Source organism: Bradyrhizobium sp. Pa8, assembly GCF_052588265.1.
Map to the genome: position 1 here is coordinate 5,443,891 of NZ_CP176767.1, position 54,957 is coordinate 5,498,847.

59 protein-coding genes and 1 tRNA gene (1 of these 60 only partly in view) are annotated in these 54,957 nt (G+C 64.5%); 18 read left to right on the forward strand and 42 right to left on the reverse strand.

Translation table 11 applies throughout. The features are described from left to right. Positions 1-67 precede the first annotated feature (67 nt). From ACKWRH_RS25420 to ACKWRH_RS25430, 3 genes are all read left to right on the forward strand, one after another. Positions 68-247, forward strand: coding sequence for a helix-turn-helix transcriptional regulator (locus ACKWRH_RS25420; protein ID WP_445215756.1), 180 nt, complete (start codon positions 68-70; stop codon positions 245-247). A gap of 24 nt (positions 248-271) precedes the next feature. Continuing rightward, entirely contained in the window at positions 272-472 is a 201-nt protein-coding gene (locus tag ACKWRH_RS25425) for a cold-shock protein (RefSeq protein ID WP_445215757.1), read from the forward strand. A gap of 316 nt (positions 473-788) precedes the next feature. After that, a complete protein-coding gene (locus ACKWRH_RS25430) occupies positions 789-2,516 on the forward strand; it encodes an AAA family ATPase (RefSeq protein ID WP_445215758.1) in 1,728 nt (575 codons plus the stop codon). Between the two features lie 219 nt (positions 2,517-2,735). On the opposite strand, the gene ACKWRH_RS25435 is transcribed toward ACKWRH_RS25430, so the two are convergent. Beyond that, positions 2,736-3,083 carry a hypothetical protein gene (locus ACKWRH_RS25435; RefSeq protein WP_445215759.1) on the reverse strand — a complete coding sequence of 116 codons (348 nt, stop codon included), beginning with the start codon at positions 3,081-3,083 and terminating at the stop codon, positions 2,736-2,738. Between the two features lie 258 nt (positions 3,084-3,341). Here ACKWRH_RS25435 and ACKWRH_RS25440 point away from each other — a divergent pair, with 258 nt between their 5' ends. From ACKWRH_RS25440 to ACKWRH_RS25450, 3 genes are read left to right on the forward strand one after another with little or no spacing between them, the layout of a single operon-like run. Next, positions 3,342-3,965: a hypothetical protein gene (locus ACKWRH_RS25440; protein ID WP_445215760.1), complete on the forward strand. Its 624-nt coding sequence runs from the start codon at positions 3,342-3,344 to the stop codon at positions 3,963-3,965. Then, positions 3,962-4,723 (forward strand): terminase large subunit domain-containing protein, encoded by a 762-nt coding sequence (locus ACKWRH_RS25445; protein ID WP_445215761.1) that lies wholly within the window; start codon positions 3,962-3,964, stop codon positions 4,721-4,723. Before ACKWRH_RS25440 ends, ACKWRH_RS25445 begins: the two co-directional genes overlap by 4 nt. Next, positions 4,714-5,394, forward strand: a complete 681-nt coding sequence (locus ACKWRH_RS25450; RefSeq protein ID WP_445215762.1) for a hypothetical protein — start codon at positions 4,714-4,716, stop codon at positions 5,392-5,394. Before ACKWRH_RS25445 ends, ACKWRH_RS25450 begins: the two co-directional genes overlap by 10 nt. Here ACKWRH_RS25450 and ACKWRH_RS25455 read toward each other — a convergent pair. The 9 genes from ACKWRH_RS25455 to ACKWRH_RS25495 form a co-directional block, all read right to left on the reverse strand. Then, positions 5,391-5,852: a permease prefix domain 2-containing transporter gene (locus ACKWRH_RS25455; RefSeq protein ID WP_445222473.1), complete on the reverse strand. Its 462-nt coding sequence runs from the start codon at positions 5,850-5,852 to the stop codon at positions 5,391-5,393. The two genes, ACKWRH_RS25450 and ACKWRH_RS25455, sit on opposite strands and share 4 nt — an antisense overlap. Positions 5,853-5,857: 5 nt before the next feature. Continuing rightward, positions 5,858-6,184: a PadR family transcriptional regulator gene (locus ACKWRH_RS25460; protein WP_445215763.1), complete on the reverse strand. Its 327-nt coding sequence runs from the start codon at positions 6,182-6,184 to the stop codon at positions 5,858-5,860. 199 nt (positions 6,185-6,383) lie between these two features. Further along, positions 6,384-6,461: transfer RNA gene (locus ACKWRH_RS25465), tRNA-Pro, on the reverse strand. Between the two features lie 124 nt (positions 6,462-6,585). Then, positions 6,586-7,167, reverse strand: a complete 582-nt coding sequence (locus ACKWRH_RS25470) for a MerR family transcriptional regulator (protein ID WP_445215764.1) — start codon at positions 7,165-7,167, stop codon at positions 6,586-6,588. A gap of 24 nt (positions 7,168-7,191) precedes the next feature. Then, positions 7,192-7,533 (reverse strand): integration host factor subunit alpha, encoded by a 342-nt coding sequence (locus ACKWRH_RS25475; RefSeq protein WP_028152484.1) that lies wholly within the window; start codon positions 7,531-7,533, stop codon positions 7,192-7,194. Positions 7,534-7,667: 134 nt separating this feature from the next. After that, a complete protein-coding gene (locus ACKWRH_RS25480; RefSeq protein WP_014494784.1) occupies positions 7,668-8,648 on the reverse strand; it encodes a beta-ketoacyl-ACP synthase III in 981 nt (326 codons plus the stop codon). Then, positions 8,645-9,706: a phosphate acyltransferase PlsX gene (plsX, locus tag ACKWRH_RS25485; protein WP_445215765.1), complete on the reverse strand. Its 1,062-nt coding sequence runs from the start codon at positions 9,704-9,706 to the stop codon at positions 8,645-8,647. Before plsX ends, ACKWRH_RS25480 begins: the two co-directional genes overlap by 4 nt. Positions 9,707-10,004: 298 nt before the next feature. Next, complete coding sequence (locus tag ACKWRH_RS25490; RefSeq protein ID WP_445215766.1) at positions 10,005-10,574, reverse strand: YceD family protein; 570 nt, start codon at positions 10,572-10,574, stop codon at positions 10,005-10,007. Further along, positions 10,571-11,146 carry a ubiquinol-cytochrome C chaperone family protein gene (locus ACKWRH_RS25495; RefSeq protein ID WP_445215767.1) on the reverse strand — a complete coding sequence of 192 codons (576 nt, stop codon included), beginning with the start codon at positions 11,144-11,146 and terminating at the stop codon, positions 10,571-10,573. Before ACKWRH_RS25495 ends, ACKWRH_RS25490 begins: the two co-directional genes overlap by 4 nt. Before the next feature lie 98 nt (positions 11,147-11,244). Between ACKWRH_RS25495 and ACKWRH_RS25500 the strand changes: the two genes are divergently transcribed. Continuing rightward, complete coding sequence (locus tag ACKWRH_RS25500; RefSeq protein ID WP_445215768.1) at positions 11,245-11,730, forward strand: outer membrane protein assembly factor BamE; 486 nt, start codon at positions 11,245-11,247, stop codon at positions 11,728-11,730. A 117-nt stretch (positions 11,731-11,847) separates the two neighbouring features. Next, positions 11,848-12,861 (forward strand): Bug family tripartite tricarboxylate transporter substrate binding protein, encoded by a 1,014-nt coding sequence (locus ACKWRH_RS25505; protein ID WP_445215769.1) that lies wholly within the window; start codon positions 11,848-11,850, stop codon positions 12,859-12,861. A gap of 211 nt (positions 12,862-13,072) precedes the next feature. Here the strand turns inward: ACKWRH_RS25505 and ACKWRH_RS25510 are convergent, their stop codons facing one another. The 12 genes from ACKWRH_RS25510 to ACKWRH_RS25565 form a co-directional block, all read right to left on the reverse strand. Beyond that, positions 13,073-15,193, reverse strand: a complete 2,121-nt coding sequence (locus ACKWRH_RS25510) for a sodium-translocating pyrophosphatase (RefSeq protein WP_445215770.1) — start codon at positions 15,191-15,193, stop codon at positions 13,073-13,075. 238 nt (positions 15,194-15,431) lie between these two features. Then, positions 15,432-16,430: a thiamine-phosphate kinase gene (gene thiL, locus ACKWRH_RS25515; protein WP_445215771.1), complete on the reverse strand. Its 999-nt coding sequence runs from the start codon at positions 16,428-16,430 to the stop codon at positions 15,432-15,434. A 175-nt stretch (positions 16,431-16,605) separates the two neighbouring features. Continuing rightward, entirely contained in the window at positions 16,606-17,103 is a 498-nt protein-coding gene (nusB, locus tag ACKWRH_RS25520) for a transcription antitermination factor NusB (protein ID WP_028152493.1), read from the reverse strand. A gap of 2 nt (positions 17,104-17,105) precedes the next feature. Next, the gene (gene ribH, locus ACKWRH_RS25525; RefSeq protein ID WP_445215772.1) at positions 17,106-17,597 is read right to left on the reverse strand and encodes a 6,7-dimethyl-8-ribityllumazine synthase; all 492 of its coding nucleotides are present in this window, start codon (positions 17,595-17,597) and stop codon (positions 17,106-17,108) included. Between the two features lie 184 nt (positions 17,598-17,781). Then, on the reverse strand, positions 17,782-18,390 hold the full coding sequence (locus ACKWRH_RS25530; RefSeq protein ID WP_445215773.1) for a riboflavin synthase: 609 nt from the start codon (positions 18,388-18,390) through the stop codon (positions 17,782-17,784). Beyond that, the gene (gene ribD, locus ACKWRH_RS25535) at positions 18,390-19,538 is read right to left on the reverse strand and encodes a bifunctional diaminohydroxyphosphoribosylaminopyrimidine deaminase/5-amino-6-(5-phosphoribosylamino)uracil reductase RibD (protein ID WP_445215774.1); all 1,149 of its coding nucleotides are present in this window, start codon (positions 19,536-19,538) and stop codon (positions 18,390-18,392) included. The genes ACKWRH_RS25530 and ribD overlap by 1 nt, the downstream gene beginning before the upstream one ends. After that, positions 19,535-20,017 carry a transcriptional regulator NrdR gene (gene nrdR / locus ACKWRH_RS25540; protein ID WP_195804169.1) on the reverse strand — a complete coding sequence of 161 codons (483 nt, stop codon included), beginning with the start codon at positions 20,015-20,017 and terminating at the stop codon, positions 19,535-19,537. Before nrdR ends, ribD begins: the two co-directional genes overlap by 4 nt. Positions 20,018-20,032: 15 nt before the next feature. Next, positions 20,033-21,331, reverse strand: a complete 1,299-nt coding sequence (gene glyA, locus ACKWRH_RS25545) for a serine hydroxymethyltransferase (RefSeq protein WP_445215775.1) — start codon at positions 21,329-21,331, stop codon at positions 20,033-20,035. Between the two features lie 270 nt (positions 21,332-21,601). Continuing rightward, positions 21,602-21,823 carry a hypothetical protein gene (locus ACKWRH_RS25550; RefSeq protein WP_074118440.1) on the reverse strand — a complete coding sequence of 74 codons (222 nt, stop codon included), beginning with the start codon at positions 21,821-21,823 and terminating at the stop codon, positions 21,602-21,604. 37 nt (positions 21,824-21,860) lie between these two features. Continuing rightward, the gene (locus ACKWRH_RS25555; RefSeq protein WP_445215776.1) at positions 21,861-22,097 is read right to left on the reverse strand and encodes a hypothetical protein; all 237 of its coding nucleotides are present in this window, start codon (positions 22,095-22,097) and stop codon (positions 21,861-21,863) included. Positions 22,098-22,296: 199 nt separating this feature from the next. Then, positions 22,297-22,815 carry a transcriptional regulator LdtR gene (gene ldtR / locus ACKWRH_RS25560; protein ID WP_011087797.1) on the reverse strand — a complete coding sequence of 173 codons (519 nt, stop codon included), beginning with the start codon at positions 22,813-22,815 and terminating at the stop codon, positions 22,297-22,299. A 516-nt stretch (positions 22,816-23,331) separates the two neighbouring features. Further along, positions 23,332-23,835, reverse strand: a complete 504-nt coding sequence (locus ACKWRH_RS25565) for a DUF6163 family protein (protein ID WP_028155097.1) — start codon at positions 23,833-23,835, stop codon at positions 23,332-23,334. A 123-nt stretch (positions 23,836-23,958) separates the two neighbouring features. Between ACKWRH_RS25565 and hemB the strand changes: the two genes are divergently transcribed. The 3 genes from hemB (at position 23,959) to ACKWRH_RS25580 (ending at position 26,741) form a co-directional block, all read left to right on the forward strand. Continuing rightward, positions 23,959-25,020, forward strand: coding sequence for a porphobilinogen synthase (gene hemB, locus ACKWRH_RS25570; protein ID WP_445222474.1), 1,062 nt, complete (start codon positions 23,959-23,961; stop codon positions 25,018-25,020). 274 nt (positions 25,021-25,294) lie between these two features. Further along, positions 25,295-25,834, forward strand: a complete 540-nt coding sequence (locus ACKWRH_RS25575) for an RDD family protein (protein ID WP_445215777.1) — start codon at positions 25,295-25,297, stop codon at positions 25,832-25,834. 130 nt (positions 25,835-25,964) lie between these two features. Next, a complete protein-coding gene (locus ACKWRH_RS25580; protein WP_014494765.1) occupies positions 25,965-26,741 on the forward strand; it encodes an arginyltransferase in 777 nt (258 codons plus the stop codon). A gap of 139 nt (positions 26,742-26,880) precedes the next feature. On the opposite strand, the gene ACKWRH_RS25585 is transcribed toward ACKWRH_RS25580, so the two are convergent. Then, on the reverse strand, positions 26,881-28,233 hold the full coding sequence (locus ACKWRH_RS25585; protein WP_445215778.1) for an Nramp family divalent metal transporter: 1,353 nt from the start codon (positions 28,231-28,233) through the stop codon (positions 26,881-26,883). A gap of 167 nt (positions 28,234-28,400) precedes the next feature. Here ACKWRH_RS25585 and ACKWRH_RS25590 point away from each other — a divergent pair, with 167 nt between their 5' ends. After that, positions 28,401-29,645 carry an MFS transporter gene (locus ACKWRH_RS25590; protein WP_445215779.1) on the forward strand — a complete coding sequence of 415 codons (1,245 nt, stop codon included), beginning with the start codon at positions 28,401-28,403 and terminating at the stop codon, positions 29,643-29,645. Between the two features lie 28 nt (positions 29,646-29,673). Here the strand turns inward: ACKWRH_RS25590 and ACKWRH_RS25595 are convergent, their stop codons facing one another. Continuing rightward, complete coding sequence (locus tag ACKWRH_RS25595) at positions 29,674-30,933, reverse strand: adenylate/guanylate cyclase domain-containing protein (protein WP_445215780.1); 1,260 nt, start codon at positions 30,931-30,933, stop codon at positions 29,674-29,676. Between the two features lie 175 nt (positions 30,934-31,108). On the opposite strand from ACKWRH_RS25595, the gene ACKWRH_RS25600 reads away from it, so the two are divergent. Both ACKWRH_RS25600 and ACKWRH_RS25605 read left to right on the forward strand, forming a co-directional pair. Next, positions 31,109-32,266 (forward strand): MFS transporter, encoded by a 1,158-nt coding sequence (locus ACKWRH_RS25600; RefSeq protein ID WP_445215781.1) that lies wholly within the window; start codon positions 31,109-31,111, stop codon positions 32,264-32,266. A gap of 31 nt (positions 32,267-32,297) precedes the next feature. Further along, positions 32,298-32,489, forward strand: coding sequence for a hypothetical protein (locus ACKWRH_RS25605; RefSeq protein WP_014494760.1), 192 nt, complete (start codon positions 32,298-32,300; stop codon positions 32,487-32,489). On the opposite strand, the gene ACKWRH_RS25610 is transcribed toward ACKWRH_RS25605, so the two are convergent. From ACKWRH_RS25610 to dmeF, 3 genes are all read right to left on the reverse strand, one after another. Then, a complete protein-coding gene (locus ACKWRH_RS25610) occupies positions 32,486-33,364 on the reverse strand; it encodes a DMT family transporter (protein ID WP_445215782.1) in 879 nt (292 codons plus the stop codon). The genes ACKWRH_RS25605 and ACKWRH_RS25610 overlap by 4 nt on opposite strands. An 81-nt stretch (positions 33,365-33,445) precedes the next feature. Further along, positions 33,446-34,279, reverse strand: a complete 834-nt coding sequence (locus ACKWRH_RS25615; protein WP_445215783.1) for an N-acyl homoserine lactonase family protein — start codon at positions 34,277-34,279, stop codon at positions 33,446-33,448. A gap of 86 nt (positions 34,280-34,365) precedes the next feature. After that, positions 34,366-35,340: a CDF family Co(II)/Ni(II) efflux transporter DmeF gene (gene dmeF, locus ACKWRH_RS25620; protein ID WP_445215784.1), complete on the reverse strand. Its 975-nt coding sequence runs from the start codon at positions 35,338-35,340 to the stop codon at positions 34,366-34,368. Between the two features lie 194 nt (positions 35,341-35,534). On the opposite strand from dmeF, the gene ACKWRH_RS25625 reads away from it, so the two are divergent. Continuing rightward, positions 35,535-36,353 carry a chromate resistance protein ChrB domain-containing protein gene (locus tag ACKWRH_RS25625; protein WP_445215785.1) on the forward strand — a complete coding sequence of 273 codons (819 nt, stop codon included), beginning with the start codon at positions 35,535-35,537 and terminating at the stop codon, positions 36,351-36,353. Beyond that, complete coding sequence (gene chrA, locus ACKWRH_RS25630) at positions 36,353-37,738, forward strand: chromate efflux transporter (RefSeq protein ID WP_445215786.1); 1,386 nt, start codon at positions 36,353-36,355, stop codon at positions 37,736-37,738. Before ACKWRH_RS25625 ends, chrA begins: the two co-directional genes overlap by 1 nt. Before the next feature lie 161 nt (positions 37,739-37,899). Here chrA and ACKWRH_RS25635 read toward each other — a convergent pair whose 3' ends face one another. The 13 genes from ACKWRH_RS25635 to rpoZ all read right to left on the reverse strand — a co-directional run bounded on the left by ACKWRH_RS25635 (position 37,900) and on the right by rpoZ (position 52,260). Continuing rightward, positions 37,900-39,444 (reverse strand): GMC family oxidoreductase, encoded by a 1,545-nt coding sequence (locus ACKWRH_RS25635; protein ID WP_445215787.1) that lies wholly within the window; start codon positions 39,442-39,444, stop codon positions 37,900-37,902. Positions 39,445-39,448: 4 nt separating this feature from the next. After that, positions 39,449-40,999, reverse strand: coding sequence for an ABC transporter substrate-binding protein (locus ACKWRH_RS25640; protein ID WP_445215788.1), 1,551 nt, complete (start codon positions 40,997-40,999; stop codon positions 39,449-39,451). Between the two features lie 380 nt (positions 41,000-41,379). Then, a complete protein-coding gene (parC, locus tag ACKWRH_RS25645; protein WP_445215789.1) occupies positions 41,380-43,638 on the reverse strand; it encodes a DNA topoisomerase IV subunit A in 2,259 nt (752 codons plus the stop codon). A 60-nt stretch (positions 43,639-43,698) separates the two neighbouring features. Beyond that, the gene (locus ACKWRH_RS25650) at positions 43,699-43,977 is read right to left on the reverse strand and encodes a hypothetical protein (RefSeq protein ID WP_445215790.1); all 279 of its coding nucleotides are present in this window, start codon (positions 43,975-43,977) and stop codon (positions 43,699-43,701) included. A gap of 101 nt (positions 43,978-44,078) precedes the next feature. Further along, on the reverse strand, positions 44,079-44,831 hold the full coding sequence (recO, locus tag ACKWRH_RS25655; RefSeq protein WP_445215791.1) for a DNA repair protein RecO: 753 nt from the start codon (positions 44,829-44,831) through the stop codon (positions 44,079-44,081). A 133-nt stretch (positions 44,832-44,964) separates the two neighbouring features. Then, positions 44,965-45,345 carry a hypothetical protein gene (locus ACKWRH_RS25660; protein ID WP_445215792.1) on the reverse strand — a complete coding sequence of 127 codons (381 nt, stop codon included), beginning with the start codon at positions 45,343-45,345 and terminating at the stop codon, positions 44,965-44,967. Between the two features lie 21 nt (positions 45,346-45,366). After that, positions 45,367-46,293: a GTPase Era gene (gene era, locus ACKWRH_RS25665; protein WP_445215793.1), complete on the reverse strand. Its 927-nt coding sequence runs from the start codon at positions 46,291-46,293 to the stop codon at positions 45,367-45,369. After that, positions 46,283-47,149: a ribonuclease III gene (gene rnc, locus ACKWRH_RS25670; protein WP_445215794.1), complete on the reverse strand. Its 867-nt coding sequence runs from the start codon at positions 47,147-47,149 to the stop codon at positions 46,283-46,285. Before rnc ends, era begins: the two co-directional genes overlap by 11 nt. Beyond that, positions 47,146-47,910, reverse strand: a complete 765-nt coding sequence (gene lepB / locus ACKWRH_RS25675; RefSeq protein ID WP_015685654.1) for a signal peptidase I — start codon at positions 47,908-47,910, stop codon at positions 47,146-47,148. The genes rnc and lepB overlap by 4 nt, the downstream gene beginning before the upstream one ends. A gap of 250 nt (positions 47,911-48,160) precedes the next feature. Continuing rightward, entirely contained in the window at positions 48,161-48,580 is a 420-nt protein-coding gene (acpS, locus tag ACKWRH_RS25680; protein ID WP_445215795.1) for a holo-ACP synthase, read from the reverse strand. After that, positions 48,577-49,329 carry a pyridoxine 5'-phosphate synthase gene (locus tag ACKWRH_RS25685; RefSeq protein WP_445215796.1) on the reverse strand — a complete coding sequence of 251 codons (753 nt, stop codon included), beginning with the start codon at positions 49,327-49,329 and terminating at the stop codon, positions 48,577-48,579. The genes acpS and ACKWRH_RS25685 overlap by 4 nt, the downstream gene beginning before the upstream one ends. Positions 49,330-49,374: 45 nt before the next feature. Further along, complete coding sequence (locus ACKWRH_RS25690; protein ID WP_445215797.1) at positions 49,375-51,660, reverse strand: RelA/SpoT family protein; 2,286 nt, start codon at positions 51,658-51,660, stop codon at positions 49,375-49,377. A gap of 207 nt (positions 51,661-51,867) precedes the next feature. Further along, the gene (gene rpoZ / locus ACKWRH_RS25695) at positions 51,868-52,260 is read right to left on the reverse strand and encodes a DNA-directed RNA polymerase subunit omega (RefSeq protein WP_014494742.1); all 393 of its coding nucleotides are present in this window, start codon (positions 52,258-52,260) and stop codon (positions 51,868-51,870) included. 329 nt (positions 52,261-52,589) lie between these two features. Here rpoZ and ACKWRH_RS25700 point away from each other — a divergent pair, with 329 nt between their 5' ends. Both ACKWRH_RS25700 and ACKWRH_RS25705 read left to right on the forward strand, forming a co-directional pair. Beyond that, the gene (locus ACKWRH_RS25700) at positions 52,590-53,237 is read left to right on the forward strand and encodes a LabA-like NYN domain-containing protein (protein WP_014494741.1); all 648 of its coding nucleotides are present in this window, start codon (positions 52,590-52,592) and stop codon (positions 53,235-53,237) included. Further along, a complete protein-coding gene (locus ACKWRH_RS25705) occupies positions 53,218-53,892 on the forward strand; it encodes a uracil-DNA glycosylase (RefSeq protein ID WP_445215798.1) in 675 nt (224 codons plus the stop codon). The genes ACKWRH_RS25700 and ACKWRH_RS25705 overlap by 20 nt, the downstream gene beginning before the upstream one ends. Here ACKWRH_RS25705 and ACKWRH_RS25710 read toward each other — a convergent pair. Together ACKWRH_RS25710 and smpB are read right to left on the reverse strand one after the other, a co-directional pair. After that, entirely contained in the window at positions 53,889-54,470 is a 582-nt protein-coding gene (locus ACKWRH_RS25710) for a peroxiredoxin (protein WP_445215799.1), read from the reverse strand. The two genes, ACKWRH_RS25705 and ACKWRH_RS25710, sit on opposite strands and share 4 nt — an antisense overlap. A 15-nt stretch (positions 54,471-54,485) precedes the next feature. Then, positions 54,486-54,957 carry the 3' portion of an SsrA-binding protein SmpB gene (gene smpB, locus ACKWRH_RS25715; protein ID WP_008133025.1) on the reverse strand. It continues 2 nt past the right edge of the window, so the window shows 472 of its 474 coding nt (coding positions 3-474); its start codon straddles the right edge of the window (only 1 of its three bases is visible, at position 54,957); its stop codon occupies positions 54,486-54,488.

Here is a 54,957-nt window from a genome sequence, read left to right on the forward strand (position 1 = left end):
TGACGAACCCGCCAAAGGCTTGATTGCCTGCGGCGGGATTTTTTGCGTTCAGGAACAGGAGTGGCACATGCTGACTGTCGATGAATTCTGCCGGCGATATCGCATCCACCGAGCCACCTTCTACCGGCGATGCGCCGAAGGCAAAGGGCCGCGCGTGGTCAAGATCGGGAAGTGCACCCGGATCAGCGAGGCCGCCGCCGCCGAATGGATAGAAGCGCACGAGTTCATTCCGGCCGCTTGCGCGTAAATCAACCCACTCAAAGAGGACAACATGAAAATCGGACAAGTGAAGAAATGGAACACCGAACGGGGCTTTGGCTTCATCGGTACGGACGGGCACGACGTCTTTTGCCACGTGAGCGCGCTCCCCCGTGGTCTCGAGTCGCTCGAAGTCGGGGCACACGTCGGCTTCGAGATCGAAATCAGCTCGCGCACCGGCAAACCACAGGCGACCAATGTCCGCACAGTCTGAGATCGACAAGGCTTGCGCGCACGCTTACGCGCTTCTGCATGATCACGTCGAGCGTTACCGAGCCGATATCTTGATTGAGCCGACGGCCTGGCGAACGCGCTGCAAGGAGTTAGTCGAAAATCTGGATTGGCTCGAATTTTGCCGAAGCCATCCACTCAACCCGACCAACAAGCCAACATAGCGAAAACGCCCCAGCAACGGCAATTGCTGAGGCGTCGAAGAGTTGTCCGGTAAACTATCGCAAGTTCATCGCTAGCACACTTCGACGTTCATCGCAATGTAAATGTTGCGTGGGGCTCCATCAAAGGAGTCCACGATGAGTTTATTGGAAATCGACGAGGTCGAACGCTTATCCGCCCCTCTTAGCATCGAGGCGTTCCGCGACCTTACCGAATGGTGGTGGGGCGGGAGCCATGAACCCGAGATGTCTCCACCGCTCGCGCTTGGTTGGGACATGCATCGCCAATGGCCGAATGCGGACGGCTTCGCCCTGTGGCGCGATCTGATGCACGAGTACGAACCGCCCTTGCTTGCGAACAATCTGCTCGGCCCGGGCGATCCTCGCCAGGCTGTGACGATGGAGCAATATGAAGCCGCGCTGATCGATGAGTGGTCACGATACGACCGCGAAAAGCACTGGCTTGATCAGCTGATTGTCGACGTGATGCATGGCGAGCGAGAGCGCGGTTACGAGCCCTGCGGCGACGCCTGGGAGCGAACGGAAGCCATTTTGAACGACCTGGCTGCCAAGGTCGGCGCGAAGCGCGCGGCGGATCAGGCGGACCGGGATGCGCACGAAGCGAGCCGCCTGAAGTGGCTGGATCGCTATTTCGATCTCGACGACGCGGGCTATGCGAAATGGCTGGCGGATGGTCGACCCGATGGCAACGGGATCAAATTCGAGCGGTGGGAACAGCGCCGTTTCCATGAACATCTTGAGAAGACAAAAGCAATGACTGTCGTCCCTTTCCCGAAACCGGCTGCGCACACCAACCTGATTCAGTCGTCGGGCCAGTTCGTTCGCGATTTCGTGCCGCCCGACTATGTCGTCGACCGGATCTTCCAACGGCGCTTTTGCTACTCGATGACCGCCAAGACGGGCGGCGGCAAGACTGCTGCCGCCATGCGCCTCGCTGCACATGTTGCAACGGGGCGTTCGATCGGGAGCATTGAAGTCGAGAGAGGAACCGTGATTTACGCGGCCGGCGAAAATCCGACGGACGTCCAAGCGCGGTGGCTCGGCGTGACCCAAGAGATGGGTATCGATCCCGACGCCGTGGACGTCCACTTCATTAACGGCGTGGTCAAGATTTCGGAGAACGTCGCGAACATCGAGGCCGAGGTAGCAGCCAAGAAACTGCACCCCACGCTGGTCATCGTCGACACGGTCGCCGCGTATTTCGAGGGCGACGACGACAACGACAACGTCCAGATGGGCAACTATGCCCGCCTGCTGCGTTCCATGACGAATCTCCCCGGCGGGCCGTGCGTGCTCGCGCTGGCGCATCCGACCAAGCGTGCGGCCGACGATGACCTGATCCCGAAGGGCGGCGGGGCATTCTTAAACGAGGTGGACGGCAACGTGGCTTTGCGGCGGAACGGCCAACTGATCGCTTTCGAAGCCCTCGGCAAGTTCCGCGGATCGTCGTTCGAGCCGGTGCATTTCGAACTGGTGACAGTGCAGCACCCGAAGCTGCGGGACACCAAGGGGCGTCCCATTCCGACCGTTGTCGCGCGGCCGGTGTCGGACGTTGGCATCGTGGAGCGCGAGCGGGCGAATGAGCGGGACGAGGACGCGCTGCTGCGAACCATCGATCAGCATCCGCGCAAGAGCCGCCGCGACGTGGCGAAGCTGATCGGGATGAGCGACAGCCGCGTCTACCGCCTGGCGCAAAAGCTCGAACAACAGAATCTGATCCGTGGCGAGCGCAATGGCTGGACATTGACCGGTGCGGGCGAGCGTGAGCTTAACGCCATGGATTCGCGTGGTTCAGGGGTGAACCAACCACCGCTGCCACCAGCGCGTTTCCCAGGGGCAAATTGAGCGAACCAACGGGTGAACCAAAACCGAACCAACAGGGACAAAAACCCCTTAGATATCAGGCTGGTTCACGTGAACCACTCCATGAACCACGGACGATACGATGGGGGGCATAAATGCCCCATCATCGTCTGGTTCGGTTCAGTCATATCCCTATAGGTGAACCAGTGAACCAACGAACGGAGTCAACATTGAAGTGTACTGGAAATCGCACTGGCTGGTTCAGTTTCTTCGATAAAAAGGCAGCTTCCCGTAAAGATCCAAAACCCCGTCCATGTAGTTCTTGAGTGGGTTGTTTGCGCAGTAGCTACGGAACGCCCTTTTCTGATCTGCCGCCTCACCCGCAAGTTCACGTGCCAATCGGTCTGAGGCCAAAACGCTCATATTGATGGCCGACATGTATCCTTGCGCCCAGGTGAAGAAGATCATTTCGATGCTGGGGTCTGCTTGATACATCTTGGCGAACTCAGCGCAGCTCGTCGCGCCTGGTCCCTGCACAGGATATGCAAGCCCCGCTCGCGGCATCAGAAGAACAATACAGCAAAGCACGACCGCGAGCGTCTGTGTCATCATCGCCTCCAAATCACACCACGTTCATAACCTTGGGACTTCGGAGCCGTCTATGAATCCGCGCGCTCTATTGCACCGAATCGCGCCGCTCTGTTCGCTCAAATCAACGCGCCTTAGTTCTACTGACTAGTGCTCTGTTACGCATCGTTACGCCATTTGCAGCACTTTTGCTGATTCACGGATTCTTTGGTATGGTGGGGTAAACATAGGGGTATCGAACCGCAAATCCGCGGTGGCAAATCGCAGGTGTGTTGAGTAATGGGCAAGACCGGCCCGAAGTGTTCTATCTGCTCCCACAAGTCCCAGCATCAGATCGAGATCGGCCTCGCGCACGGCATCGCGCACAACGCCCTCGCCCGCCGCTTCAACGTCAGCGCTGATGCAGTCGGCCGGCACGCGGCGAACCATGTCAGCCCTGCGATGCGCGCGGCGATCCTGACCGCGCAGAAGCCCACCGAGATCGACCTAGACGCGTTACAAGCGAGCGAGCAGGAAGGCTTGCTGTCGCAGCTCGTGCACCAGCGGGCGCGGCTGCAACAACATGTGGCCACGGCCATCGACTTCGCCGACATCAAAGCGGCGATCAGCGCCGAGGGCGCGATTACCGCCAACCTGGCGCTCGTCGGTAAGCTCTTGGGCATGATCGTGCAGCGCCACGACGTGCGGTCGACGTCGCTCCTGATTAGCGCCGATTACCTGGCCATGCGCCAAGCACTCGTAACCGCCCTCCGCCCGTTCCCTGACGCCGCTCGCGCGGTGGGTGCGGTCCTGCACCGAACGGAGACCGATGCCGCCGCGGCGATCACGGCGCGCGCGGGCAAGCCGCCCTTGGTCATCGAGGCCAGGCCTGTCCCCGTCCCCTGCCCGGTGCCGCTGCCATGAATGCGCTTGCCCAAGACATGGCCCGCGCACTGGATCCGGCCCTGCTCGCTCTGGACGCCGAGATCGAGCTGGACGAATGGCAGGCCGAATTCGTCCGTTCCGACGCACCCCAAACCGCCATGTTGATCCCCCGACAGCATGGAAAGACCGAGGCGAGCGTCATCAAATCTCTATCGGTGGCGACCACCGAGCCGGACAGCCTGATCCTGATCGCATCGCCGGCACAGCGCCTATCCGACGAATTCGTGCTGCGAGCCCGCACGACGCACAATCGCATCAAAGATGCTGCGCCCCTGGTCGGCGATGCAGCGCGGCGCATCGAGTTTGCAAACGGAAGTCGCCTGCTCGCTCTGCCCGGCGACAACGACGGCGACACCATCCGCGGCCTTGCCAATGTACGCCTAGCCATCATCGACGAGGCCGCGCGGTGCTCCGACGCACTGATTGCCGCCATCCGCCCCATGCTCGCGACCAATCGGCGTGCGCAACTGGTCTACTTGTCGACACCAAAAGGCAAGCGGGGCGCGTTTTACGAAACTTGGACGTCGAGCGATTCGGACTGGCACCGCATCCAAGTCGCGTTGGGCTCCTGCCCTCGCATCACTCCGGAATTCCTGGCCCGCGAGCGCAAGAATCTCGGCGAGACGAAGTTCCGGGAGGAGTACCTGTGCGAGTTTCTCGACACCGAGGATGCAGCTTTCTCGACGTCGATCATCGACGCCATGTTTACCAATGAGGTTCGGCCGCTATGGGTATGACTGCAATCAGTAGACGTGAAATCCCTGCGCGGGCGGTCGATCGTTGGTTCGTGGGTGTCGACCTTGGTCAGAGCACCGACCCCACCGCAATCAGCGTCATGAACCACCGAGTCGTGCCGCTGGAGACTTGGAAAGAGAACATCAAGGCCGGCTACTGGCGCCAGGATCGAACCGAGCACTTCGACGTGCGCCATTTGGAGCGCCTGCCGCTTGGCATGTCGTACCCGCAACAGATTCAGCGGGTCGCCAACTTGCTTGCGCGCCCGCCGCTCAACCTACTCAAGCCAAAGCTTGTCATCGATGAAACCGGCGTCGGTCGGCCGGTTGGCGACATGTTCGATGCTGCCGGGCTACGGCCAAGCAGGATCACGATCACCGCGGGATTGGAAGCAACGCAGCACGGCAGATCGTGGCACGTGCCCAAAGGCTTGCTGATCTCCAACCTTGAGGCGCATTCGCACAGCGGAGAACTGCGCATCGCGGCAGCGGCGAATGATGCCGCAGCGCTCAAGGAAGAAATGAAGGACTTCAAACGGAAGATTTCCGAGGCCGGCCGCACGACCTACGCGGCGCGCGTCGGCGCTCACGACGACTTGGTGCTCTCTGTCGCCATTACGCTATGGGTGGCGACGCAGGGGCCGGTGACGAGCGTCAGTGAGTTTCCGATTTAGAGTCCGAATTTCGAACGAACGTAGTCGACCACGAGCGTCACGAAACCCATACGCTTGATCCATTGCCACACCAACGGCCCGAACGAACGTGCGACCTCAAACCAATACATGCGACGAGCTTGCGGTTCACCGAACCTCTCGGCGTTCTTCTGGAAAAGCTCTTCAAGATCGCCTAGAAACGCCTGTGCAGAATTTTTCGGCGCGATAAATGCGAGCAAGAATTCAGCTGGAGCCGGCGGCGTCGCTCGTTTGGTTGCTGGCGGAGCAAGCTGCGTTGCGTTAGCCTCAAGCTTTGCAAGCTCCGCCACGAGAAGCTTGTGCTCTTCCGCCGTCAGCTTGATCATATTCTCGACCAATCTGCCGCGAATTTCGTGATCGAAGTGCAGTACATGTTTCAGCGCTTCGTCTGTGAAATGCACGAAAACATCGTCAGTTTGTTTGTCATCATCCTCGTTCATTTCAGTCACGCCATGGCTCCTGCCAGTTTGGTCCCTGCGCGCAGCCGGTCCAGCGCGGAGAGTGATGCGTTGAGGGCCATCTGCCCCTTACCGGTGATTCCGAAAAACATCTTCGCTCGGCCCCCGCGTTCTGCGGTTGCCTGACCTTGCTTGCTCTGGACGAACCCCTTTTTCTCCAGAGTTTCGAGAGTCGCATAGATCGTCGCCATCGGAACTGCCTTGTTCAGGCGCTTCTCCAGTTCCTCGTAGATGGAGACGCCATACGCGTCGGGCTGCTTACGCAAAATTGCGAGCATTACGACTTGCTCCGTCTGCTTGAGGGTGTCGTTCATGACTGTCGCTGCTTTCTGAGCTTGGTTGGTGTTCTTCCCTTTCCCGTCCCCACGGGTATTTTCCAATATATAGAAGAAATAGGCCCGAGTCAAATCTTCCCGACTTTGGAAGATATCCACTGCGACCATAGCCGCGGAGCGCGTTACCCTGATCGTTACCCTTGGGAAAATCCGGATGCCCTGAAATCCGGCTAAGTAATGGTCGGAGCGAGAGGATTTGAACCTCCGACCCCTAGTCTCCCAGACTAGTGCGCTAACCGGGCTGCGCCACGCTCCGAACGTCGTTCCATTAGCTAGGATCGCTGCTTTGCGCAAGGCGAGGTCACACCATTTTGGTGCCTCTCCTGAATCGGGTCGGTGCCGAAAGCCCCGGAACTGCCCGCAAAGCCGGCCGATCCGCCTCAGCCGTCCTTCAGCGCCTGATCCAGCATCTCCCGGCACGCGACGAGGTCAGCGAGCACCCGCCCGAGCCGCTCCCGGTCGATGGCGCTGGGCCCGGCAGGTGCGGCGGGAGCGCCGCCCTTGCGGAAGGTGGTGAGGATGTCCTCGTCGTCGACCTCCGTGAAGCGGAAGTCGATGCCTTCCTCCTCGTCGCCCTGGTAGTCGTCTTCATCGGCATCCGTGACGCCCTTGATGGGCGCCTCGTCGTCGTCGGGCTCCATCAGGCTCGCGCCGATGGCATCCTCGATGGCCCCGAACGAGACCGCGGCCGCGCCGTCGGCGAGGCCCTGCACCGACTTGACGCCGTGCTCCTTGAGGATCCGCTGCACCCCGCGGATGGTGTAGCCCTCCCCGTAGAGCAGGCGGCGGATGCCCTTGAGCAGATCGACGTCGTCGGGGCGGTAATAGCGGCGGCCGCCGCTGCGCTTCATCGGCTTGATCTGGGCGAATCGGGTCTCCCAGAACCGCAGCACGTGCTGCGGAATGTCGAGTTCCTGCGCTACTTCGCTGATGGTTCGGAACGCATCCGGCGCCTTGTCCAAATGCCAAATCCTTCGCGGAGGCGGTTACGCCTCGGGTTGAGCCTTGCTGGCGTCGCCATTGCCACGATGCTGGGTGTTGATCCGCTGCTTCAGGATCGCCGACGGCTTGAACACCATGACGCGACGCGGCGAGATCGGCACCTCGGTGCCGGTCTTCGGGTTGCGTCCGATGCGCTGACCCTTCTTGCGGACCATGAAGGAGCCGAAAGAGGACAATTTCACCGTCTCGCCCTTCTCGAGGCAGTCGGTGATCTCCTTCAGGACGAGTTCCACGAACGCAGACGATTCCGTGCGGGACAGGCCCACCTTCTGGTAGACGGCCTCGCAGAGATCAACACGCGTTACGGTTTTGCTTTGGTCGGTCATCGCCCTGCCCCACATCACGGCGAACAATTGTTGTCTGAAATTAGGAGGTTACGATACGGCGGTCAACAGCGCTCATCAATGCAGACGCATCGATAATCGCGGCTAATTCCGGCAAAATTCTATCGATTGTGGCTCTACCAGCGCACCAGCGCGGAGCCCCAGGTGAACCCGCCGCCCATCGCCTCCAGCAGAACCATGTCGCCGCGCTTGATGCGGCCGTCCTTGCGCGCCACCGACAGCGCCAGCGGGATCGAGGCCGCCGAGGTGTTGCCGTGGCGGTCCACCGTCAGCACCACCTTCTCCGGCGCGATGTGGAGCTTGTGGGCTGAGGCGTCGATAATTCGCTTGTTGGCCTGGTGCGGCACGAACCAATCGATGCTGTCGGCATTGAGCCCGGTGGTCTGGAAGGCGTCCACGATCACGTCGGTAATCATGCCGACCGCGTGCTTGAAGACCTCGCGGCCCTCCATGCGCAGATGGCCGACGGTCTGGGTCGAGGACGGACCGCCGTCGACGAACAGCTTTGCCTTGTGGCGGCCGTCGGAGCGCAGGTGAGTGGTCACGATGCCGCGGTCGGTCGCGGCATTGCCCGGCTGCTCCTGTGCCTCCAGCACCACCGCGCCGGCACCGTCGCCGAACAGCACGCAGGTGCCGCGGTCGTTCCAGTCGAGGATGCGCGAGAAGGTTTCGGCGCCGATCACCAGCGCACGCTTGAAGGCGCCGGTGCGCAGGAAATTGTCGGCGGTGGCGAGCGCGAACACGAAGCCCGAGCACACCGCCTGGAGATCGAACGCCGCGCCATGGTTGATGCCGAGCGCGTGCTGCACCGCGACCGCAGTTGCGGGGAAGGTGTTGTCAGGCGTCGAGGTCGCCAGCACGATCAGCTCGATCGACTGTGCGTCCACGCCGGCGTCGCTGAGCGCAGCCTGCGCCGCCTTGATCGCCAGATGCGAGGTGAACTCGCCCTCGGCCGCGATATGCCGCTCGCGAATGCCGGTGCGCTGCACGATCCATTCGTCGGACGTATCGATGCGCGCCGCCAGCTGGGCGTTGGTCACCACCTGCTCCGGCAGATAAGAGCCGCAGCCCAGCACGACCGAACGAATTTGAGTCACGAAACATCCTCCGGCGCGGTCTGCACGGAACTAAGTGCACCACCCTCGCGGTTGAGCATCTGATTGATCTTGTTCAGGAGATCGTAGTGAGCCATCTCATAGCCAACATCGATCGCATAGGCAAAGCCTTCGGCGCTGATTCCGCCATGGCTCTTGACCACGATCCCCTTCAATCCAAGGAACACGCCGCCATTGGACTTGTTGGGATCCATCTTGTCGCGCAGCGCCTGGAAGGCGCTGCGCGCCAAGAGATAGCCGAGCTTGGACAGCCAGCTCCGCTGCATTTCATTACGAAGTAATTCCGCCATCTGCCGCGCGGTTCCCTCGGCGGCCTTGAGCGCGATATTGCCGCTGAAGCCTTCGGTGACGATAACGTCGGCCAGCCCCTTGCCGATGCCGTCGCCCTCGACGAAGCCGAGATAATCGAGTTCCGGCAGGTCCACCGTACGCAGCCTGTCCCCGGCCTCGCGAATCTCCTCGTGCCCCTTGATCTCCTCGGTCCCGATATTGAGCAGGCCGACCGTGGGCCGGGGCTTGTTGAAGAGCACGCTCGCCATCGCGGCGCCCATGACGGCAAGCGAGACCAGATGGTGTGCATCGCCGCCGATGGTGGCACCGAGGTCGAGCACGACCGATTCGCCGCGCTTGGTCGGCCATACCCCGGCAATCGCCGGGCGGTCGATGCCCGGCAGCGTGCGCAGGTGGAAGCGCGCCATCGCCATCAGCGCCCCGGTATTGCCGGCGGAGATCACGACATCCGCCTCGCCCTTCTTGACCGCGTCGATGGCGAGCCACATCGAGGAGGTCTTGCGGCCGCGCCGCAGCGCCTGGCTCGGCTTGTCATGCATGCTGACGGCGACGTCGGTATGGATGATCTTCGAAGCGGCCTTGAGGGCGGGATGCTTCTCGAGTTCGGGCTCGATCTTGGCGCGGTCGCCGACCAGCAGGAATTCGATCTCGCGATGCCTGTGAAGCGAGATGGCGGCGCCCGGAATGACCACGGCGGCGCCGACGTCGCCCCCCATGGCGTCAAGCGCGATGCGAACCTTGCTTGGCATAAAAGTCCTGGAAACCTGGTCTGGTGCGGTCTTGAACGAGCGGGGCCGCAGAATGGCTTCGCCATGGACATGGCGACCGGCCTAGCGCCACGCCGCGCCCGGACCGGGGCGCGACAATAGCGTTTTGTTATCCCGAAACAACCTCTTGCCCCCAGCCTTTTGCATTCGGGGCGATCCGCGGGCGCCGGCGAAGATTTGCAATAAGCATATTAAAATCAAATAGATATGGGCGCCCATCAAACCATTCGGACAGGCGGCTTACGCACCTCGCGAAGCGATCCTCCCCGGGAATGCCCAGCTATTTGCCTTTCTTCTTGTCCTGGAGCGCCTTCAGCGCCGCGAACGGATGGTCCTCGGGGTCCAGCGCGGTGACCTCGGCCTCGAACACGACACCCGGCTTGCGCGGATAGGGGTCGACCGCCAGGAACAGCGCATCGGTGGCAATCCGGCCGAGATCGATGATGCCGTTCACGATTGCCTCCGGCGGATCGATCACCTCCGGCGGCTCGGCGTCGTCCTGCCCCTCCTCGATCAGGTCGGCCATCTTCCGAACCTCGGCTTCGGGGGCGAACACCAGATCGACGTCCTCCTCGATCTCGTTCTCGATCGGATCGAGGGTGACGACGCAGATCTGGCCGATCCGGGCGCGGACGTGCCCCGTTACCTGGATCCGGCCGCCGCTCTTGGGCACGACGTCGAAAGCAGCCTGGGCGGAAAGCACCTCCCGCAAGCCGCCGACCTCGGCGATGGCCTGCCGCTCGGCGACTGAAGCCTCGAGCTTGCGGTGCAGGCCGGTGTCGGGGATCTGCGCCACGATGACGGGGGACCGCCAGGGATCGGGTCTGGATTCGGCGTTCGGTCGGCTCATGGCGTGATGTCCTCCGTGAGCGCTGGGGGATACTTGAAAGACGCGCGCAGCAGCGTGGCCTCGTCGGTCCGGCCGAGATCGGCCTCGGTGGCCCGGGCGTAGGCCGCGAGCCGCCGCGCCTGGTCCATGCCGGTCCCATTCAGGATATTCTTGCAGATGGCGGCCGCCAGCGCCTCGCCGCCGCCACCGATGGCCTGATCATAGGCCTGGACGCGGCCGTAAAACGCCTCGCCGAAGGCCCGCATCCGCTTCGGCACGGTCTGGTCGCCGATGCCCATCTCGCGCAGATTGTCGTCCATGTCCTCGCAGAACCGGTCGAACAGCGCCTGCGACAGCTCCGTGGCGCCCTGATTGGCGGCTTGGTTCACGCCCTGGACCGTGCGCAGGCGTCGCAGCAGCAGCCAGAGATGCAGCAGCAACAGGTCGAAACGCCCGTTAACCGTATCGGGCACGCCCAAGTCGCGGTAAAATATGGGTTCTCGCGCCTGCGTCACGATCATGCCATAGATGGCTTCAATGGTGCCGCGCGGGGCTTGCCGGGGTTTCCTGAAGTGATTGAACGGCCAAACCATTGTGGGTTCCGCAAGCGGGCGTGCGCGTGTTGCAATTGCAGTCTCCGCCCGGTACTTCAGCGCCTCGCGCGACGCAAGGGGACGGAATCAGTTCCACTATGACGATAACGAACCAGACCAGCCTGCGCGCCAACAAGCCGCGCGGCCCTCATGCACGCTGGCGCGGTTTGCGCATGCTCGCGGCCGTCGCCTTGGTCGGCGCCGCCCTTGCCGGCTGCACCGGCGAGCAGTTCCAGAAGGGTTACATCCTGCCGCCCGGCGCGCTCGAGCAGATTCCGATCGGCGCGAGCCAAGACCAAGTGCTGATCGTGATGGGCACGCCCTCCACGGTCGCAACCCTCGACGGTGAGGTGTTTTACTACATCTCGCAGCGCTCGGAGCGGATGGTCGCCTTCATGAACCAGAAGGTGGTCGACCAGCGCGTCATCGCGGTCTATTTCGACAAGAACCGGCGCGTACGCCGGCTGGCGAATTACGGCCTTCAGGACGGCAAGATCTTCGACTTCATCAGCCGGACCACGGCGACGTCGGGTCAGGAGATGAACTACCTCACGCCGCTGTTCAAGCTGCTCAGCTTTAACTGAGTCTTCAGCCTGCGGCGTCGTGCCACCCTCCGCGCGGCACTTGCCGTCGCGTGCGGCTTGCCGTTACCCGCCCGGTTCCATACGCTCACTGCAAAACAAGAAGCAGGGAGTGGATTCGTGCCCACGAAACTTCAGAAGACTTTGTTGTCCCGCCGTCGCGTGCTCGCCGGTGCTGCCGGCCTCTCGGCCGCAGCGATCCTGCCGCGATCGAGCCTGGCGGACTGGAAGCCCACCGAAAACGTCCGCATCATCGTGCCGGCCGCGGCCGGCGGCTCGACCGACGTCATGGGCCGGCTCCTGGCCGCGCATCTGCAGACCGCCTGGGGTCAGTCGGCGGTCGTGGAGAACCGCTCCGGCGGCGGCGGTACGATCGGCACGGCCGAGGCCGTCCGCGCCAAGCCTGACGGCCACACCATCCTGATCGGCAACCCCGGGCCGAACGCGATCGCCTACAGCATCTTCAAGAACCTCACCTACAAGCCGGACCAGCTCCAGCCGGTCTCCAACATGATCCGGATCCCGAACATCGTCTCGGCGCATCCGAAGACCGGCATCAAGTCGGTCGCCGAGCTGATCGCGTATCTGAAGACCAACCCGGACAAGCTCAGCTACGCTTCGTCCGGCGTCGGCCAGAGCCCTCACCTCACCGGCGCCTGGTTCCTCCAGCTCACCGGACTGAAGATGACGCACATCCCGTTCCGCGGCGCGGGCCCCGCGCTCCAGGCCGCGCTGGCCGGCGACATCCAGATCCTGTTCGACAATCTCTATCCAAGCCTGCCGCAGGTGCAGAACGGCACCCTCACCGGCCTCTGCGTCACCACGACCGACCGCAGCGACCTCGCGCCGAACCTGCCGACCATGCGCGAGAGCGCGCCGGAACTGGCCAATTTCGACGTGTCGTCGTGGTTCTCGGTGTTCCTGCCGAAGGGTGTGCAGCCCGCCGTGCTGGAAGCGCTCAATCTTCAGGTCAAGGCGATGCTGGAGCGCGACGACATCAAGAAGAACATCGCCGCCATGGGCGCCCGCGCCGACTACGGCACGCCGCAGCAGTTCGCCGACTTCGTGGACGCCGAGACGAAGAAGTTCGCCGGCATCATCCAGAAGGAAGGTCTGCAGATGGACGTGCAGTAGGCGTCAAAGCGAGCAGTGAGGACACCGTAGGGTGGGTTAGCGAAGCGGACTGCGCGAAACGCAGACCGCTTGGCGTAACCCACCACTTCGCGTGCGACGATGGACAGTGGTGGATTACGCCTTCGGCTAATCCACCCTACGCAAACTCAACCATCAAACAAAAACCCCGGGGCTCGCGCCGCGGGGTTTTCTCGTATCGCGTCTGCGCCGTTCAGTGCGCGAGGATCGCCAGCAGCAGCAAGGCCACGATGTTCGTGATCTTGATCATCGGGTTCACTGCCGGTCCCGCCGTATCCTTGTAGGGATCGCCGACGGTGTCGCCGGTCACGGCCGACTTGTGGGCATCACTGCCCTTGCCGCCGAAATGGCCGTCCTCGATGTACTTCTTGGCGTTGTCCCAGGCGCCGCCGCCCGAGGTCATGGAGATCGCGACGAACAGGCCCGTCACGATCACGCCGAGCAGCATCGCACCGACAGCCGAGAACGCCGCCGACTTGCCGGCCACGCCGCCGCCCGCGATGACGTAGATCAGGAAGTAGACGACGATCGGCGACAGCACCGGCAGCAGCGAGGGGATGATCATCTCCTTGATCGCCGCACGGGTGAGCAGGTCGACCGCCTTGCCGTAATCAGGCTTGTCGGTGCCTTGCATGATGCCCGGCTTCTCGCGGAATTGACGACGCACCTCCTCGACGATCGCGCCGGCCGCACGGCCCACCGCCGTCATGCCCATCGCGCCGAACAGGTACGGCAGCAGGCCGCCGAACAGCAGGCCAACAACCACGTAGGGATTGTTGAGCGAGAAGTCCGGATTGACGCCGGCGAAGTACGGATGTTTCGCGGAGTCCGCAACGAAGAACTTGAGGTCCTGGTTGTAGGCCGCGAACAGCACGAGGGCACCGAGACCGGCGGAACCGATCGCGTAACCCTTCGTCACCGCCTTGGTGGTGTTGCCGACTGCGTCGAGCGCGTCGGTCGACTTGCGCACCTCCTTCGGCAGGCCCGCCATCTCGGCGATGCCGCCGGCGTTGTCCGTGACCGGACCGAAGGCGTCGAGCGCGACGACCATGCCGGCCAGCGCCAGCATGGTGGCAGTCGCGATCGCGATGCCGAACAGGCCGGCCAGGCTGTAGGTGACCAGGATGCCGGCGATGATGACGATCGCGGGCAGCGCGGTCGCTTCCATCGAGACGGCGAGACCCTGGATCACGTTGGTGCCGTGACCGGTCACCGAGGCCTGGGCGATCGACTTCACCGGACGATAGTCGGTGCCGGTGTAGTATTCGGTGATCCAGATGATCAGCGCGGTGACGATCAGGCCGACCACGCCGCATTCGAACAGCGCCATGCCGGTATAGTCGACGCCGTCGAGCTTGCCGAAGCCGATCAGGTAGTAGATCACGCCGGCGATGCCGATCAGCGACAGGATGCCGGTTGCGATCAGGCCCTTGTAGAGCGCGCCCATGATCGACTGGCTCGGCCCGAGCTTCACGAAGAAGGTGCCGATGATCGAGGTGATGATGCAGATGCCGCCAATGGCGAGCGGCAGCGTCATCATGTTGGCGAGGATCGGCGTCTTGGCGAAGAAGATGGCCGCGAGCACCATGGTGGCGACCGCAGTCACCGCATAGGTCTCGAACAGGTCGGCGGCCATGCCGGCGCAGTCGCCAACGTTGTCACCGACGTTGTCGGCGATGGTGGCCGGATTGCGCGGATCGTCCTCGGGAATGCCGGCCTCCACCTTGCCGACCAGGTCGCCGCCGACGTCCGCACCCTTGGTGAAGATGCCGCCACCTAGACGGGCGAAGATCGAGATCAGCGAGGCACCGAAGCCGAGCGCCACCAGGGCGTCGACTACGAGACGGCTATCGGGCGCGAGTTTCAGCGAGTGCACCAGGAAGCCGAAGTAGAGGGTGACGCCGAGCAGCGCGAGACCCGCCACCAGCATGCCCGTGATGGCGCCTGCCTTGAAGGCGAGCTCGAGGCCGCCGGCAAGCGACGTGGTCGCTGCCTGGGCGGTACGCACATTGGCGCGAACCGAGACGTTCATGCCGATGAAGCCGGCCGCCCCCGACAGGATGGCGCCGATGGCAAAACCGATCGCGACATAGAGCCCGAGGAAATAGACAAGCAGCACGAAGATGACGATGCCGACGATGCCGATCGTGGTGTACTGGCGCCGGAGATACGCCTGTGCGCCTTCACGCACCGCTCCCGCGATCTCCTGCATGCGCGGTGACCCCGCATCCGCACTCAACACCGAAGACGTCGCCCAAATCGCGTAGACGACGGAAAGCACTCCGCAGAGCACTATCAACCATAATGCTGTCATGTGATTTTTGCCTCAGATCCTTGATGTACGTACCCCCGGCGCCTTTTGTTTTTTCCGTCATGCGGTGGGCGCCCTTATGTTGAACAGGGCCGCCCCTTGCACGAAGGTGTGGCCCTGGTCGGTCACAAGCTTGCCAAAATCAAATTGAGGGTGCAACGCCGGATGAGGCCGAAAAAGCCGATCTCGGCAAGTATTTAGACCTAATCCCGAGCGCTTGGCCGCCGCCCTGGCGCAATTCCTAGAAGTGGCTGTAGGACAGACGCTTCAAGGTAAGTTCGTGACCCTGCCCGTCCAGGAAGCGCGGCCGCTCGCGGCCCGCGACGATCGTGCCGATTGCTGTGACAGCCACGCCTACCGCCCGCCCCGCGGAGATCAGCGCATCGCTCTCGGCTGGCGGTACCGTGCACAGCACCTCGTAATCGTCGCCACCGGCAAGCAGCGTCTCAACGCAAATAGCGTTGCGCGCGATCAGGCCGGCCGCCGCGGGTGACTGGGGTATGCTCGCCACGTCAACCGTGGCCGAGACGCCGGACGCCGCACAGAGTTTCGTCAGATCGCCGGCGAGCCCGTCGGAGACATCCATCGCGGCCGTCGCATGGTCACGCACGGCCTGCGCCAGCACATTGCGCGGCTGCGGCACGCGATAGCGCGAAACCAGCATCTCCTTCGCTTGCGGTTCGGACGCGAGCGCCCCGGCCGCGGCGCCGCCTGTGAGCACGTCGAGGCCGAGCGCGGCGTCGCCGATCGTTCCCGTCACCAGGATGAGGTCGCCCGGCCGCGCGCCAGTACGGCCGACCATCCGTCCCTTCGGCACGCGGCCGAAGGCGGTGATCGAGATCATCTGCGGCCCCGGTGTCGACACCGTGTCGCCGCCAAGCAGCGGGCACGCGAAAGTCCTGCTGTCCTCGCCGAGCGCATCGGCGAACGGCCTGAGCCAGCCATCCTCCTTGCTGCGCAGCGCCAGCGTCAGCACGAAGCCGGCGGGCGCCGCGCCCTTGGCGGCGAGATCAGACAGGTTCACCCGCAGCGCCTTGCGGGCGATGGTATCGGGCGGATCGGTTGCAAGATAATGCACGCCCTCGACGACGGCGTCGGTGGTCACGACGATGTCGTCGCCGGAGGAGAACAGGACCGCGGCATCATCGACCAGCCCGAACGCGCCGGGATCGGTCGCCAGCGGCTTGAAATAGCGCGCGATGAGGGAGTCTTCAGCAGAGGGATTTTGCGGGTTTGCCATCGGCGCCAGCCTCACCCCTCACTGTCATCGCCCGGCTTGACCGGGCGATCCAGTATTCCAGAGACAGTCGTGCAAAATCGATAAGCCGCGGCGTACTGGATCACCCGCCTTCGCGGGTGATGACAGCGGAGTATGGGGCAGCCGCATTGCATCACTTCACCGCCCTTGCGGATAACTACCCCCGCCCGAACTCATCGCCGCGGAACTGGCGGCCGATCTGGTCGAGCACGGCGTTGACCATGCCGGTCTCCTCGCGGTCGACGAAGGCGTTCGCGACGTCGACATATTCTGACACGACGACGCGGCCCGGCACGTCCTTGCGATGCTGGAGCTCATAGGCCCCTGCCCGCAGCACGGCGCGCAGGATGGCCTCGATCCGCTTCAGCGGCCAGCCCTTCGACAGCGCCTCGTCGATCAGGGGATCGAGCATCTTCTGGTCGCGCACGACGCCGGAGACCACGTCGCGAAAGAAGGCCGCTTCCGCCGGCAGGTAAGTATCGCCCTCGACCTCGTTGCCGAGCCAGTGGCTCTCGAACTCGGCAAAGATGTCGTTGATGCCGGCGCCAGCGATGTCCATCTGATACAGCGCCTGCACGGCCGCGAGCCGCGCCGCACCGCGCCGGTTCGCTTTCTTCTCGGTGCCGGCCGGCGGCTTTTTGCTGTTGTCGACCATGATCAGGCCCGCGCCAGCCGGCGCTTGATGCGCAGCATCGCGAGCGCGGCGCGCGCGGCATCGCCGCCCTTGTTGAGCTCGCTGGCGCGCGCCCGCGCCCAGGCCTGCGCCTCGGTGTTGACGGTGAGGATGCCGTTACCCAGCGGCAGCTTTCGCGAAACCGCAAGATCCATCAGCGCGCGCGAGGATTCCTCCGAGACGATCTCGAAATGGATGGTGTCGCCGCGGATCACGCAGCCGAGCGCAATCACCGCGTCATAGGGCTTGCCGTTCGCCGCTGCGGCATCGATCGCGATGGCGACCGCCGCCGGGATTTCCAGCGCGCCGGGAACCGTGATGACGTCATGCGTCAGACCGGCCGCCTTCAGCTCGGTCACCGCGCCGTCCAGAAGCGCGTCCTGGAGATCGTCATAGAACCGCGCCTCGACAATCAGCGCGCGTGCGCCGGAAATGTCGGTCTGGTCCTTCAGGGGTGCGCGTCGCGCGTCTGCCATCGTCTAAATCCGTTCTACAGAGGTCGGCGCTATGTAGTCGCCGGACGCATGTAAGCCAAGTTCAAAGACACTGTCATTCCGGGGCGACGCGAAGCATCTAGCCCGGAATCTCGAGATTCCCCGGTGCGCAATTGCGCACCTGTGGTCTGGTCCATCGGACCATCCCGGAATAACGGCTCCGCCGTCACTTCATTTCCGTCAGCCGCGCGGCATAGCGGGCCATCAGGTCGACCTCGATATTGACCTCGGCGCCCGCTTTCCAGCCGCCGATTGTCGTGACCGTCAGGGTATGCGGGATGATCAGCACCGAAAAGGTCACGTCTCTCACCGTATTGACCGTCAGGGACACGCCGTCGAGCGTGATCGAGCCCTTGGTGGCGATAAAGCGCGCGAGCTCCCGCGTGGTCGAGAGCTCGAACCGCGCCATATCAGGCAGGTCCTCGCGACTGACCAAGGTGGCGACACCGTCGGCATGGCCGGCGACGATATGGCCGCCGAGCTCGTCGCCGATCTTGAGCGCGCGCTCGAGATTGAGCCTCGTGCCGACCCTCCAGTGCTTCGCCGTCGTCAGCGCAAGCGTCTCCGCCGCCGCATCGACGTCATACCAGGTTTTGCCGCCTGCGACGCCGGAAGCAACCACAGTCAGGCACACGCCGTTGCTGGCGATCGAGGCGCCGTCGGCGATGGTGGTCTGATCGTAGCGGCAAGCGATGCGCAGCCTGTGCAACTGGCCCTGCGCTGTTGGCGTGAAGCCGACGATCTCGCCGATATCGGTGACAATGCCAGTGAACATTACGCGCGCTCGTAGATGATGAGAGTATCCTTGCCGAATGTCTCGCTAGCATGAACCTTATAGGCCTGCGACTGCGTGATTTTCGACAGGGGCAATGCATCGAGCGCATCGACGCCGCCTGGGCCGATCTCTTCCGCTCCGCGGAACAGCCAGATCTCGTCGGCCAGGTCGGCCGCGACGAAAGACGCCGCGACACGGCTGCCGCCCTCGACCATCAGCCGCGTGATGCCTTTCTCCGCCAGCACATGCAGCACGGCCGAAAGATCAAGCCCGGAAGCGTTTCCCGGCGGTACGCGGATGATCTGAGCGCCGGCCGCTCCGAGCCGCGTGGCGGCGGCGGCTTCCGCAAGCTCCGAGCCGATCACCCAGAGCGGCGTCTCCCGCGCGGAACGACCAAGTTGGCTCGCTGCCGGAATGCGCAGATTCTGGTCGAGCACGACGCGTATGGGAGAACGTGCTTCCATGCCCGGCAGGCGACAGTTGAGCTGCGGATCATCCGCCAGCACCGTGCCGACGCCGACCAGGATGGCGTCGCTCTGGGCGCGGAGCAGATGCACGCGATTGCGCACGGCCTCGCCCGTGATCGCAAGCGGCTTGCCGCCAGCCGCACCGATCTTGCCGTCAGGCGAGACCGCGAGCTTCAGGATCACATGCGGGCGCTTGTCACGGATGCGGCGAAAATGCCCGGCATGGTCGAACGCGGCCTCCGCCGCGCACAGACCCACATCCACATTGATGCCGGCGGCGCGCAAGCGCGCATGACCCTGGCCCGCGACTTCCGGATTGGGATCCTCGATCGCCGCGACCACCCGCGTGATGCCGGCGGCGATCACCGCGTCTGCGCAAGGCGGCGACTTGCCGAAATGCGAGCATGGCTCCAGCGTGACATAGAGCGTGGCGCCCCGCGCGGCTTCGCCGGCCCGGCGCAGCGCTTCGGGCTCGCCATGCGGTCGCCCGCCTGGCTGCGTCCAGCCGCGGCCGATGATGACCCCGTCTTTCACGATGACAGCGCCCACGGCAGGATTGGGCCAGGTGCCCCCCTGCCCGCGCTTGCCCAGCGCCAGCGCCAGCTGCATGAAGCGGCGATCGGCGTCCTTGGACTCGCGGGCCTTCTGCGCGAACTGATCCTCCAGGATCCGGAAGATCATTTGCGGATCGCGGCGAGCCGCGCTTCCTCCTCACCGGAGAGCTCGCCGAGCACCTCGGCGAAATCCTTGGCCTCGCGGAAATTGCGATAGACCGAGGCAAAGCGCACATAGGCGACGTCGTCGAGCGTGCGCAGATGCTCCATCACGGTCTCGCCGATCACCTCCGAGGAGATCTCGGCCTCGCCGCCGGTCTCGAGCTCGCGGACGATGGTGGAGACCATCTTCTCGACCCGCTCCGGCTCGACCTGCCGCTTGCGCAAGGAGATCGACACCGAGCGCATCAGCTTGTCGCGGTCGAACGGCACGCGGCGGCCGTTGCGCTTGATCACCGTGAGCTCGCGCAACTGCACGCGCTCGAAAGTGGTGAAGCGGAAATTGCAGGCGACGCACACGCGCCGCCTGCGGATCACGGACGAATCCTCGGTCGGACGCGAGTCCTTTACCTGCGTATCGAGACTGTTGCAGTTCGGGCAGCGCATCCGTTTACCCTAGGGTTACTGATAGATCGGGAACCGATCGGTGAGCGCCTTGACCCGCTCCTTGATCGCGGCTTCGACCAGCGGCGCCTTGCCGTCGTCGGACTGCGCGATCGCGTTGAGGACCTCGGCGATCATGCCGCCGACCTGCTGGAATTCGGCGACGCCGAAGCCGCGGGTCGTCGCCGCCGGGGTGCCGAGACGCAGGCCCGAGGTGACGAAGGGCTTTTCGGGGTCGAACGGAATGCCGTTCTTGTTGCAGGTGATGGCGGCGCGGACCAGCGCCTTCTCCGAGACGTTGCCCTTCAGGCCCTTCGGCCTGAGGTCGACCAGCATCAGATGGTTATCGGTGCCGCCGGAGACAATATCGAACCCGTGGCTCTTCATCGCCTCGGCCAGCGCCTTGGCGTTCTCGACGACGTTCTTCGCATAGATCTTGAAGTCCGGACGCAGCGCCTCGCCGAAGGCAACCGCCTTCGCCGCGATCACATGCATCAAGGGGCCACCCTGCAGGCCCGGGAAGATCGCCGAGTTGAGCTTCTTGGCAAGAGCCTCGTCGTTCGAGAGGATCAGGCCGCCGCGCGGACCGCGCAGCGACTTGTGCGTGGTGGTGGTGGTGACGTGGGCATACGGCACGGGCGAGGCGTGCACGCCGCCAGCGACGAGACCGGCGAAGTGCGCCATGTCGACCAGGAGGTACGCGCCGACGCCGTCCGCGATCTCGCGGAAACGCTTGAAGTCCCAGGCGCGCGAATAGGCCGAACCGCCGGCGACGATCAGCTTGGGCTTGACCTCTTCGGCCTGCTTGGCGACCGCGTCCATGTCGATGATCTGGTCCTCGCGGCGCACGGTGTAGTGCGCGGCCTTGAACCACTTGCCGCTCATGTTGACGGGCGAGCCGTGGGTGAGATGGCCGCCGGCCGCGAGGTCGAGACCCATGAAGGTGTCGCCGGGCTGCAGCAGCGCCAAAAACACAGCCTGGTTCATCTGGCTGCCGGAGTTCGGCTGCACATTGGCGAAGTTGGCGCCGAACAGCTTCTTGGCGCGATCGATCGCGAGGTTCTCTGCGACGTCGACCCACTCACAACCACCATAGTAGCGCGCGCCCGGATAACCCTCTGCGTACTTGTTGGTCATCACCGAACCCTGCGCTTCCAGCACGGCACGGCTGACGATGTTCTCGGAGGCGATCAGCTCGACCTCATGGCGCTGCCGGCCGAGCTCGCCCTTGATGGCGGCGGCGATTTCCGGGTCGGCCTGGTCGAGCGGGGCGGTGAAAAACGAGTCGGGCGCGGAGGCGGTTCTGGCTGAGGTCATCTTGCGAATATCTCCACCGCCGCAGCCTTTTGGCGGGCTACGGGCGGTCTGGTGTGGCGATCGGAAGCGGCGAGCGCGATCTACCACATCACCCGCCCCCGGCCAAGTATTTGCGGGTCGGGCCTGATATTTATGCAAGATATGGTGGGGGATTGAAGGATCCGGGCGAGAGGACGGCTTCTGAATCGTCCGCCCCGTTCAGTCCTGAAGGGTCCGATTTGGACCTTAAAATCCGCGCCGGCGCCCGCTGATGCAGGCCGGACCGGCCCCCTACAGCCCGGTATACCCCGCCTTCACCGGATCGACGCTGCCGTCGAGCTGGCGCAGATAGGTCAATCCGCAAACCGTCAACCTGTGGGGGTCCTTCTCGCCGGCTTCCATCAGGGTATTAAGATAGTTCGTGACCTTGACGCGGGCCTCCTCGCTGGCCGCCGCCGTGCGATTGGCGAGCAGGTCATAGGTCTGCATGATCCGGTCGATGGCAGCTTCCATGTCACCCTCTGGTTCTGTCGAATTTTGGGAGTTTTGATCAGGCAACCGCGCGGGCCCCGGACTGGGCCTCGAACCGGCCAATGGCCTTGTTGGCGAGCCTGATCTTGTTCAATTCGCCGTGCTGGAGCAGCTTGATGACGATCTCGAGCAGGCGTTCGTTGGTGACCAGCGTGTCGGGAATCGCGCCGGAGCGGCGGAGGTAATTCGCGGCAATGGCATAGGCATCGCTCACGAGTTCGACGTTCATTGCCTGAAGCCCGCGCTCGACCAGCATCGCATCCTCCGATCCGCAGTAACAACTGCGGTGCGGGGAACAGGTTCCGCCCGGCCGGGTAATTATTTCGCAGTCGCGAAACGACAAAACGCACCGGTCCGGGCAGAACCGGGCCGGCGCGCTTGGGGAGGTCAGGCACGTTCGGGAGGCTTGCCGGTCTTGTTGTGGGCCGGCTTGGCCAAGTCCCGTCGTAAAGAACTCAGAGACGATACAGGATCTGGTCGGTCCAGAACCGCTCGAGGCGGTGCAGCGACTTGTTGAGGGTCGAGAACTCCTCGCCCGAGATACCGCCGACCTGCTCCACCGTCTTGACGTGCTTCTGGTAGAGGGAGTCGACGATGCGGCGCACTTCCTGACCCTGCGGGGTCAGGCGGATGCGCACCGAGCGGCGATCGACGCGCGAGCGCTGATGATCGAGGAAGCCGAGTTCGACGAGCTTCTTCAGATTGTAGGAGACGTTGGAGCCGAGATAGTAACCGCGCGTGCGCAGCTCGCCCGCGGTCAGCTCCTTGTCACCGATGTTGTACAGCAGGAGCGCCTGCACCGAATTGATGTCCGCGCGGCCGCGGCGATCGAATTCATCCTTGATGACGTCGAGGAGCCGGCGATGCAGCCGCTCCACCAGAGTCAAAGCTTCCAGATAGAGCGACTGCACCGAACCCTGCTGGCCGGAGACGCGCTCTGCGGTATCTGCCGCAGTTGCGACGGCTTTCATCATGACACTTCCCCTGTTGTCGTTTTTATCGACACTCATTCGACGAAACTTGTGCTCCGTCTGATAGGTGCAACTTAAGGGGGGCGTTTGAAGATCGGCTTAAATAAGAGAATAAAGAGATCATGAATTTAAGACAGTGAATTGCGGATTAAGCCTGTGTCACAAGGGCTTTTCGCAACCGTCTGTTGACCCTCGCAAGGTCCTGTTCACCCTCCGTCCGCCACCTCTGTCGCATTCCAGTACAGGGCCGCCCCGTTTCGAAACGGGCGCGTAAGAGCTGTGGCGGAATGCACGGAGTCAATGAAAAGTTACCTCGAATTTTAGGCAACCAGCGGTCAACCAATCGCACACAACTGCGCGAACGCCGCTTTCGTGTCCCGGACAAGCGAAGCGCAGATCCGGGACCCAAAAAGCCAAAAACGAAATTGCGGAGTGATGGGCCCCGGGCTCTGCAGCGCATCGCTACGTGCTGCACTGCGTCCGGGGCACGAGAGAGTGTACGTTGAAATCGACTGCGCGCTACGGCGGCCGCTCGCGCGCGGCCATCCAGGCGAGCGCGAGATAGGCGGCGAGCATGAAGGCTTCGACACCGACGACGATCAGGCTGCCGCCGTAGATGCCCGGGAACATCAGTTCGATCACGGCCATCGACACCACGGTCGTCAGCCAGACCACCGCGCCCCAGGGCGTCGCGAGCCAGAGGCCAACCGCGGCAACGAGCTCGATCACGGCGAAATAGACCGTGGCGGCCTGCCAGGCCATCGACTGGTTCTCGAACGCCTCGTCCTCGCCGCCGACGAAGCCCGTGACCTGGGCCCAGTGATAGAGGCCCTTCAGAATCGACAGCAGCGCCATCACTCGCAGGAACAGCACGAGCCGGCGCGTCCAGACATTGTCGTCGGACTCGGGGCGCTCCGACGAGATCGCCGCCACCGACATCGCGTTGTCTCTCGCGTTGTCTCTGGCGGCGTCCCTGGCACTGGCGCCGTCGCGGGCCGCATCGCGGGTGGAGATTTCGGACATGGTCCCCTTCTGGCTGTTTCGCCCCGCAAAATCAATCGCCTGCCATCCATTGCGGCAGGTCAAGCCGCGGTGGCGGGAACCATGCGAGCTGGTATAAGAATAATTCCAGCCGGAGGAAGAATGATGGCCATCAAATACGGACGTCCGATCGAATTGCGCGAGGTTTCGCGCCGAGATGGCACTGCGGCCTCCCCTGCCCTCGATCTGACCGTCCGCCCGCGCCGCAACCGCAAGGCCGAATGGGCCCGGCGCATGGTGCGCGAGAACGTGCTCACCACCGACGATTTGATCTGGCCGCTGTTCCTGATTGACGGCAACAACAAGCGCGAACAGATCGCCTCGATGCCGGGCGTCGACCGCCTCAGCGTCGACCAGGCCGTACGTGAGGCCGAGCGCGCGATGAAGCTCACCATCCCCTGCCTCGCGCTGTTTCCCTACACCGACCCGTCCCTGCGCGACGAGGAAGGCTCCGAAGCGACCAATCCGAACAACCTGGTCTGCCAGGCGGTGCGCGCGATCAAGAAGGAGTTTCCTGACATCGGCATCCTCTGCGACGTCGCGCTCGATCCCTTCACCAGCCACGGCCATGACGGCCTGATCTCCGACGGCAAGATTTTGAACGACGAGACGGTCGCGGTGCTGGTGCGTCAGGCGCTGGTCCAGGCCGAAGCCGGCTGCGATATCATCGCGCCCTCCGACATGATGGACGGCCGCGTCGCCGCGATCCGCGCGGGGCTGGACCGCTCAGGTCTGCTCGACGTGCAGATCATGGCCTATGCGGCAAAGTACGCCTCCGCCTTCTACGGCCCGTTCCGCGACGCCATCGGTTCGGCCAAGACGCTGACCGGCGACAAGCGCACCTACCAGATGGACAGCGCCAACACCGACGAGGCGTTGCGCGAGGTCGACCTCGACATCTCCGAGGGCGCCGACATGGTGATGGTGAAGCCCGGCATGCCGTATCTCGATGTGGTCCGGCGCGTGAAGGACACCTTTGCGATGCCGACCTTCGCCTACCAGGTCTCCGGCGAATACGCGATGATCGCAGCCGCCGCCAACAATGGCTGGCTCGACGGCGAGCGCGCGATGATGGAGAGCCTGTTGGCGTTCAAGCGCGCCGGCGCCGACGGCGTGCTCAGCTATTTTGCGCCGAAGGTGGCGGAGAAGCTGCGGAGCCAAACGTAAGGCATCGTAGGGTGGCCAAGCGGCTTGTCCGCCGTAGCTCGAAGAGCGAAGGCGGAAGCGTGCCCACCATGCCAGCCAGCGATCGCGAAACGATGGTGGGCACGGCGCTAACGCGCCTTTGCACACCCTGCGACGCCTTCCCTGAACGACAGCGGTAACACCATCGCCCCCGAATCGCCGGAATATTTCGGCTTGTTGACGCCTGCGCGCCCTTGGCACGGGGATGACTTGTTCCCATGTCCTGCCACGGGAGTTTCCCTTGGGAGAACGGACCATGTCGTATTCGGACTCGGGCAATGCCTGGCGCAATGACGGCGCTGTGCAACCGCACGCCTACGATCCCTATCTGCACCCGGAATTGTTCCGTGGCGTGGCGACGCGGCGGGCGTTCGCGTTCCTGATCGACATGGTCGTGATCTCCGTTCCGGTGATCCTCGGCTACGTCTTCATCGCGCTGTTTGGCATCGTCACGCTCGGCATCGGCTGGGCGCTGTTCTGGCTGGCCTGGCCGGCCTCCGTTGTTTGGGCCATCGTCTATTACGGTGCCTGCATCGGCGGTCCGTCGTCCGCGACGATCGGCATGCGCCTGATGGATCTGGAGTTGCGCACCTGGTACGGCGCGCCCGGCTATTTCGTGCTCGGCGCCACCCATGCCGTGCTGTTCTGGGTGACGGTCTCGTTCCTGACACCTTTCGTGGTGCTGGTTGGGCTGTTCAACGGCCGCCGGCGCCTGCTGCATGATTTCGTGCTGGGAACGGTCGTGATCAACAATTCCGTCCGCGCGCCCGTGCCGCAAGCCGCAAGGCCCTACTGAGAACCTGATGATCAAGATCCTATCAACCAGGACCGACTAAACTGACTGATCTGACCTGCCGCTTAGACCGATTGACCGGGGGCCTTCGTAGCGCGATGCTGACACCCACTTTGGAGGCCCACGACGTACCTTGACCCAGCACTCGCGCGACACCCCCCAATTTTACCTCACGGCGCCCTCTCCCTGCCCGTATCTGCCGGGCCGGCATGAGCGCAAGGTGTTTACGCACCTCGTGGGGGAGCGCGCGGGCGACCTCAACGACCTTCTGACCCATGGCGGGTTCCGCCGCAGTCAGTCGATCGCCTACCGGCCGGCCTGTGACCAGTGCCGCGCCTGTGTCTCGGTCCGGGTGGTCGCCAACGAGTTCCGCCCCTCCCGCAACTTCCGGAAAGTCATCGCGCGCAACGCCGACATCATCGGCGAGCAGCGCAGTGCCGTGCCGACCTCCGAGCAATATTCGGTGTTCCGCGCCTATCTCGACTCCCGCCACCGCCATGGCGGCATGGCCGACATGACCGTGCTCGACTACGCCATGATGGTTGAGGACAGCCATGTCGAGACCCGCATCATCGAGTACCGCAAGCGCGGCCCCGACAGCGGCATCACCGGCCGCGGCGAGGAGCTGATCGCGGTGGCGCTGACCGACGTGCTCAGCGACGGCCTGTCGATGGTCTATTCGTTCTTCGAGCCGAGCCAGGTCAGCCGGTCGATGGGCACCTTCATGATCCTCGACCACATCGCGCGAGCCCGCCGCCAGGGGCTGCCTTACGTCTATCTCGGCTACTGGATCGAGGGCTCGAAGAAGATGGACTACAAGGCCCGCTTCCTGCCGCAGCAGCGCCTCGCGCCCTCCGGCTGGCTGCGCATCGATGCGCAGGGTGACGCGACGTCAGAGCCGCAGGATTAGCTGACCCGCACTCTCAGTCATGCCCCGCGAAGGCGGGGCATCCAATACGCCGCGGCCTTTCGACTCAATTCCAATTGTCTCTGGAATACTGGGTCGCCCGGTCAAGCCGGGTGACGACAGCGGTGTGCTTTGTCGGCACTCACCCGAACAGCGTATCCACCAGCAGTTTCACGTTCAAAACCACAATCACGCCCGCGACGATCCACGCGAGCGCGGCGACTGACGTGGGTATCGCGAACTTCCCCATCTTGCGCCGATCCGAGACGAAGCGCACCAGCGGGATCACCGCAAAGGGCAGCTGCATCGACAGCACGACCTGGCTGAACACCAGCAGATCCGCTGTGCCACGTTCGCCATAGATCGCGGTGACGACGATCACGGGAACGATGGCGATGCCGCGCGTGAGCAATCGCCGCGCCCAGCTCGGCAGGCGCAGGTCGAGAAACCCCTCCATCACGATCTGGCCGGCGAGCGTCGCCGTCACCGTCGAGTTCAGGCCCGAGGCGAGCAGCGCAATCGCAAACAGCGTCGAGGCGATACCGAGGCCGAGCAGCGGCGACAACAGCTCGAAGGCCTGGCCGATTTCGGCGACGTCGGAATGGCCGCTCTTGTGGAAGGTCGCGGCTGCCACGACGAGGATCGCCGCATTGATGAACAGTGCCAGCATCAAGGCGATGGTCGAGTCCGTCGTCGCCCATTTGATCGCCTCGCGCCGGCCGGTGTCGTTGCGCTCATAGGCGCGCGTCTGCACGATCGAGGAGTGCAGATAGAGATTATGCGGCATCACGGTCGCGCCGATGATGCCGATCGCGATGTAGAGCATCTCCGGATTGGTGAAGATCTCGGTCTTCGGCATGAAGCCGTGCAGGACCTCCGCCACCGGCGGCGCCGCGGCCACGATCTGCACCGCGAAGCAGACGGCGATGACGCCGAGCAGCGCGATGACGAAGGCTTCCAGGAAACGGAAACCGCGGTTCATCAGGAGCAGCAGGAGGAAGGCGTCGAGCGCGGCAAGCAGCGCGCCGCCGATCAGGGGAATGCCGAACAGCAGTTTGAGCGCAATCGCTGTACCGATGACCTCGGCGAGATCGCAGGCGATGATCGCCGCCTCGCAGGCGAGCCAGAGCAGGAAGTTCACCGCCGGCGAATAGGTCGCGCGGCAGGCCTGCGCGAGGTCGCGGTCGGTGACGATGCCGAGCCGCGCCGCCAGCGACTGGAGCAGGATCGCCATCAAATTCGAGAGCAGGATGACCGAAAGCAGCGTGTAGCCGAACTTCGACCCTCCGGCGAGGTCGGTCGCCCAATTGCCGGGGTCCATGTAGCCGACCGAGACCAGGTAGCCGGGGCCGACAAAAGCGAGCAATCGCCGCCACCACACCCCCGCCTTGGGGATGGCGATCGTGGCGTTCACCTCGGCGAGGCTCTTCGTGGCAGGCGCATCAGTGCGCCAGCCGGCGGAATCTTGGGTCAAATCGGGTGAGCGGGCATCCATAGCAGCAGAATACCGAAGTCGAAGCTTATTGCAACTCATTTGCAACTGCATCTAGCCGCATGAGTTCCCGGCGCGGCCGTTATTCGCCGCCCTGTCGGGAAGCGGGTGGGTTTGGCCGTCCTCGGGAGCGGATACTGGCGCCAACTCGACTTTGCAGGAAATGCGCCATGTCAAACCCGCTTCGCCTTCCCGACACCTTCAACCGCCTGGCGTGGTCCAACCTCGCGGCGCAATCGGCCGAGCAGATCGCGCTGGCCGCGGCCCCCATCGTCGCCGTGCTCACGCTGGGTGTTGCAGAAGGCCAGACCGGCCTGCTCCAGACCGCCCTCACCCTGCCCTTCGTCCTGTTCGCCATTCCGGCCGGCCTGCTCGCCGACCGCATCTCCCGCCGCTCGCTGATGGCGGGTGCCGAAGCGCTGCGCGCGGTCGCGCTGGCGGCCATCGTGCTGTTGCTCACACTTGGCGCGCTCAATTTGCCGCTGCTGGCACTGCTCGGCTTTGCCGCCGTATGCGGCACGGTCGTCTACAGCGTGGCGGCGCCGGCCCTGGTGCCCTCGCTGGTGAGCGCGGAGCTGTTGCCGTCGGCAAATGCCCGCATCGAGCTTGCCCGCACCATCGCCTTTGCCAGCGGGCCTGCGCTCGGCGGCGCACTGGTCGGCTGGTGGGGCGCGAGTCCGGCCTTCGGCTTTGCCGCGGCGCTCTCGGCCATCGCCGTCGTGCTGCTCTCCGGCATCTACGAGCCCGCCCGAACGCCCTCGCCGCGGCGCCATCCGCTCCAGGATATCCGCGAGGGCGCGGCCTTCGTGTTCCACCATCCGCTGCTGCGGCCGGTGTTCATCACCCAGTTCATCTTCAACACCGGCTGGTTCCTCCAGATCGCCGTGTTCGTGCCCTACGCGGTGCGCCATCTCGGCCTGACGGCCGCAGGCGTCGGCACCGTGCTGACGATGTACGGCGTCGGCATGGTGATCGGCGCGTTGTTCGCCACGCGCGTGATGAAGCGCATCGCCTTCGGCACGGTGGTCGGCCTTGGCCCGGTCACGGGTTTCGTCGCCGCGGTGGTGATGGCGCTGACGGTGCTGGTCCCCTCGCCCTGGCTCGCAGCCATGAGCTTCTTCCTGCTCGGCGTCGGGCCGATCCTGTGGGTGATCTCGACCACGACCCTGCGCCAGTCGGTGACGCCGCCGCGCCTGCTCGGACGCGTCTCCGCGATCAACATCATGAGCTACGGCGCGCGTTCGCTCGGCTCGGCGCTGGGCGCGATCGTCGGCGGCCTCTGGAGCGCGGAGGCCTGCCTGTATCTCGCAGCCGCCGTGTTCGGCGTGCAGGCGCTGGTGATCTGGCTTTCTCCCGCCGTGGCGTTGGATCGGCAGCCGGCCATGGTGGGGGACGAAGTGCCGGCGCGGTGCTAGTGCCGCCGCGTCTGATGGAGCAGTCAGCCTAATTCGCCAGATACCGCTCGTAGCTCCCGGTCACCGGCTCGCTCGTATCGACCTCGGGATCGAGCGTGTAGAGGTCCTGCGCGCGGCCGATGCCGCGCAGCGCATAGCGTCCGGTGGAGACGAGGTAGCGGCGGCCGGCGGCGTCCAGGCCCTTGTAGAACTCGGCCGAGGCCAGCAGCTCGCGGTCGACCGAGCGACTCATCGAGGCGATGCGGCTGACCTCGTTGACGGTGGGGCCGACGACGGTGAAGTCGAGCCGGTCCGCGCTGCCGATATTGCCGTAAAAGACTTCGCCGACATGCAGGCCGATATAGGCCGACGTTGTGGGACGGCGATCGGCCTCCCGCCGCTTGTTCAGCGCAGCGACGTTCTTGCGGAACAGATGCTCGGCGCGCAGCGCGGCGCGCCGCGCATCCGACATGTCCTCCCCCCAGAACATCGCGAGCACGCCATCGCCGATCAGCTTCAGCACGTCGCCGCCAGCATCGTGGATCGCGTCGATCACCGCTTGCGCATAGTCGTTGAGGAACGGGATGATCTCGTCGGGGCCGATGCTCTCGCTGATCCCAGTCGAGCCGCGCAGATCCGAGTACCACAGCACGGCGTTGATGCGCTCGGTGACGCCGCGCGTGATGCGCCCGCCCAGCACCTGCGCGGAGGCATCGCGGCCGAGATAGACGCGGCCGAGCGTTCGCGCAATGTCGACCTGCTGCGCCGACTTGATCGCGAGCCCCAGCACCGGCACGAGATCGCGCAGAGATTCGAGCTCGGGTTCGGAGAAGCCGCTGTCGCGGCGCGTGGTCCAGCAGGAGTAGAGGCAATCCATCAGGCCGAGCGCACCGTTCTCCCCGAAGCGATGCACGAAGGCGAGATAGTGCTTGTGGCCTTTTTCCGCGAGTTCGCCGATCTGCGAAAAATCCATCGACGGCGCGTCGGCGAGATCGATCACCCTCTCGTCCTCGCCGTGCTCGAGCATGTGGAAGAACACCGAGCGGCGCCAGCTCTTGGCGGCATCGCCTTCGGCGGTCGAACCATATTCGAACACATCGCTCTCGTTGCTCTGCCGGTCGCTCCACCGGAAGCCGCGGCCCTCATAGATCGGATGCAGCGTGTCGATCACGACGAGCCCGCGCGAGAGTTCCAGCCCTTCGGCGCGGCAGCGCTCGCAGAAGCCGCGAAGCAGCTCGTTTTCGGGCAGGCCCGTCAGCCCTTGGCCGGTCAGCCAGTTCATCAGCGCGAGGCGCGAGGTCAATTGCATACGCCATTATGGCGTGCATTCGTGACGAGCGAAAGGCCGCGCGCGAACGTCGCGCAACCAAGGCTCCCGCCCGCAGCAGGTCGAATATGCCGCAGGCGCTGTTGACGCGCTCTCGCCGCGGGCCGCAAATGCAACCGATGACACCGCCGCACACCGCGACCAGAATCGCACCGAAATGAGCCAGCGCCAGCTTCCGATCATCCTGGCGCTCGGCACCACGCAGACCCTGGCCTGGGCTTCCAGCTACTACCTGCCGGCGCTGCTCGCCGATCCCATGGCGCGCGACCTCGGCGTCTCCTCCAACTGGATCTTTGGCGCGTTCTCGGCCTCGCTCGTGATCTCGGCGCTGCTCGGCCCGCGCATCGGACGGCAGATCGATCTGTTCGGGGGCCGGCAGGTGCTGTCGGTCTCGAACCTGACGATGGCCGCCGGTCTCGTCCTGCTCGGCCTCTCGCAATCATTGGCGGTGATGGCGTTCGCCTGGCTCGTGCTCGGCATCGGCATGGCGATGGGGCTCTATGACGCCGCCTTCGCCGCGCTCAGCCGCATCTATGGCACCGAGGCGCGCAGGCCTATCACCGGCATCACGCTGATGGCAGGCTTCGCCTCGACCGTCGGCTGGCCCCTCACCGCCTGGGGCCTGTCCCATATCGGCTGGCGCGAGACCTGTTTCGCCTGGGCGGCCGCCAACATTCTGATCGGCCTGCCCCTGAACTTCTTCATGCTGCCGGCGATCAAGGGCGCCAGGCAGGCCGCGGCGACGGCCGAGAAGCCGCATTTGCCGCTCGACCGCACCATGGTGCTGCTCGCCTTCGTCTTCGCGGCGGTCTGGACCGTCACCGGCGCGATGGCCGTCCATTTCCCGCGCCTGCTGGAGGCCACAGGCGCGACGCATGTCGAGGCCATCGCGGCCGGCGCGCTGATCGGCCCGGCACAGGTGGCCGCGCGCATTCTCGAAGCGGGCTTTCTGAGCCGCTACGATCCGCTGTGGTCGACGCGCCTTGCCTGCGTCACCCACCCGCTCGGTGCCGCCGTCGTCGCCATCTTCGGCGCGCCCGCCGCAAGCGCGTTTGCGCTGCTTCACGGCTCGGGCAACGGCATTCTCACGATCGCGCGCGGCACGCTGCCGCTGTCGATCTTCGGTCCGAAGGATTTCGGCTACCGCCTCGGCATCATCGGCGCGCCGGCACGGATGGCGCAGGCCGTGGCGCCGCTGGCCTTCGGCCTGCTCATCGATGTCATGGGCGCCAAGGTGCTGATGGTTTCCTCCGCGCTCAGCCTCTCGGCGCTGGCGGCGCTGTTCCTGATCCGCGCCGAACGGCGCCCGGATTGACCGCGCAGCCCCTTTCGCGCACAAGCGGGCCATGAGCGAAGACAACAGTCCGCCCCGCACCTTCAAAGGCCTGCTGCGCTGGGCAACCACGCCGCCACAGGCCTGGGGCGTCTATCTCCTCGCAATCATCCTGGTCTGGCTGCTCTCGTTCTACGCCGGCACGCTCAAGCCGAAGAAGACACCGGACGCCAGCCCGCCCCCGGTCACGGCACCGCGCAGCTAGGCCGGCTTCGCCCGGCTGGTCGCGATCCAGATGCCGGCGAACACAGCAATCAGCCCGATCAGAAGGTTTGCCGTGATCGGCTCGCCGACGAGCAGCGCCGCGAGCAAGGTCGCGGCAATCGGATTGACCGTCATGGTATTGGCAACGCGGGTCGGCGTCGCCCGCGCCAGCGCCATCACCCAGAGGATGAAGGCGAGCGCGCCGCCGCCGATGCCGAGATAGATGCCGGCAATCCACTGCGCCGTCGTGAAGTGATCGAGCGCCGCAAAGCTGCCCTTCGCGAGTCCCGCCAGCACCAGCACGGCAGCGCCCGCGCCCATACCGGCGGTGAGAAAGCCGAGCGCGCTGGAGCGCTGCATCAGCGGCCGCGACAGCACGTTGTAGAACGCCATGCAGAACACGGCGCCGGTCATAATCAGCTCGCCGCGCCATGCGCCGGGCGGGCTCTGGGCGAGCCCCACGGCCAGCGCGGCTGTCACACCGAGCACGGCGATGCCGACGCCGATGATCTTGCGCACCGTCAACCGCTCGACGCCGAGGATCGCACCGACCACCATGGTGTGCAGCGGCAGCGTCGCCAGCGCGAGACTGGCGCGCGCGGCGGTCGTGTAGGACACCGCGATATTGTAGAGGATGAAGAACAGGCCGAAGAAGCAGATGCCGAGCAGCGCCACCGCCGGCCAGTCGGGCCGCTGCGGCCAGCGCACGCCAAGCAGCAGCGCGCAAGGCAACAGGGAGAGAAAGCCGATCCCCCAGCGCAGGATCGCGAGCAGAACCGGATCGGCGCCGCCGACGAGATAGCGGGTGATCGCCGCGGCGGTGCCACCGAGGCTGCTGGACGCGAGCGCGATCGCAACCCCGACCCACTCTCCCACGATCATCTCCTGTCGCGGAGCTTTCCTGGGCCCTAACACGTTGCTGCTGCCAGCGTCATGGCAGCAGCCTCGGCGCAAACGTTAGTCGTAAAACTCAGGCGCCATCTTCTGGCTGTCGCGCTGGGCCTTGTCGTGGTTGATCCAGAGCTGCGCCTTCTCCTTGGTCAGCGTGTCCGCGATCTTCTGCATCGAAGCCGCGCTCTGGTCCTTGTTGGCGTTCATGCTGGGGACGCGGCGATTGTCCCAATTATCCCTGAAGTGGACGGCGTCGCCCGACAGCACCACCGCACCGGTCTTTGGCAGTTTCACCAGCAGCGACTGGTGTCCCGGCGTGTGGCCGGGCGTCGACAGGATGGTCAGGCTGCCGTCGCCGAACACGTCCTTGTCACCCGCGAGCAACTCGACGGGATGCGAGGGCTTGAAGCGCGGTTCGTTGTTGGCGCCGGGCCAGTCATATTCGGCCTTCTGCACGTACAGCGTGGCCTGCGGGAACAGCTCGACATTGCCGGTGTGGTCGGGATGCGTATGCGACACCGCCATCGCCTTGACGTCATCCGGCTTGAGGCCGAGCTGTTCGAGCTGGGCGGCCAACGTCTTCGGCCGGCGCCAGGTGACGGCCTTGGGATCGGCGGGGACAAGGCCGTTCGGCATGGCGGCGACGGCATCGGAGATGCCGGTGTCCCACAGGAACCAGCCCTTGCTGCTGTGCTTGATGAGATAGCAGCTGTCGACGAAGTCCATCGACTTGCCTTCGTTCAGGCCGGGCGTCCAGCGCGAGATATCGCCGGCGGTGCCCTCGCCGCAATTGAGGACGTAGAGCTTTTCGACGCCTGATTTCTCGGACTGCGCAACGGCCGCGTGGCCGGACAGAGCCAGCGCGGCGACGGCGAGAGCAAACTTCATCCTGGGCATCATCCTTGGTTCCTCTTGCAACGCCTTGTATGGCTGCGACCGAGGATCAACCCCGGCTGCGCCGCCGAATTCCGTTTCGGCAGATCACATCAATGCGGGCAGGTCTCGACCTCGACCGTGACGTGGCTCAGGCCCTTCAGCCCGGCGAGCCGCTTTTTATAGACAGCCGGCTGCTTCGGCTTGTCCGACACCACCGAGACCAGCACGGCGCAATGGCCGGGCCCGACCTGCCAGAGATGCAGGTCGGTGACGCGGTCCTCTCCGACCTCCATGCGGGCGCGGATGGTGCGTTCGAGCTTCTCGTCGGCGCGAACGTCGAGCAGCACCGCGCCGGACGTCTTGACCAGGCCGAACGCCCAGCTCGCGATCACGGCGCTGCCGATCAGGCCGACGGCCGGATCGGCCCAGACCCATCCCGAATACATCGCGACCACCAGCGCTGCGATCGCCAGCACCGAGGTCGCCGCATCGGCCATGACGTGGACATAGGCCGCGCGAAGATTGTTGTCGTGATGATGATGGCGATGACCGTGATCGTGGTCATGATCGTCGTGATCATCATGCGCATGCCCATGGCCGTGGTCATGTCCGTGATGATGGTGATCATGGCTGTCGCGCAGCAGCCACGCGCTGGCGAGGTTGACGCAGAGGCCGAGGGCAGCGACCGCGATCGCCTCGCCATAGACGATCGGCACCGGCGTGAACAGACGCAGCACGCTCTCATAGGCGATCTCGACTGCGATCAGACCCAGGATGATCGCGCTGGAGAAGGCGGCGAGATCGCCGAACTTGCCAGTACCGAAGGTGAAATGCGAGTTCCCCAGATGCCGGCGCGCGAAGCGGTAGGCGAAGGCGGCAATCCCGAGCGCCGCCGCATGCGTGCCCATGTGCCAGCCGTCGGCCAAAAGCGCCATCGAGCCGAACAGCGAGCCGGCCACGATCTCGCCGACCATCATCACCAGCGTCAGGACGACCACGAGCCAGGTGCGCCGCTCGTTCTCGTCGTGCTTCTCGCCGAGGAAGGCGTGGTCATGGGTCCAGTGTTCAATGGAGTGGGAATGCATCTAAAAGTCTCCGAAAGGTCCGGTCCGTTGACCCGCAATATAGACCTGCGGAATGTCCGGGCAAAATCAAGTCAACGAGCCGATTGACAGCCCGGCGCGGTTTCGTTGTAATGGCGCTCATGGGGATTGAGCGATCTCCCCACGAGGCGACAAGCCCAAGTATCGCGTCCCGTTTGTTCTTACGAGGGCGCATCATGTCTTCCTACACAACGATATCATCTGACAAATTGGCACGGCTGATCGGCACGGCGAACGCCCCTGCCCTGATTGACGTGCGCACGGACGAGGATTTTGCCGCAGACCCGCGACTGATCCCTGGCTCGATCAAGTTTAGCCACAGCAACGTTCCGGACTGGGGCGGCGAATTTTCCGGCCGCTCCGCCATCGTCGCCTGCCTGCGCGGCGCAAAGCTCGCGCAGGGCACGGCGGCCTGGCTCAGGCAGCTAGGGGTCCAGGCTGAGACGCTGGAAGGCGGTTTCGAGGGCTGGAAGGACGCAAAGCTGCCGTTGGTCGATGCTGCAAAACTGCCGCCGCGCGACGCGAAGGGGCGGACCGTCTGGGTGACGCGGGCGCGGCCCAAGGTCGACCGGATCGCCTGCCCCTGGCTGATCCGCCGCTTCGTCGATCCCAACGCTGTGTTCCTGTATGTCGCGCCGTCCGAGGTCGTCGCCGTGGGCGAGCGTTTCAACGCGGCGCCCTTCGACATCGAGAACGTGTTCTGGAGTCACCGCGGCGAGCTCTGCACCTTCGACGTGATGATCGAGGAGTTCGGGATTGCAACACCGCCCCTGCTGCGGCTTGCCACGCTGGTCCGTGGCGCCGACACCGCGCGGCCCGACCTCGCGCCGGAAGCCCCCGGCCTGCTCGCGGCCTCGCTCGGGCTGTCGCGGATGTACGACGACGATCTCGAGCAGCTCGAAGCTGGCATGACGCTCTACGATGCCTTCTACCGCTGGTGCCGCGACGCGACGGCCGAGACCCACAACTGGCCGACCAACAAGGTGAAGGCGTGATGGACGCCCGCGCCAATCAAGCGGAAGCTGATGCCGGTCACGGCATCAGCTTCGGTGAGGCCTTCCGCGTCTGGCTCCGCGTCGCCTGCCTGAGCTTTGGCGGCCCCGCGGGCCAGATCGCGGTGATGCACCGCATCCTGGTCGAGGAGAAGAACTGGATCTCCGAAGGCCGATTCCTGCATGCGCTGAACTACTGCATGCTCTTGCCCGGACCGGAGGCGCAGCAGCTGGCCACCTACGTCGGCTGGCTGATGCATCGCACCGCCGGCGGGCTGATGGCGGGTGGGCTCTTCATCCTGCCCGGCATCATCGCCATCATGGGCCTCAGCTACATCTACGCGACTTTCGGCAATGTCAGCTTCGTCGAGGCGCTGTTCTTCGGGCTGAAGGCGGCCGTGCTCGCCATCGTCATCGAGGCCGTGGTGCGCGTCGGCAAGCGCGCGCTGAAGAACCGCATCATGATCGCGCTCGCCGCAATCGCCTTCGTCGCGATCTTCTTCTTCGCGGTCCCCTTCCCGATCATCATCATCGCCGCCGGCGTGATCGGATATGTCGGCGCGCGGGCTGGCCGTCCGGAGTTTGCCCCGGCGGCTCACGGCCCCGGCGGCAGCACCGCCGCGATCGACAGCATGCTCGGCGAAGCCGTTCCCGAGCATGTGCGCCCCAACACCGCGCGCGCGATCCGCGTCGGTGCGCTCTGGCTCGCGCTCTGGCTGGTGCCGGTGATCGCGCTGCTCCTGGTCCTCGGAGAGGCCAGCGTCTTCAGCCAGATCGCGCTGTTCTTCTCGAAGATGGCGCTGGTCACGTTCGGCGGTGCTTATGCCGTGCTGGCGTATGTGGCGCAGCAGGCCGTCGAGCATTATCACTGGCTGAAGCCGCACGAGATGCTCGACGGTCTCGGCATGGCCGAGACCACGCCAGGCCCGCTGATCATGGTGCTTCAGTTCGTCGGCTTCATGGCCGCCTACCGCGATCCGAGCGGCCTGTCGCCGATGCTTGCAGCGACGCTCGGCGGATTGCTTGCGACCTGGGTCACGTTCACCCCCTGCTTCCTGTGGATCTTCGTCGGCGCCCCCTACATCGAGCGCCTGCGCGGCAATACCGGCCTCGCCGGCGCACTCGGCGCGATCACCGCCGCCGTCGTCGGCGTGATCCTCAACCTCTCGATCTGGTTCGCGCTGCACACGCTGTTCCGCGAGACCGTTCCGGTGCACGCTTTCCCGTTCGCATTCGACAGGCCGGTGCTGACCAGCATCGACATCCCGGCGCTCGTGCTGTCAATCGCGGCCGCAACCGCGATCTTCCGCTTCAAGCTGGGGATGCTGACGGTGCTGGCTGGCAGTTGCGCGGCGGGAGTGGCGTTGCGGCTGGTTGGGGTGATCTGAGGTTGGGCTGCATCCTCGCTGTCATCCCCGGCTTGACCGGGCGATCCAGTACGCCGAGACGATTGTGGTTGGATCGATGGACCGCGGGGGACTGGATGCCCCGGTCAAGCCGGGGCATGACATCATGTTGAGGCAGCAGACTGCTGCCAAATCGCGGCTGCCTACCGCATCATCATCCGCGCAATCGCCTCGCCAATCACCACCGTCGTGAAATGGGTGTTGGCGCGGCAATCGGACGGCATGATCGAGGCGTCGGCGACGCGCAGGCCGCTTATGCCTTTCACCGTGCCATCAGGGTTGACCACGCCGTCAGCGTCGTTAACGCCACTCATGCGGCAACTGCCGGCGGCATGCTGGATGTCTCCGGTCTCTCGCCGCAGCAGCGCATCGAGCTCGCGATCCGGCAGGCTAGCTGCCTGCGGCAGCGTCAGATCGGTGTCGGTCAGCCTGATCCAGTCGGCAATGCCTGAAAGCGCCGGCTGGGAGGTGATCACGGCCAGCCGTTTCACCGCGTCCTTCATCCGCAGCATGTCGCGCGGATCGGCGAGCATGTTCTCCTCGACGATGGGATCGATCGCCGGATCGGTCGAAGCCAGCTTGAGCGTGCCGCGCGAATAGGCGTTGAACAGGCCGGCGCCGATCGCACCCGGCACGCCGATGCCGCGGTGGTTGAACGCGATCAGGATCATGTCGCGCTTGCCGCCATCGGCGAGGCCGGAGGAATAGGTCACGCAGCAATTGGTGTGGCGGGTGTCCGGATCGGTCGGCCGCAGGTTTTCATGGAGCTGGATCGTGGCGCGGAACAGCGGGTGATCGAAGAAGTGGCGGCCGACCGGCAGATCGCGCTCGACCGCAATCCCCATCGCCTTCAGCTCATCCGCCGGTCCGATGCCCGAGCGCAGCAGGATCGCCGGACTGTGGATGGCGCCGGCGCACAGCACGATCTGGCGCGCGCTGATCTCGTGGGTGCCCTGCCCTTCGATGTGAACACGAAGGCCGGTCGCCCGGCCGTCGCTGATCAGCACGCGATCGACCAGCGCGTGCCCGCGAATCTCCAGATTGGCACGGCCGCGCGCGGGCTCGAGATAGCCCTCATTGGTCGTGATGCGGCGGCTGTCGCGGCTGTTGATGGGATAGCAGGCGACACCCTCGCCATCAGGACCGTTGAGGTCGGCGCACCAGGGATAGCCGCTCGCCAGCGCCGCATCGCGCAGACCGCGATCGATCGGGCCCCACTTCTCGGGCGGCGCGCGATAGACCGGCAGCGGTCCGCCGCTTCCATGGCCAGGGGCGTCACCAAATTCCAGATCATCCTCGATCACCGAGAACAGTGGCATCACGTCCTTGGCCGACCAGCCGGTGCAGCCATTAGCGGCCCATTCGTCGAACGCGTCGGCGACGCCGCGGATGGCAATCTGGCCGTTCATCATCGATGAGCCGCCAAGCCCCTTGCCGCGCCAGTAGAAGCGCGGCTCCTGCCCGGCCACCCGGCGCGTCAGCAGATCAGGCCATTGCCATTTCTCCTGGTACTCACGCTTGTGGATGATCGGGATCGGATTCGGCGTCATCACCTCCCAGGGCGCCTCGTCGGCGCGCCAGTCCAGCCCCGCCTCGAGCAGCAGGACACGCCGTGCGGGATCCTCGGAAAGCCGCGCCGCAACAGCGGCGCCGGCGGAGCCGCCGCCGACAACAATGACATCGTACATCGCGTTACTTCTCAACGTTCCAGAACACCGGGATGGCGGACGGTATCAGACCACGCAGGGTGGCGCGATAGGCCGCCGGCTGCGCGAACTGGCCCCACGGGATCGCGGGCGCCTGATCGTACATGACGCCCTGGATCTCGCCTGCGATCTTCTTGCGATCCTCTTCGGCCGGCGCCTTCGCGAAGGCTTCCATTAACGGCGTGATGCGCGCGTCGCACTGCCAGCCGGTGAAGTCGGCGCAGTTGAAGGCGACCATCACGTTGGTCAGCGGCGAGCCCAAGTCAAAACCACCGGCGTGGACGCCATAGACGCTCCAGCCCTCCTTCTTGGCGCGGCGCGCCAGCACGCTCGCCCAGTCCATCACCTGGAGATCGACGTTGAACCCGGCCTGCTTCAACCGTTCGGCCAGCACCTGCGCCGAAACGCGCGGAGCTTCGAGGTCGTTGGCTTCCATGACGATGACGGGCTCGCCGGCATATTTGGTCGCCTTCAACGCAACTTTCGCCGCTTCAATCGACGTCTTTGCGGCGGCTTCCGTGCCCGCCTTGCTCTCATAGGTGGTGCCGCAGGTGAAGAACGTCGCGCAAGGAACGGCGTACTTGGCATCGAGCCCGAGCGCATCCAGCACCTCGCGCTGGTCGACCAGCTTCCACAGCACGCGGCGAATTTCCGGATCATCAAACGGCTTCGATGCGGCGTTGAGACGATAGGCGCCGGCGAACATGTTGCCGCCAGTGAAATTGACCAGCTTGACGCGGGAGTTCTTTTCCAGCTGCGATAACAGATCGAACGGCGCATATTGCATGAAGTCGACCTCGCCCGCCTGCAGCGCGGACGCGGCGGTCGCACCATCAGGGATGACGCGGATCTCGAGCGTGTCGATGCCGACGCGCTTGCCGCCGGCGAGGAAATCGGCGGGCTCGGGGCGCGGCACATAGTCGGCGAATTTCTTCAGGATCATGCGATCGCCGGTGCGGTGATCGGCCTTGCTGTAGACGAACGGGCCGGAGCCGATGATCTCCGTGATGCGCTGGTCGCCGGGTGTTTTCGCGATGCGCTCGGGCATCATGAAAGCGACCGGGCTGACGGGATTGCCGAGCGCATCGATCACGAGGCCGGACGGCTCCTTCAGCGTCAGCACGAAGGTTTTCGCATCCGTCGGCTCGAGCGAGGCCGTGATCGCGAAGATGCGACGACCGAGCGCGCTGCGGGTCCCCCAGCGGCGCAGCGACGCCACGCAATCGGCCGCCGTGACCGGCTGGCCGTCATGCCATTTCAGGCCGTCACGCAGCGTGAACGTATAGGTCAATCCGTCGGAAGAGACTTTCCAGTCCTGCACCATCTGCGGCTTGATGTCGCCCTTGGAATCTTTCGCAAAGAGCGTGTCGAACACCATGTAGCCAAACGTGCGCGAAATGTAGGCCGTGGAAAAATGCGGATCGAGCGTGACGATCTCCGCCTCGAGCACTGCGACGAGATTGCCCGCTGCATGCGCTGGAGCCGCGACCAGCGCGAGGCCGAACAGCGCCGGAATGAAAGCCTTCGGTTTGAACATTGGTGTGTTTTTGCCTTTTGACTGAAACGTTCGCAGTCACCAGGAAAAAGCAATGTTCGTGCCCCCACGTATGCTCTCGTGGCTATCTGCCACGCGTTTGCGGGATGCGCACTTTTGAGTTGGAGAGCGGCGCTATCGCATCTCGTCATTGCGAGCGGAGCGAAGCATCCAGAGTCTTTCCGCGGCGGCCGTCTGGATTGCTTCGTTGCGCTCGCAATGACGGTGGGGAGACAGATGCGCACCACTCTCTCGCTGTCATCGCCCGCGAAGGCGGGCGATCCAGTACTCCGTGACGTCAGTAATCGAACCGAGAAGCCCCGGCGGACTGCATGCCCCGGTCAAGCCGGGGCCTGACACCGTTGTTGTGGCGAGAGCCTACCTTACCCGATCACCTTGCCGAACTTGTTCGACTTCGGGAAACCCTTCGGCGGCAGGCGGCCGGCGTCGGCACGGGTGCCTTGCCACTCGGCGAGCTCCTTCATGGTCGCGGAGAATTCGCGGCCGGCGGAGTCCTTCCAGGTCAGGCCCGCCTTGGCCTCGAACACAGCGACGTCGGACAAGCCGCCGTCCTTGTACTTCTGCAGGCGCACGCCGCGACCGCGGGCCATCTCCGGCACCTGGTCGAGCGGGAAGATCAGCATCTTGCGGTTCTCGCCGATGACCGCGACGGTGTCGCCGATCACCTCGGTGACCGTGCGCGCCTCATTCGGCATGTCGACGTTGAGGACCTGCTTGCCCTTCTTGGTCGTGCCGACGCAATCGTCCTCGTTGACGACGAAGCCCTGGCCCTCGTGGCTCGCGACCAGGAATTTGCGCCCGCCCTTGTTGACGAACAGCGCAACGGGGGCTGCCTCCTGCTCGAGGTCGATGAACAAACGGATCGGCTCGCCATGGCCGCGACCGCCCGGAAGCTTTGCGACATCGAGCGAGTAGAATTTGCCGTTGGTGGCGAACAGCAGCAGCTTCGAGGTCGTCTCCGCGAAGAAGGCAAAACCGAGCTTGTCGTCCTGCTTGAAGGCCAGCCCCGAGAGATCCTCGACATGGCCCTTCATGGTGCGGATCCAGCCCTTGTCGGAGACCACGACCGTCACCGGCTCGCGCTCGACGAGGGCTTCTTCCATCGCGGCGAGGTCGTGCTCGGGCGCATCCGCAAAGGTGGTGCGGCGCTTGCCGAGCGGCGTCTTCGGTCCAAACATGTCGCGGACCTTGCCGACCTGCTCGCCGACTTTCTTCCACTGCTCCGGCTCCGAGGCGAGCACCGCATTGATGCCCTTGAGCTCGGCGCGGAGGTTCTTGTCCTCGGTGCGGATCTCCATTTCCTCGAGCTTGCGCAAGTTGCGCAGGCGCATGTTGAGGATGGCTTCGGCCTGCACCTCGGTGAGCTTGAACGCCTTGATCAGCGCCGGCTTCGGCTCGTCCACGGTGCGGATGATCCTGATCACCTCGTCGAGGTTCAAGTACGCGATCAACAAACCGCCCAGAACTTCGAGCCGGTGCTCGATCTGCGTCTTGCGGAAGTTGGTCCGGCGGATCAGGACGTCGCGCAGATGGTCGAGCCATTCGCGCAGGCACTCCGCGAGCCCGACGACCTTGGGGATGCGGCCCTTGATCAGCACGTTGAGGTTCAGCGGAATCTTGTTTTCGAGCTCGGTCAGCCGGAACAACGATTCCATCATCAGGGCGGGATCGACGTTCTTCGACTTCGGCTCGATCACGATGCGGACGTCTTCGGCCGACTCGTCCCTGATGTCGCCGACCAGCGGCAGCTTCTTCTGGTCCAGCAGCTCGGCGACCTTCTCGATCAGGCGCGACTTCTGCACCAGGAAGGGAATCTCGGTGACGACGACGACCCAGGTGCCGCGCGTACCCTCTTCCTGCTCCCATCGAGCGCGAACACGGAACGAGCCGCGACCCGTCGTATAGGCTTCAGCGATCGCCTGCTTGGAATCGACGCAGATGCCGCCGGTCGGGAAATCCGGGCCCTTCACCCACTTCAGCAGCGCCTTTGATTTCGCGTCGGGCTTCTCGATCAGGTGCAGCGCGGCGTCGCAGAGCTCGGCCGCGTTGTGCGGCGGGATCGAGGTCGCCATGCCGACCGCGATGCCCTGTGCGCCGTTGGCAAGCAGATTCGGGAAGCCGCCGGGCAGCACGACCGGCTCTTTCGACTGGCCGTCGTAATTGGCGCGGAACTCGACGCCGTCCTCGTCGATACCCTCGAGCAAAAGCCGCGCGACGTCGGTCATGCGCGCTTCGGTGTAGCGGTAGGCGGCCGGGTTATCGCCGTCGATATTGCCGAAATTACCCTGGCCGTCGACCAGCGGATAGCGCGAGGAGAAATCCTGCGCGAGGCGCACCATGGCGTCGTAGATCGCCTGGTCGCCATGCGGATGGAACGAGCCCATCACGTCGCCGACGATCTTGGCGGATTTCTTGAAGGCCGTGCCGGGGTCGAGCCTGAGCAGGCGCATGCCGTAGAGGATGCGCCGGTGCACCGGCTTCAGGCCGTCGCGCGCATCCGGCAGCGCACGGTGCATGATGGTGGAGAGCGCATAGGCGAGATAGCGCTCTTCCAGCGCCTCGCGCAGCGGCACCTCGTGAATTTCGGCCGGTTCCTCCGGCGGAATCAATCGTTTTCCCATGCCGCCCGGTTAAACCGTGGAAGCGAATCGGGCAAGGATCGATTGGTTCCCTGTGGGCGGCTATTGCCCTGCCCAGCCGGCGGTCACTGGCTGCTGGGTCTTGGCTTGCGCGGTGACCGGCGCATTGGTCAGGCAACGCCGGGCGACCTCGATTTCGGCCTCCGTTGCCCCCTTGGACCGCGCCCATGTCTCTGCGGCCGCAGCGGAATATTTCGCCACGTAATACCGGATCACGGTGCAGGATGCCCGGCGAAAGACACCTGGTTGCGGCTCGCCAGCCACCGCGTCAGGCGCGAACGCAAGCAGCGCCGCCGACAAGGCGAATCCCTTGATCAACATTTAGGCTGTCCCCTTTGTGGAACCCAGCGAGGCCAATTCAGCCGGGCGGGTTTCGTTCCCGGGAACATCATGCCCTCGGGCAACGCAGAGGCGCCCTCAGGTCATGGCACCGGAATGGCCGCCTTCGCCTGCTGCCGCGTCAGCGCATTGATGAAGCCGGCGCGCGCGTCGGAATGGCCCTGGCCGCGCGGCTCCAGCACATGGCGCAGCAGGAACAGGCCGGTGAGCCGGAAGCCGTCCTGGAGATCCTGGTCGGTGAGGTCGCTCGCGGCCTCGCCACGACGCAGGAACGGCGGCAGGCGCAACAGCCGGTCGCGCCATGGTTCGCCGGCCCCGCGCGACACCGCGCCGCCGGATTTCGGCGAAACATAGATCAGGTCCGTGGTCTCGCCGGTCACCGCGCAGTTTTCCAGCGCGAGCCCAAAGCCGAGCTCGGCGAGCATCGCCAGCTCGAAATGGATGAGGTGCACGGCGGCACTGCCGATATCGTCGAAATCATCGAGCGAATGTTCGAGCATCGCAAAGATGTCTTCGTGCGGATCGCGCTCCGGCAGCAGCCGCGCAATCGAGGCGAGATGAGTGACGCCATAAACCCCATGGGAGGATCCCAGCAGCGTCGCCGCGCGCAGCTTGAGGCCCTCGATCGCATAGATGCCGAGATGCTCGTCGAGCCGCGCCCGCCACACCACGCTGACGCTGTTGCCGGGCTGCAAGAGCGGCCGCATCCGCGAACCGGCGCCACCGCGCACGAGGCCGAGATGCCGGCCGTGCGCACGCGTCAGCAGCTCGACGATGGCGCTGCTCTCGCCATGCCGCCGCACGCCCAGCACGATGCCTTCGTCGGTCCATTCCATGGAAGGAAGTGTAGCGCAGTTCGGGCGATCTTAGGGTGGGCAAAGCGAAGCGTGCCCACCAATTTGATCCATCGCACGATCATGGTGGGCACGGCGCGCAAGGGCGCGCCTTTGCCCACCCTACGGCCCCGCGCTAGGCGTTGAACCAGCCCTGCGCGTCGCCGGTGAAGGAGAAATACAGCCCCATCGCCGTCAACACGCAGGAGACGATCTCGATGACGCTGTCGAGCTCCAGGCCCTTCTCGCCGATGATCTGGCCGAGCGAGATCACGGACAGCACGAGGGCCGCCGCCAGCACCCAGCGCGGCCAGTTCTTGCGCCAACGCGCAGCCAACCAGACGAAATAGACCAGCAGCAGGATCATGCCGCCGGCGAGCAGGGTCGCCATCATGATCATCTGCTCGGTCATCTCGGCATTGGGCGTGCGGTCCTGCACCGCGACCGACAGGGCATCCAGCATCAATGACGCATAGAGCAGCGCTTCGAAGCGCTGGACGTTGCTGGGTACGCTCATCGGTGACCGATCTTTTCTTGGTTATTCTTTGGGAAATTCCAGGCCCATCTCGCGATAGCGATCGGGATCGTCACCCCAGTTTTCGCGCACCTTGACGAACAGGAACAGGTGCACCGGCACGCCCAGGATCTCGCCGATCTCCTTGCGCGAGTCCGCGCCGATCGACTTGATGGTGGCGCCGCCTGCGCCGAGCACGATCTTGCGCTGGCTCTCGCGCTCGACGAAGATCGTCTGCTCGATGCGCACCGACTTGTCCTTGCGCTCTTCCCACTTGTCGGTCTCGACCGTGGATTGGTAGGGCAATTCCTGGTGCAGCTTGCGATAGATCTTCTCGCGCGTGATCTCGGCCGCAAGCTGCCGCATCGGCGCGTCCGACATCTGGTCTTCGGGATAGAGGAACGGGCCCGGCGGCACGATTTCGGCCAGCGTATGCCTGAGGTCGTCGACGCCGTCGCCCGAGATCGCCGCGATCATGAAGGTCTTCGCGAAGGCCATGCGTTCGTTGGCGGCCTGCGCCAGCGCCAGGAGCTTCTCGCGCTGGACCAGATCGACCTTGTTGATGACCAAGATCTTGTCGTGATTGACGCTCGCGGCCTTGGTGAGGATCGCCTCGGCCTCTTCATCAATCCCGGTCTTGGCGTCGAGCAGCACGCAGACGAGGTCGGCGTCATGCGCCCCGCTCCAGGCCGTCGAGACCATGGCGCGGTCGAGCCGGCGCTTGGGCAGGAAGATGCCCGGCGTGTCGACCAGGATGATCTGCGCGTTGTCCTCGATGACGATGCCGCGGATCAGCGCGCGCGTGGTCTGCACCTTGCGCGAGACAATCGTGACCTTGGCCCCGACCAGCGCATTGACCAGCGTGGATTTTCCGACATTCGGCGCGCCGATCAGCGCAACGAAGCCGCAGCGCGTTGCGGAGGGCGCCTCGCCGCTTGCTTCAGCCGTCATTGCCGCCGCCAACACCTTCACGTTCGATCATCACTGAGGCCGCCACCTTCTCCGCTGCACGCTTGCTGCCACCGACGCCTTCGGCCGGCGCCAATCCCGGCAGATCCACCGCGACGCGGAACTGCGGATCGTGATGCGGGCCGGTGCGCTCGACCTCGCGGTAAACCGGCGTCGGCAGCCCCTTCCCCTGCGCCCATTCCTGCAGCACGGTCTTGGGATCGCGCAGGGGACGCCGCGGCTTGTGCATGCGTTCGGTCCAGTTGCGCCTGACGAATTCCGCCGCCGCCGCGTAGCCACCGTCGAGGAAGACGGCGCCGATCACGGCCTCGCAGATGTCGCCGAGCACGCTCTTGCGCAGGCGGGCATCGGCGCTCGGCCCGACCGAACCGAGCTTGACGTCGTCGAGCAGACCGAGCGACTTGGCAACGTCGGCGCAGCTCTCCTTGCGCACCAGTTCGGCAAGTCGCTTGGATAGCTCGCCCTCGTCGGCATTCGGGAAGGCGTGATAGAGCATGTCGGAGACGACGAGCCCCAGCACATGGTCGCCCAGGAATTCCAGCCGCTGATAGCTGTCGCCGCGCTTGCGCCCGGACTTCAGCGCCGAGACATGCGTGATCGCCTGCATCAGCAGATTCGGATCGGCAAAGCCGTGGCCGATGCGCGCCTCGAGCGCTGCGTTCGCATCCGAGCCCTTGGCCTTGCTGCTGCGCACCCGCTTCTTCTTTGCAGGTGTCTTGGTTTCAGGTGTCTTGGTTTCAGGCGTCTTGGTCGCAAGCGTCTTGGTCGCCGCTTCGCCGTCGGCGGCCGCCGCGGGCTCGGTCGATTGGATCGGGATGTCCTTGGCTTCGTCTTTCATCGGACGATTTTGAAGAAACGGTTCCAGCGCACCGCCCAAGGCCAGCGCCAGAACATCCAGGCATGCTCGCCTTCGGCGATGGAGAAGAAGATCATCTGGGCGCGGCCGATCAAATTCTCCTGCGGCACGTAGCCGACCTGGCCGAGGAAGCGGCTGTCGGTGGAGTTGTCACGGTTGTCGCCCATCATGAAGAAATGGCCCGGCGGCACGTTGTAGACGTTGGTGTTGTCCATGTAGCCGTTATCGGCGCAGTCCAGCGTCTCATAGGACACGCCGTTCGGCAGCGTTTCCTTCCAGCGCTTCACCCGCGAGATGCCCCCGCCTTCGGAGCCGCAGGGATCCTCGCCGACAAATTCGCTCATGCGCTGCCGCTCGACCGGAGTGTCGTTGATGTAGAGCAGCCCATCCTTCATCTGGACGCGGTCGCCGGGAAGGCCGATGACGCGCTTGATGTAATCGGTGGAGTCGTCCTTCGGCAGACGGAACACGACGATGTCGCCGCGGTTCGGGTCCGAGCCCCAGATCCGCCCCGAGAACAGCGGCGGCGAGAACGGGATCGAGTAGTGGCTATAGCCGTAGGAATATTTCGAGACGAACAGATAGTCGCCGACCAGCAGCGTCGCCTTCATCGAGCCGGACGGAATGTTGAACGGCTGGAACAGGAACGTGCGGATCACGAGCGCGATCAGGAGAGCGTGGATCACGACGCGGATCGTTTCGCCGACGCCGCTTTCAGTTTTCGTTCCCGAAGTCACGCTCATTGCTCTCTCAATTCCGGCCGGCGGTCACAGAGCGCCCTCCTTTCGCGAACAGCCCATCGCTTCGCGGCCCAAGGAGATTGTCCTGATTCTGATAATGAGGGCCAATTCCGGCGTAAAGCCGAATTCGCCCAGGCTGATTTGCGTCCGCGGACTTTTAGACGGTTGTCGGGGGCCACGCAATCAAGGATCGCATCAAAACTGAATAAGTCATTGATTTTTAATGAGAATTATAAAAACGGCCCGCTGACGGTCAGGGCGTGGCCAGCGGCACGGCAGAAATGATGACGAAGGCCTGCGCCAGCGGCCAGTCGTCGGTGATCGACAGGTCGATCTTCGCCTCGAACCCCTCGGGCGTCAGGGCCTGGAGCCGGGCCAGCGCCCCACCCGTCAACTGCATGGTCGGCCGCCCTCCCGGCAGGTTGACCACCCCCATATCGCGCCACCAGACACCGTTCCGGATGCCGGTGCCGAGCGCCTTCGAGCAGGCCTCCTTGGCCGCGAAGCGCTTGGCGTAGGTCGCGACCACCATCTTCTCGCTCTTGGCGCGCCGCTCCGCCTTGGCCCGCTCGGCCGCGGTGAAGATCCGGTCGAGGAAACGCTCGCCATGGCGCTCGATCACCTTGCCGACGCGGGTGATGTCGATCAGGTCGGAGCCGATGCCGATGATCATGCCCGGCTCCGGCCGCGGTCCATCGCCGCGCGCATGCTGCGCACCGTCTCGGCGAGCCCGACGAACAGCGCCTCGCCGATCATGTAGTAGCCGATGTTGAGCTCCATGATCTCCGGCAGCGCCGCGATGGTCTCCGCCGTCGCATAGTCGAGCCCATGGCCCGCATGAACCTCGAGCCCCGCTTCCTTGGCCAGCTTCACCCCTGCCACGATCCGCTGCCATTCCGCCTCGGCCTTCCCGGTGTGGCCGTCGACGACGGCGTCGCACCAGGCCCCCGTGTGGATCTCGATCACGGGCGCACGCAGCCGCGCCGCCATCTCGATCTGCGCGGGATCCGCGGCGATGAACAGCGAGACCCGGATGCCCGCATCGTTCAACCGTGCGATGTAGGGCGCGAGCGCATCGTGCTGGCCGACGACGTCGAGGCCGCCTTCGGTCGTCACCTCCTGGCGGCGCTCCGGCACGAGGCACACCGCGTGCGGCTTGGTCGCGAGCGAGATGCGCATCATGTCGTCGGTCGCCGCCATCTCGAAATTGAGCGGCTTGGAGATCTCGGCCTTCAGCCGCGCCATGTCCTCATCGCGGATGTGGCGGCGATCCTCGCGCAGATGCGCGGTAATGCCGTCGGCGCCGGCCTCGATCGCAAGCAGCGCGGCGCGCACCGGATCGGGATTGCGGCCGCCGCGCGCGTTACGAAGGGTCGCGACATGGTCGACATTGACGCCGAGGCGGAGCGGAAGTGCGGGCATTTCAGGACTCACGAAATCGGGGGGACGGACGCCTACGAAAGGCGTCTATCCATTAACACGTTCGACGCGGGCGACGACCGCCTTCGCGCGCAACTGGGCGAGGATCGCGCTCAAATGCTTCAGATCGTAGACTTCGAGATCGATCGTCGTCTCGGTGAAGTCGGGCGAGCGGCGCTGCATGCTGATGTTGTCGATGTTGCCGTCGTGCTCGGCGATCACGGTCGCGATCTGCGCCAGCGCGCCGGGCTCGTTGACGTTCTCGACCTTGATGCGGGCCGGGAAGCGCTGCGGCGCGGAATCCTCGATGTCCCAGCGCACGTCGAGCCAGCGCTCCGGCTCCTCCTCGAAATCCTTCAGGGCCGGCGCCTGGATCGGGTAGATCGTGATCCCCTCGCCCGGCGTGACGATGCCGACGATGCGGTCCCCGGGCACGGCGCCGCCGTTCGGCGCGAACTTCACCGGCAGGTCGGAATTGATGCCGCGGATCGGGATCGCGACCGGGCTGCGCGGCGGCTCCGACGACTTCTCCCTGAGCTTGGCGGCGAGCCCCTTCTTGACGCCGTAGCGCGCGATGCGCTCCTCCTTGTAGTCGGGATACATCGCACGCGCGACGTGGGAGGCCTTGATCTCGCCACGGCCGACCGCCGCCATGACGTCCTCGATCGAGGTGCGCGCCAGCCGCGGCAGCGCGCCCTTGAGCTTGTCGTCGGCGTATTCGATCTTGGCGCGCTCGAACAGGCGTTCGACGATGCGCCGGCCGAGACCGACATATTGGTCGCGCACCGCAGTCCTGGTGGCGCGGCGGATCGCGGCGCGCGCCTTGCCGGTGACCGCGAGCGTTTCCCAGGCCGACGGCGGCGCTGCTTGCGCCTCCGAGGTCAGCACCTCGACCTCGTCGCCGTTCTGGAGCTCCGAGGACAGCGGCGCGAACTGGCCGTTGATCTTGCAGCCGACGGCGCTGTTGCCGACGTCGGTATGCACGGCATAGGCGAAGTCGATCACATTGGCATGGCGCGGCAGCGCGATCAGCTTGCCCTTCGGGGTGAAGCAGAACACCTGGTCGTGGAACAGCTCGAGCTTGGTGTGCTCAAGGAACTCCTCGGGGTTGGCGCTCTCCGAGAGGATGCCGATGGTGTGGCGCAACCAGGCGAACGCATTGGACTCGCGCTTGAGAAACTCGGTCGGCGAGCCCACGTCTTCCTTGTAGAACACGTGTGCGGCGATGCCGCGCTCGGCGATCTGGTCCATCGCCTCGGTACGGATCTGCAGCTCGACGCGCTGGTTGCCGGGGCCGATCACGGTGGTGTGGATCGAGCGGTAGTCGTTCTGCTTCGGCGTCGAGATGTAGTCCTTGAAACGTCCGGGCACGACCGGCCAGTTGGTGTGGACGATGCCGAGCGCGCGATAGCAGGCCTCGATGTCGTTGACGACGAGGCGGAAGCCGAAGATGTCGGACAATTGCTCGAAGCCGACCGACTTGCGCTCCATCTTGGTCCAGATCGAGAACGGCTTCTTGCGGCGGCCATAGACCCGCGCGCCCAGCCCCCGGTGGCGCAGATTGTTGGAGAGCTGGTCCTCGATTTCGCCGATCAGGTTGCGGTTGCGCTCGGCGAGCGCGTCGAGCCGCTGCATCACCACCGAATAGGCTTCGGGATCGAGGGTGCGGAAGGACAAATCCTCCAGCTCCTCGCGCATTTCCTGCATGCCCATGCGTCCGGCCAGCGGCGCATAGATGTCGAGCGTCTCTTCGGCAATGCGCCGTCGCGACTCCGTCGGCACGAAGTCCAGCGTACGCATGTTGTGCAGGCGGTCGGCGAGCTTGACCAGCAGAACGCGGACATCGTCGGCAATGGCCAGCAACAATTTGCGCAGGTTCTCGGCCTGCTTGGCCTCGCGCGACACCAGTTCCAGCCGCTTCAGCTTGGTCAGGCCCTCGACCAGCGCGCCGATCTCGGGTCCGAAGATCTGGTCGATCTCGGCACGCGTCGCCTCGGTGTCCTCGATCGTGTCGTGCAGCAGCGCGGCCACGATGGTGGCATCGTCGAGCTTCAGATCGGTGAGAATCGCCGCCACTTCGAGCGGGTGCGAGAAGTACGGATCGCCCGAGGCACGGGTCTGCGAGCCGTGCGCCTTCATGGCGTAGACATAGGCGCGGTTCAGCAGGTCTTCGTTGGTATTGGGATTGTAGGACCTGACGCGCTCGACGAGGTCATATTGACGCATCATCCGCGCGCGAGGCTTGGCCGGGCGCCCCACCGGCGCAGTCGGGGCCACGGCAACCGATTCGGTTGCGGCCAGCATCTGCGTTTGTCTCCGGCGCCGATACACCATGCCATCCTGCCTTCAAACGGACCATCAGCCGCCCGTTGCATACATCTTAGCCCCGATCGCGCGTGCGTCCGATCAATTCGGTGACAGGCAAGCAACGCGATGCGGCAACGCTATGGTAACCACGAAAACGCCAACAAAAGCAAAGGCCCGAACACGGGTTCGGGCCTTTGATAAGATCACAAGAAGTCGACGACTGCGACGGGACGATTACTCGTCCTCCTCGGGCTGTTCTTCCGGCGGCGCGAGGCCCTCGAGGCCCTTCAGGAGCTCCTCTTCGGTCATGCGCTCAACGGCAACTTCGGTATCGTCGGCATCGACGCTGGCACCGGCGGAACCGATCAGCGGGACCGTATCGGGCTCGGGCTCGTCGACCTCGACGAATTTCTGGAGCGAGTGGACCAGCTCCTCGCGGAGGTCCTCCGGCGAGATGGTTTCGTCCGCAATTTCGCGCAAAGACACAACGGGGTTCTTGTCGTTATCGCGGTCAACCGTTAGTTGTGAACCGGACGAAATCATGCGGGCCCGGTGGGCGGCCAGCAGGACTAGGTCAAACCGGTTGTCGACCTTGTCGATACAATCTTCTACGGTGACGCGAGCCATGGACTGTCGCTCCGTTGTGGGTGGGACGAAATATGTGGATGATTGGGGCTAGTTATAGGGGACAGGGCGATTTCGCAAGGCCAATTTGTGATTTGGCCTCGCCAAACGGCTCTGCTACCCCCACATTGGGGCTGGGATGGGTGGTTTGCCGGGCTGCCATTGAGGGTGGCGCCGGGCGTATGCAGGTCCGCCATAACTATACCTTGATTGCCACGACTTCTCCGGATTTGCGGTTTCGACGGGTTTCGGCGGCACCATAAGACTGCGCGGCTTGCTGTCGCCGCGCCAACAATAAACGATCAATCACGAACGCTACGCGAGCAAACTGAATGTCACCTTCTGCCACTAACAAGATCGCGCTCTTCATCGACGGGGCCAATCTCTACGCGACGGCGAAAACTCTGGGCTTCGACATCGACTACAAGCGCCTGCTGAAGGAGTTTCAGAGCCGCGGGACGCTGTTGCGGGCGTTCTACTACACCGCGATCATCGAGGATCAGGAATACTCCTCGATCCGCCCGCTGATCGACTGGCTCGACTACAACGGCTACACGGTCGTCACCAAGGCGACCAAGGAGTTCATCGACGCCTCCGGCCGCCGCAAGGTCAAGGGCAACATGGACATCGAGCTCGCCGTGGACGCCATGGAGCTCGCCGAGCACATCGACCAGATGGTGCTGTTCTCGGGTGACGGCGACTTCCGCTCCCTGGTCGAAGCCGTCCAGCGCCGCGGCGTCCGGGTCACCGTGATCTCCACCATCGCGAGCCAGCCGCCGATGATCGCCGACGAGCTGCGCCGCCAGGCCGACGTCTTCACCGACCTCGTCGAGCTGCAATCCAAGCTCGGCCGCGACCCGTCCGAACGCCCCGCCCCGCGTGACCGCGGCGAGCGTGGCGAGGGACGCCATCACGCCCCGCAGTTCCTCCAGCGCGCGACCACGATGGCGCCGAGGGGCGATGACGACTTCGAGGAGTGAGGCGGCCCGGTCAAGCCGCCAGCCTCTCACCCTCGTCCCCGACCGTGACTGTCCGCTTTGTCCGCGCCTGGTCGCCTTTCGCGAGGCGAACCGCGCGCGTGAGCCGTTGTGGCACAATGCGCCGGTCCCCCCCTTCGGCGACATCAAGGCGCGCCTGCTGATCGTTGGCCTGGCGCCAGGCATGCAGGGCGCCAACCGCACCGGCCGCCCCTTCACCGGCGACTATGCCGGCGATCTGCTCTACGCCACGCTGCTCGAATACGGCTTCGCCAAGGGCACCTATCAGGCGCGGCCCGACGACGGCCTGAAGCTGGTCGACTGCCGGATCGCCAACGCCGTGCATTGCGTTCCGCCGCAGAACAAGCCGCTGCCGGTCGAGATCAACACCTGCCGCCAGTTCCTCGGGGCGAATCTCGCGACGATGCCGAAGCTGCGCGCCATCGTCGCGCTCGGACGCATTGCGCACGACACGGTGCTCAAACCGCTGAACCTGAAGGCCTCGCAAGCTCCCTTCGGCCACGGCGCCGTGCATCAGGCAGGCGCATTCAGGCTCTACGACAGCTATCATTGCTCGCGCTACAATACGAACACCGGCGTGCTGACGACGGATATGTTCCGCAGCGTGTTCGCGAAGGTGAAGGCCGACCTGGACTAGGGCTCGGCTCGATTGGCCTTCAGCCAGTCCAGGACATCGCCGGCGTTCCGGTCGGGCGGAAACACCGGATAGAACACATGCGTGACCTCGGCATCGTCGATGATCAGCGCAAGCCGCTTGATCAAGGTCAGGCCAGCGACCTCCATGGTCGGCAGATTGAGGGCGCGCGTCAGCGCCAGCTTCTCGTCCGACAGCACGGGGAACGGCAGGTGCAGCCTTGACGCCATCTCGGTCTGGTACGCGTTGCTCTGGGTCGAGAGGCCGTACACCTGGGCGGCGCCGGCGGCTTTCAGCTCGGCAAACAGATCACGAAACGCGCAAGTCTGCGGCGTGCAACCGCGCGCGCCCGGGATCATGTCCCAATCGTCGACCAGCCCGATCTTGCCGGGCTCGCCGGTGCGTGGATAGGCGAACACCACGGTCCGACCGGAGAGCGCTGACAGATTCACCGACGTATCGTCGGTCGCGAGCAGGCTGACCGGAGGCAAGGTCAGGCCCTTGAGATGCGCGGCGCCGCCGTCGTCGGCGGGTGCGGGAATCTGGCTCCAATCGACTTCGAGCAGGTTCTTCTGAGTCATCCCGTCCTCTTGCCGCTATCCCCTCGCCCGCAACAGTCGGCCCTTCTCCCGGCTCCAGTCGCGCTTCTTCTCGGACTCGCGTTTGTCGTGCAGCTTCTTGCCTTTTGCAACTGCCAGCTGCAGCTTGGCCCGCCCGCGCTCGTTGAAATAGAGCTTGAGCGGGATCAGCGTCATGCCTTCGCGGTCGACCGCGCCCATCAGCTTGTTGATCTGCTTGCGATGCAGAAGCAGCTTTCGCGGCCGCTTGGGTTCGTGATTGAAGCGGTTGCCCTGGAGATATTCGGGAATGGTGGCGTTGATCAGCCAGATCTCGCCGTCCTTGGAATCGGCGTAGGACTCCGCGATCGTACTCTTGCCGTTGCGGATCGACTTGACCTCGGTGCCGGTGAGCGCAATGCCCGCCTCGATCGTGTCTTCGATCGCATAGTTGAAGCGGGCCTTGCGATTTTCCGCCATGACCTTGATTGGACGTTCGTTCTTGTCGGCC

Coding starts and splice junctions, on each gene's coding strand:
- ribD (WP_445215774.1), bottom strand. CDS start 19,538: ATGATCTTCCGGATCCTGGAGGATCAGTTCGCGCAGAAGGCCCGCGAG.
- ACKWRH_RS25510 (WP_445215770.1), bottom strand. CDS start 15,193: ATGACAGCATTATGGTTGATAGTGCTCTGCGGAGTGCTTTCCGTCGTC.
- ACKWRH_RS25440 (WP_445215760.1), top strand. CDS start 3,342: ATGGGCAAGACCGGCCCGAAGTGTTCTATCTGCTCCCACAAGTCCCAG.
- ACKWRH_RS25475 (WP_028152484.1), bottom strand. CDS start 7,533: ATGACCGACCAAAGCAAAACCGTAACGCGTGTTGATCTCTGCGAGGCC.
- ACKWRH_RS25455 (WP_445222473.1), bottom strand. CDS start 5,852: ATGAACGAGGATGATGACAAACAAACTGACGATGTTTTCGTGCATTTC.
- ACKWRH_RS25615 (WP_445215783.1), bottom strand. CDS start 34,279: ATGATGCCCAGGATGAAGTTTGCTCTCGCCGTCGCCGCGCTGGCTCTG.
- ACKWRH_RS25690 (WP_445215797.1), bottom strand. CDS start 51,660: ATGGTGTATCGGCGCCGGAGACAAACGCAGATGCTGGCCGCAACCGAA.
- ACKWRH_RS25490 (WP_445215766.1), bottom strand. CDS start 10,574: ATGAGCCGACCGAACGCCGAATCCAGACCCGATCCCTGGCGGTCCCCC.
- ACKWRH_RS25595 (WP_445215780.1), bottom strand. CDS start 30,933: ATGCAATTGACCTCGCGCCTCGCGCTGATGAACTGGCTGACCGGCCAA.
- ACKWRH_RS25590 (WP_445215779.1), top strand. CDS start 28,401: ATGTCAAACCCGCTTCGCCTTCCCGACACCTTCAACCGCCTGGCGTGG.
- ACKWRH_RS25585 (WP_445215778.1), bottom strand. CDS start 28,233: ATGGATGCCCGCTCACCCGATTTGACCCAAGATTCCGCCGGCTGGCGC.
- dmeF (WP_445215784.1), bottom strand. CDS start 35,340: ATGCATTCCCACTCCATTGAACACTGGACCCATGACCACGCCTTCCTC.
- ACKWRH_RS25460 (WP_445215763.1), bottom strand. CDS start 6,184: ATGAACGACACCCTCAAGCAGACGGAGCAAGTCGTAATGCTCGCAATT.
- ACKWRH_RS25450 (WP_445215762.1), top strand. CDS start 4,714: ATGGGTATGACTGCAATCAGTAGACGTGAAATCCCTGCGCGGGCGGTC.
- hemB (WP_445222474.1), top strand. CDS start 23,959: ATGGCCATCAAATACGGACGTCCGATCGAATTGCGCGAGGTTTCGCGC.
- ACKWRH_RS25425 (WP_445215757.1), top strand. CDS start 272: ATGAAAATCGGACAAGTGAAGAAATGGAACACCGAACGGGGCTTTGGC.
- ACKWRH_RS25435 (WP_445215759.1), bottom strand. CDS start 3,083: ATGACACAGACGCTCGCGGTCGTGCTTTGCTGTATTGTTCTTCTGATG.
- ACKWRH_RS25625 (WP_445215785.1), top strand. CDS start 35,535: ATGTCTTCCTACACAACGATATCATCTGACAAATTGGCACGGCTGATC.
- nusB (WP_028152493.1), bottom strand. CDS start 17,103: ATGGTCGACAACAGCAAAAAGCCGCCGGCCGGCACCGAGAAGAAAGCG.
- ribH (WP_445215772.1), bottom strand. CDS start 17,597: ATGGCAGACGCGCGACGCGCACCCCTGAAGGACCAGACCGACATTTCC.
- ACKWRH_RS25600 (WP_445215781.1), top strand. CDS start 31,109: ATGAGCCAGCGCCAGCTTCCGATCATCCTGGCGCTCGGCACCACGCAG.
- parC (WP_445215789.1), bottom strand. CDS start 43,638: ATGGGAAAACGATTGATTCCGCCGGAGGAACCGGCCGAAATTCACGAG.
- ACKWRH_RS25605 (WP_014494760.1), top strand. CDS start 32,298: ATGAGCGAAGACAACAGTCCGCCCCGCACCTTCAAAGGCCTGCTGCGC.
- ldtR (WP_011087797.1), bottom strand. CDS start 22,815: ATGATGAAAGCCGTCGCAACTGCGGCAGATACCGCAGAGCGCGTCTCC.
- ACKWRH_RS25650 (WP_445215790.1), bottom strand. CDS start 43,977: ATGTTGATCAAGGGATTCGCCTTGTCGGCGGCGCTGCTTGCGTTCGCG.
- glyA (WP_445215775.1), bottom strand. CDS start 21,331: ATGACCTCAGCCAGAACCGCCTCCGCGCCCGACTCGTTTTTCACCGCC.
- rpoZ (WP_014494742.1), bottom strand. CDS start 52,260: ATGGCTCGCGTCACCGTAGAAGATTGTATCGACAAGGTCGACAACCGG.
- plsX (WP_445215765.1), bottom strand. CDS start 9,706: ATGCCAAGCAAGGTTCGCATCGCGCTTGACGCCATGGGGGGCGACGTC.
- thiL (WP_445215771.1), bottom strand. CDS start 16,430: ATGGCAAACCCGCAAAATCCCTCTGCTGAAGACTCCCTCATCGCGCGC.
- ACKWRH_RS25565 (WP_028155097.1), bottom strand. CDS start 23,835: ATGTCCGAAATCTCCACCCGCGATGCGGCCCGCGACGGCGCCAGTGCC.
- ACKWRH_RS25495 (WP_445215767.1), bottom strand. CDS start 11,146: ATGGTTTGGCCGTTCAATCACTTCAGGAAACCCCGGCAAGCCCCGCGC.
- ACKWRH_RS25555 (WP_445215776.1), bottom strand. CDS start 22,097: ATGCTGGTCGAGCGCGGGCTTCAGGCAATGAACGTCGAACTCGTGAGC.
- rnc (WP_445215794.1), bottom strand. CDS start 47,149: ATGAAAGACGAAGCCAAGGACATCCCGATCCAATCGACCGAGCCCGCG.
- ACKWRH_RS25550 (WP_074118440.1), bottom strand. CDS start 21,823: ATGGAAGCTGCCATCGACCGGATCATGCAGACCTATGACCTGCTCGCC.
- chrA (WP_445215786.1), top strand. CDS start 36,353: ATGGACGCCCGCGCCAATCAAGCGGAAGCTGATGCCGGTCACGGCATC.
- ACKWRH_RS25635 (WP_445215787.1), bottom strand. CDS start 39,444: ATGTACGATGTCATTGTTGTCGGCGGCGGCTCCGCCGGCGCCGCTGTT.
- nrdR (WP_195804169.1), bottom strand. CDS start 20,017: ATGCGCTGCCCGAACTGCAACAGTCTCGATACGCAGGTAAAGGACTCG.
- ACKWRH_RS25445 (WP_445215761.1), top strand. CDS start 3,962: ATGAATGCGCTTGCCCAAGACATGGCCCGCGCACTGGATCCGGCCCTG.
- ACKWRH_RS25420 (WP_445215756.1), top strand. CDS start 68: ATGCTGACTGTCGATGAATTCTGCCGGCGATATCGCATCCACCGAGCC.
- ACKWRH_RS25685 (WP_445215796.1), bottom strand. CDS start 49,329: ATGCCCGCACTTCCGCTCCGCCTCGGCGTCAATGTCGACCATGTCGCG.
- ACKWRH_RS25530 (WP_445215773.1), bottom strand. CDS start 18,390: ATGTTCACTGGCATTGTCACCGATATCGGCGAGATCGTCGGCTTCACG.
- ACKWRH_RS25710 (WP_445215799.1), bottom strand. CDS start 54,470: ATGACTCAGAAGAACCTGCTCGAAGTCGATTGGAGCCAGATTCCCGCA.
- acpS (WP_445215795.1), bottom strand. CDS start 48,580: ATGATCATCGGCATCGGCTCCGACCTGATCGACATCACCCGCGTCGGC.
- ACKWRH_RS25700 (WP_014494741.1), top strand. CDS start 52,590: ATGTCACCTTCTGCCACTAACAAGATCGCGCTCTTCATCGACGGGGCC.
- ACKWRH_RS25500 (WP_445215768.1), top strand. CDS start 11,245: ATGACGATAACGAACCAGACCAGCCTGCGCGCCAACAAGCCGCGCGGC.
- era (WP_445215793.1), bottom strand. CDS start 46,293: ATGACGGCTGAAGCAAGCGGCGAGGCGCCCTCCGCAACGCGCTGCGGC.
- ACKWRH_RS25430 (WP_445215758.1), top strand. CDS start 789: ATGAGTTTATTGGAAATCGACGAGGTCGAACGCTTATCCGCCCCTCTT.
- ACKWRH_RS25575 (WP_445215777.1), top strand. CDS start 25,295: ATGTCGTATTCGGACTCGGGCAATGCCTGGCGCAATGACGGCGCTGTG.
- lepB (WP_015685654.1), bottom strand. CDS start 47,910: ATGAGCGTGACTTCGGGAACGAAAACTGAAAGCGGCGTCGGCGAAACG.
- recO (WP_445215791.1), bottom strand. CDS start 44,831: ATGGAATGGACCGACGAAGGCATCGTGCTGGGCGTGCGGCGGCATGGC.
- ACKWRH_RS25705 (WP_445215798.1), top strand. CDS start 53,218: ATGACGACTTCGAGGAGTGAGGCGGCCCGGTCAAGCCGCCAGCCTCTC.
- ACKWRH_RS25660 (WP_445215792.1), bottom strand. CDS start 45,345: ATGAGCGTACCCAGCAACGTCCAGCGCTTCGAAGCGCTGCTCTATGCG.
- ACKWRH_RS25640 (WP_445215788.1), bottom strand. CDS start 40,999: ATGTTCAAACCGAAGGCTTTCATTCCGGCGCTGTTCGGCCTCGCGCTG.